This is a genomic window from Pseudoalteromonas sp. MEBiC 03485 (assembly GCF_004195145.1).
Classification (GTDB): Bacteria; Pseudomonadota; Gammaproteobacteria; order Enterobacterales; family Alteromonadaceae; genus Pseudoalteromonas; species Pseudoalteromonas apostichopi.
Genome location: NZ_SGBT01000001.1, coordinates 3139066 through 3196736 on the forward strand (window position 1 = coordinate 3139066; position 57671 = coordinate 3196736).

The 57671-nt window shown below is 39.3% G+C and carries 38 protein-coding genes and 4 tRNA genes (2 of these 42 only partly in view); 21 read left to right on the forward strand and 21 right to left on the reverse strand.

The annotated features are described in order from the left end of the window. Both EVU92_RS14510 and EVU92_RS14515 read left to right on the forward strand, forming a co-directional pair. Positions 1–1628: the 3' end of an MHYT domain-containing protein gene (locus tag EVU92_RS14510; protein ID WP_130051811.1), read on the forward strand. It extends 1702 nt beyond the left edge of the window; the window shows 1628 of its 3330 coding nt (coding positions 1703–3330); its start codon lies off the left edge, out of view; it ends in the stop codon at positions 1626–1628. After that, the gene (locus EVU92_RS14515) at positions 1625–2614 is read left to right on the forward strand and encodes a two-component system response regulator (RefSeq protein ID WP_130051812.1); all 990 of its coding nucleotides are present in this window, start codon (positions 1625–1627) and stop codon (positions 2612–2614) included. The genes EVU92_RS14510 and EVU92_RS14515 overlap by 4 nt, the downstream gene beginning before the upstream one ends. Before the next feature lie 16 nt (positions 2615–2630). On the opposite strand, the gene EVU92_RS14520 is transcribed toward EVU92_RS14515, so the two are convergent. Together EVU92_RS14520 and EVU92_RS14525 are read right to left on the reverse strand one after the other, a co-directional pair. Continuing rightward, the gene (locus EVU92_RS14520; RefSeq protein WP_130051813.1) at positions 2631–3023 is read right to left on the reverse strand and encodes a VOC family protein; all 393 of its coding nucleotides are present in this window, start codon (positions 3021–3023) and stop codon (positions 2631–2633) included. Between the two features lies 1 nt (position 3024). Beyond that, a complete protein-coding gene (locus EVU92_RS14525; protein ID WP_130051814.1) occupies positions 3025–3672 on the reverse strand; it encodes an HD domain-containing protein in 648 nt (215 codons plus the stop codon). A gap of 135 nt (positions 3673–3807) precedes the next feature. Between EVU92_RS14525 and EVU92_RS14530 the strand changes: the two genes are divergently transcribed. Then, a complete protein-coding gene (locus EVU92_RS14530; RefSeq protein WP_130051815.1) occupies positions 3808–4998 on the forward strand; it encodes a class I SAM-dependent methyltransferase in 1191 nt (396 codons plus the stop codon). A 9-nt stretch (positions 4999–5007) separates the two neighbouring features. Here the strand turns inward: EVU92_RS14530 and EVU92_RS14535 are convergent, their stop codons facing one another. The 6 genes from EVU92_RS14535 to EVU92_RS14560 all read right to left on the reverse strand — a co-directional run bounded on the left by EVU92_RS14535 (position 5008) and on the right by EVU92_RS14560 (position 16305). Continuing rightward, the gene (locus tag EVU92_RS14535) at positions 5008–5304 is read right to left on the reverse strand and encodes a PilZ domain-containing protein (RefSeq protein ID WP_130051816.1); all 297 of its coding nucleotides are present in this window, start codon (positions 5302–5304) and stop codon (positions 5008–5010) included. A gap of 8 nt (positions 5305–5312) precedes the next feature. Beyond that, positions 5313–5720 (reverse strand): response regulator, encoded by a 408-nt coding sequence (locus EVU92_RS14540; RefSeq protein WP_276319792.1) that lies wholly within the window; start codon positions 5718–5720, stop codon positions 5313–5315. Between the two features lie 79 nt (positions 5721–5799). Then, entirely contained in the window at positions 5800–9690 is a 3891-nt protein-coding gene (hrpA, locus tag EVU92_RS14545) for an ATP-dependent RNA helicase HrpA (protein ID WP_130051818.1), read from the reverse strand. Between the two features lie 249 nt (positions 9691–9939). Beyond that, positions 9940–10830, reverse strand: a complete 891-nt coding sequence (locus tag EVU92_RS14550; RefSeq protein WP_130051819.1) for a peptidylprolyl isomerase — start codon at positions 10828–10830, stop codon at positions 9940–9942. Positions 10831–10921: 91 nt separating this feature from the next. Then, on the reverse strand, positions 10922–14608 hold the full coding sequence (locus EVU92_RS14555; protein ID WP_130051820.1) for a translocation/assembly module TamB domain-containing protein: 3687 nt from the start codon (positions 14606–14608) through the stop codon (positions 10922–10924). Beyond that, complete coding sequence (locus EVU92_RS14560) at positions 14608–16305, reverse strand: autotransporter assembly complex family protein (protein ID WP_233786803.1); 1698 nt, start codon at positions 16303–16305, stop codon at positions 14608–14610. The genes EVU92_RS14555 and EVU92_RS14560 overlap by 1 nt, the downstream gene beginning before the upstream one ends. Positions 16306–16506: 201 nt before the next feature. On the opposite strand from EVU92_RS14560, the gene EVU92_RS14565 reads away from it, so the two are divergent. Beyond that, the gene (locus tag EVU92_RS14565; RefSeq protein ID WP_130051822.1) at positions 16507–16839 is read left to right on the forward strand and encodes a ribonuclease E inhibitor RraB; all 333 of its coding nucleotides are present in this window, start codon (positions 16507–16509) and stop codon (positions 16837–16839) included. Between the two features lie 25 nt (positions 16840–16864). Here EVU92_RS14565 and EVU92_RS14570 read toward each other — a convergent pair whose 3' ends face one another. From EVU92_RS14570 to EVU92_RS14595, 6 genes are all read right to left on the reverse strand, one after another. After that, on the reverse strand, positions 16865–18610 hold the full coding sequence (locus EVU92_RS14570) for a DEAD/DEAH box helicase (protein WP_130051823.1): 1746 nt from the start codon (positions 18608–18610) through the stop codon (positions 16865–16867). 69 nt (positions 18611–18679) lie between these two features. Beyond that, positions 18680–18985 (reverse strand): H-NS histone family protein, encoded by a 306-nt coding sequence (locus EVU92_RS14575; RefSeq protein ID WP_063707100.1) that lies wholly within the window; start codon positions 18983–18985, stop codon positions 18680–18682. 110 nt (positions 18986–19095) lie between these two features. Beyond that, a complete protein-coding gene (locus tag EVU92_RS14580; RefSeq protein WP_136374531.1) occupies positions 19096–23343 on the reverse strand; it encodes a transporter substrate-binding domain-containing protein in 4248 nt (1415 codons plus the stop codon). A gap of 112 nt (positions 23344–23455) precedes the next feature. Continuing rightward, complete coding sequence (locus tag EVU92_RS14585) at positions 23456–24418, reverse strand: class I SAM-dependent methyltransferase (protein WP_168990024.1); 963 nt, start codon at positions 24416–24418, stop codon at positions 23456–23458. Between the two features lie 50 nt (positions 24419–24468). Further along, the gene (locus EVU92_RS14590; RefSeq protein ID WP_130051826.1) at positions 24469–27111 is read right to left on the reverse strand and encodes a TonB-dependent receptor; all 2643 of its coding nucleotides are present in this window, start codon (positions 27109–27111) and stop codon (positions 24469–24471) included. A 585-nt stretch (positions 27112–27696) separates the two neighbouring features. Beyond that, on the reverse strand, positions 27697–30360 hold the full coding sequence (locus EVU92_RS14595; RefSeq protein ID WP_130051827.1) for a TonB-dependent receptor: 2664 nt from the start codon (positions 30358–30360) through the stop codon (positions 27697–27699). A gap of 640 nt (positions 30361–31000) precedes the next feature. Here EVU92_RS14595 and EVU92_RS14600 point away from each other — a divergent pair. From EVU92_RS14600 to EVU92_RS14610, 3 genes are all read left to right on the forward strand, one after another. Further along, positions 31001–32176 carry a DUF547 domain-containing protein gene (locus tag EVU92_RS14600; protein WP_130051828.1) on the forward strand — a complete coding sequence of 392 codons (1176 nt, stop codon included), beginning with the start codon at positions 31001–31003 and terminating at the stop codon, positions 32174–32176. 62 nt (positions 32177–32238) lie between these two features. Continuing rightward, the gene (locus EVU92_RS14605; protein ID WP_130051829.1) at positions 32239–33384 is read left to right on the forward strand and encodes a DUF547 domain-containing protein; all 1146 of its coding nucleotides are present in this window, start codon (positions 32239–32241) and stop codon (positions 33382–33384) included. A 53-nt stretch (positions 33385–33437) separates the two neighbouring features. Continuing rightward, entirely contained in the window at positions 33438–35228 is a 1791-nt protein-coding gene (locus EVU92_RS14610) for a putative 2OG-Fe(II) oxygenase (RefSeq protein ID WP_130051830.1), read from the forward strand. Between the two features lie 46 nt (positions 35229–35274). Here the strand turns inward: EVU92_RS14610 and EVU92_RS14615 are convergent, their stop codons facing one another. The 3 genes from EVU92_RS14615 to EVU92_RS14625 all read right to left on the reverse strand — a co-directional run bounded on the left by EVU92_RS14615 (position 35275) and on the right by EVU92_RS14625 (position 42460). Beyond that, the gene (locus EVU92_RS14615) at positions 35275–36921 is read right to left on the reverse strand and encodes a sulfotransferase (RefSeq protein ID WP_168990025.1); all 1647 of its coding nucleotides are present in this window, start codon (positions 36919–36921) and stop codon (positions 35275–35277) included. A gap of 76 nt (positions 36922–36997) precedes the next feature. Further along, complete coding sequence (locus EVU92_RS14620) at positions 36998–39856, reverse strand: TonB-dependent receptor (RefSeq protein WP_130051832.1); 2859 nt, start codon at positions 39854–39856, stop codon at positions 36998–37000. Between the two features lie 255 nt (positions 39857–40111). Next, a complete protein-coding gene (locus EVU92_RS14625) occupies positions 40112–42460 on the reverse strand; it encodes a DNA polymerase II (RefSeq protein ID WP_130051833.1) in 2349 nt (782 codons plus the stop codon). Between the two features lie 68 nt (positions 42461–42528). Between EVU92_RS14625 and EVU92_RS14630 the strand changes: the two genes are divergently transcribed. The 9 genes from EVU92_RS14630 to EVU92_RS14670 all read left to right on the forward strand — a co-directional run bounded on the left by EVU92_RS14630 (position 42529) and on the right by EVU92_RS14670 (position 50426). Next, positions 42529–44244, forward strand: a complete 1716-nt coding sequence (locus EVU92_RS14630; protein ID WP_130051834.1) for a tetratricopeptide repeat-containing sulfotransferase family protein — start codon at positions 42529–42531, stop codon at positions 44242–44244. Between the two features lie 85 nt (positions 44245–44329). Then, positions 44330–46405, forward strand: a complete 2076-nt coding sequence (dinG, locus tag EVU92_RS14635) for an ATP-dependent DNA helicase DinG (RefSeq protein WP_130051835.1) — start codon at positions 44330–44332, stop codon at positions 46403–46405. Further along, positions 46405–47181: a TSUP family transporter gene (locus EVU92_RS14640; RefSeq protein ID WP_130051836.1), complete on the forward strand. Its 777-nt coding sequence runs from the start codon at positions 46405–46407 to the stop codon at positions 47179–47181. The genes dinG and EVU92_RS14640 overlap by 1 nt, the downstream gene beginning before the upstream one ends. After that, the gene (locus EVU92_RS14645; RefSeq protein WP_130051837.1) at positions 47182–47790 is read left to right on the forward strand and encodes a primosomal replication protein; all 609 of its coding nucleotides are present in this window, start codon (positions 47182–47184) and stop codon (positions 47788–47790) included. Next, positions 47787–48680 (forward strand): histone deacetylase, encoded by an 894-nt coding sequence (locus EVU92_RS14650; protein WP_205987945.1) that lies wholly within the window; start codon positions 47787–47789, stop codon positions 48678–48680. Before EVU92_RS14645 ends, EVU92_RS14650 begins: the two co-directional genes overlap by 4 nt. 46 nt (positions 48681–48726) lie before the next feature. Continuing rightward, positions 48727–48999: a late competence development ComFB family protein gene (locus tag EVU92_RS14655; protein WP_130051839.1), complete on the forward strand. Its 273-nt coding sequence runs from the start codon at positions 48727–48729 to the stop codon at positions 48997–48999. After that, positions 48996–49154 carry a DUF2496 domain-containing protein gene (locus EVU92_RS14660; RefSeq protein ID WP_130051840.1) on the forward strand — a complete coding sequence of 53 codons (159 nt, stop codon included), beginning with the start codon at positions 48996–48998 and terminating at the stop codon, positions 49152–49154. Before EVU92_RS14655 ends, EVU92_RS14660 begins: the two co-directional genes overlap by 4 nt. A gap of 72 nt (positions 49155–49226) precedes the next feature. After that, positions 49227–50114: a DMT family transporter gene (locus tag EVU92_RS14665; protein ID WP_130051841.1), complete on the forward strand. Its 888-nt coding sequence runs from the start codon at positions 49227–49229 to the stop codon at positions 50112–50114. A gap of 69 nt (positions 50115–50183) precedes the next feature. Further along, complete coding sequence (locus EVU92_RS14670; protein WP_054563649.1) at positions 50184–50426, forward strand: hypothetical protein; 243 nt, start codon at positions 50184–50186, stop codon at positions 50424–50426. On the opposite strand, the gene EVU92_RS14675 is transcribed toward EVU92_RS14670, so the two are convergent. The 4 genes from EVU92_RS14675 to EVU92_RS14690 are packed head-to-tail and all read right to left on the reverse strand — an operon-like array spanning position 50427 to position 55388. Continuing rightward, on the reverse strand, positions 50427–51083 hold the full coding sequence (locus tag EVU92_RS14675) for a tRNA (adenine(22)-N(1))-methyltransferase TrmK (protein WP_130051842.1): 657 nt from the start codon (positions 51081–51083) through the stop codon (positions 50427–50429). Further along, positions 51083–52012: a class I SAM-dependent methyltransferase gene (locus EVU92_RS14680; protein WP_130051843.1), complete on the reverse strand. Its 930-nt coding sequence runs from the start codon at positions 52010–52012 to the stop codon at positions 51083–51085. Before EVU92_RS14680 ends, EVU92_RS14675 begins: the two co-directional genes overlap by 1 nt. Positions 52013–52017: 5 nt before the next feature. Next, positions 52018–54012 (reverse strand): excinuclease ABC subunit UvrB, encoded by a 1995-nt coding sequence (gene uvrB / locus EVU92_RS14685; RefSeq protein ID WP_130051844.1) that lies wholly within the window; start codon positions 54010–54012, stop codon positions 52018–52020. After that, positions 54009–55388 carry an MATE family efflux transporter gene (locus EVU92_RS14690; protein ID WP_130051845.1) on the reverse strand — a complete coding sequence of 460 codons (1380 nt, stop codon included), beginning with the start codon at positions 55386–55388 and terminating at the stop codon, positions 54009–54011. Before EVU92_RS14690 ends, uvrB begins: the two co-directional genes overlap by 4 nt. Before the next feature lie 1063 nt (positions 55389–56451). Here EVU92_RS14690 and EVU92_RS14695 point away from each other — a divergent pair. The 5 genes from EVU92_RS14695 to EVU92_RS14715 form a co-directional block, all read left to right on the forward strand. Beyond that, a tRNA-Asn gene (locus EVU92_RS14695) sits at positions 56452–56528 on the forward strand. A gap of 21 nt (positions 56529–56549) precedes the next feature. Beyond that, positions 56550–56626: transfer RNA gene (locus tag EVU92_RS14700), tRNA-Asn, on the forward strand. A gap of 19 nt (positions 56627–56645) precedes the next feature. After that, positions 56646–56722, forward strand: a tRNA-Asn gene (locus tag EVU92_RS14705). 29 nt (positions 56723–56751) lie between these two features. Then, positions 56752–56828: transfer RNA gene (locus EVU92_RS14710), tRNA-Asn, on the forward strand. Between the two features lie 193 nt (positions 56829–57021). Further along, positions 57022–57671, forward strand: partial view of a GGDEF domain-containing protein gene (locus EVU92_RS14715; protein ID WP_130051846.1) — the start only. The gene runs 1294 nt beyond the window's last position; 650 of the gene's 1944 nt are visible here — the first part of the coding sequence; its start codon is at positions 57022–57024; its stop codon lies beyond the right edge, outside the window.

Sequence of the window (57671 nt, forward strand, 5' to 3'; positions counted from 1 at the left end):
TGGATAGCCCACTCAGTAAAGAGCAACAAAAGCATATTATTACAGTGAATAAATCAGCTCGCTCACTGCTGCATTTACTCAATGAAGTCCTTGATTCTGCAAAATTAGAAAAAGGCAAACTCGATATTCACGCTGAGCACTTTAACTTACAAGCGCTACTCGACAACATCGTATCGACCTTTTGGCTCGAAGCTAAGCGAAAAGATATCCTGCTTGATTTGATCATCGCTGATAATGTTGCGCCTATTTATATTGGCGATGAATCCCGAATTCGCCAAGTGATGAATAATCTCATTGGTAATGCCATTAAATTTACAGAACAAGGTTCTGTAACGATTACTGTAAGTCAAACTCCAGATAAGCAATTACTTTTTGAAGTGCAAGACAGTGGTATTGGCATAGCGAAGCACCGCTTAGATGCTATTTTCCAGCCATTTGAACAAGCTGACGGTACTATGACACGCCGCTTTGGTGGCACAGGTTTAGGCACCACTATTAGTAAACAGCTTGTTGAATTAATGGGCGGTTCAATTGATGCTAATAGTGAAGAAGGAAAAGGAAGTTGCTTTTACTTCACCCTTCCTTTGCAAGAGGGTGATATTAACAAAGTAGATGTATTTTCTTGTAATCAATTGAATTTACCAAAGCTTCAAATATTAGTGGTTGATGATATTGAGCAAAATATTGAGCTGCTCAATATTTTATTATCTCAAGCTGGGCACACAGTAGTTACCGCTCAGAATGGCCTTGAAGCCATTGCTGCATTTGAGCAACAAAACTTTGATGTGATTTTAATGGATATACATATGCCAGAATGTGACGGAATAACTGCCTGTAAGGAAATCCGTGAAATTGAAAAAGTCAGATGCTTAAAAATTACTCCTATCATCGCTTTAACGGCGAGTGTTTTACAACAAGATAAAATTACTACAAAGCAAGCCGGGATGAATGGTTTTGCAAATAAACCTGTTGATATTAACCAGCTGAACCATGAAATCGCGAAAGTGCTTGGTTTAGAAGTAAATAAAGTCACTAGTAATAAAATGCGTGATGAAAGAAAACACATCAACTACGACAAAGGTGTTTTGATGTGGGGAAGCAAAGAGAAGTTAAATATGGAAATTGGCTTATTCCTAAGCAATCATCAACAGAGCATTCTACGACTGAAGGATCAAAAACTCAGTGAAAACGAACAAAAATTAATTTTGCATACTCTTAAAGGAGTCGCAGGTAATTTAGCCCTGGCAAAATTATTATATTTGTTATCAAACGCTGAGAAAGAACGTGAAAAGGAAAGCTTCCCTTCACTCATTGCCGAATGCGAACAAGAATGGCAAACTCTAATTGCATTGCTTGCAGATCAGCAGCAGCCCAGTTCACAACAGCAACGTATACACGAAGTGTCATTGGACGCATTTATTAGCCAAATTGACACACTGCAAGAGCAAGCTGAGCATGCAGAAATAGACGATGATTTATTAAGCCTGGTGCAATCCCAAGCACCTACAACCTATAAAGAGCAGGTTGTTGAAATTTGTGCGCATTTTGAAAACTTTGACTTTGATGCAGCAAGTACCGCTTTATTAACTTTAAAGCATACAGTCCAAGCTGCTAAGGAACACCTATGACACAACTCTCAGAACGTGCAAAGATTTTGGTCGTCGATGATGAACCTGCAAATTTAAAAGTGATCCGTGAAGTACTCGCTAACGATTATCGCTTATCGTTTGCTAAATCTGGGGAACTTGCTCTTCAACTTATTGAGAATGAACCACCTAAGTTGATTTTGCTCGATATTATGATGCCCGATATGAGCGGCTTCGAAGTCTGTAAAGTGTTAAAAGCAAATCCTAAAACAGCGCATATTCCTGTTATCTTTGTTACGGCACTTTCACATGAACAAGATGAATCTGAAGGCTTTGCTCTTGGTGCAGTCGATTATATTACCAAACCAATTAGCCCAGCAATTGTCAGGGCTCGGGTTAAAAATCACTTATCCCTGGTGCAAGCTGAGCAACTGCAATTAGCTCATATTGATTTGATTCAACGTTTAGGTCGAGCTGCCGAATATAAAGACACTGACACCGGTGAGCATATCGCAAGAATGAGCCGCTACAGTAAAGTACTCGCCCTTGCCTATGGCATGAGTGAGTATGAAGCCGAGCAGCTTAAACAGGCTGCCCCAATGCATGATGTTGGTAAAATCGGTATTCCTGACGCCGTGCTTTTGAAACCTGGGCGCTTAAACGAAAACGAATACGAGCACATGAAACAACATGCTTTAATAGGTGCGAAGATTTTAGAAAACTCACCTTCGCCGCTATTACAATTAGCTCATAAGCTTGCCCTTGAACACCATGAAAAGTGGGATGGTACGGGTTATCCGTATGGCCTTAAAGGCAAAGAAATCAGTATTGAAGGACGTATTGTAGCTATTGCTGATGTATTTGATGCTTTAACCTCAAAACGCCCCTATAAAAAAGCCTGGTCGATTGAAGAAGCCCTCGACTTATTAAAAGATGAGGCAGGTAAGCATTTTGATCCGCAATTAGTTGATTTATTTATCGGCCAAATAGGCAGCATCATAGAAATCAAAAACACTTATACCAGCTAATGGCGAATTAAAGGCCTCATTTGAGGCCTTTTTTAATTGCTTCATAATCATGCGAAGTAATTTCATGGCTATTACCAGCACAATCTTTAAAATACATTGAGTAAGTAACACCATGGTCGGCAACAACAGTTTTAATATCAAATTGAGCTAAATGTTCAAGCCATTCTAGAAACTGTGCTGCATTTGCGCCAAAAGCAATCCCCTTGCTTCTACCCTCAGCTTCAAACAGTGCCAGACGAATCGTTTTTGCTTGATCTTCTAGGGTTAACGGACCTTTTCCTTCATCCCAAAAAGCAAGCTCAGGAACGACGGTAAAACCAAGTACCTGTTGATACCAGCCAACAGCTTTAGCTAAATCATCAACATTTAAGTGGCAATGGTCAACACCACATAAAGATGGAATAGCCATATTACTCGCCAATTTCTGTTTTTAACTGTTCTAAAAATTCGAGCATATAAGCTGTGCGTCTTTTGGCTTCATCTTTCGCTGATGGCGTGTTCATACTCTCGCTAATGTTTAACAGCTTAATGAAAAAATGATCGAGGGTGTATTTTGTATCATCGGGTTCGCGGTTTAAGCAAAATGGATCGTCTTTATGGTACAGATAGCGACCAATTGAGCCCCCTACCTTCATACAGCGGCTAACACCGATTGCACCTAATGCATCCATTCGATCTGCGTCTTGTACTATTTCCGCTTCGACACTTTCAACTTTGATATTGGCACTAAAGCTATGTGCCACAATAGCATGATGAATGGCACTGAAATACTGCTCTGGATAATTAATTGAGGCTAAAAAACTTAACGCCTTGTCTGCAGCCATGGTCGATGCTTTTGCCCGATCTGGGTGGTTTTTTGCAACCGCAACACAATCATGTAACCAAGCTGCAGGTAACACCACAGCCATGTTGGCCTGCTCTGCAATACATAACTGTTTAGCAACCCTAACTACTCGCTCAATATGGCTAATATCGTGTGCGACATCGGCATGAAGTAAAGACAAAATAAAGTCTCGACACTGAGTTTCTAAAACTGCAAAGTCTATTTCTGGCTGCATATACAGGCTATCACCATTAACTAATTGAAATTATGCTTACTTTAGCGTGGTTGCTGGATTTGTTCAAAACATTCATTGTATGTTTGTCAGCGCTTCATTAAACTATGCCCCCTTTTGTTTGACGCGAGAATCCCTATGTCATCTGCTATTTACCTGCAAGCTGGACGAGAAAAATCATTAAAAAGAAAACACCCGTGGGTGTTCTCAAAAGCCATTAAGAAAGTAAAGGGTAAGCCAGGACTAGGTGATACTGTCACTATCTATGATAATGACGGTAAATTTTTAGCCATTGCTGCTTACAGCCCGCAATCGCAAATTCGTGCTCGCGTATGGAGCTTTGATAAAAACGAAGTGATTGACCAAGCATTTTTTGAAAAGCGTTTACGCCGTGCTTATGATGCTCGACAGCAGGTGATCAGTGAAGGTGGTTTAACGGGTTTTCGTTTAAGTGCCGCTGAATCTGACTATTTACCAGGCATCACGATCGATAAATTTGACAATGTACTGGTTTGCCAACTCCTAAGTGCTGGCGCAGAGCGACATAAAGGTGAAATAGTCGCTGCACTTATGACTATTTTTCCTGGCTGCGATGTCTACGAACGCTCAGACGTTGATGTTCGTACTAAAGAAGGCCTTGAACCAATCAAAGGTATACTTTGGGGTAAAGAGCCAACTGGACCAGTACTAATCGAAGAAAATGGCTTAAAGCTTGAAGTAGACATTATTGAGGGCCATAAAACAGGTTTTTATTTAGACCAGCGTGACAGCCGCGCTGCGCTTGAACGCTTTGTGAAAGACAAAACAGTATTAAACTGCTTTAGCTACACAGGTACATTCTCACTCTATGCTTTGCGTGGCGGTTGTAAACACGTCACTAACGTCGATGTATCACAACCAGCGCTTGATACTGCTAAGCGTAATGTTGAGCATAATAACCTTGATTTATCTAAAGTTGATTTCGTCAAGCAAGATGTCTTTAAGCTGTTACGCCAATACCGTGATGAAGGTGTGCAATTTGATACTATTGTAATGGATCCACCTAAATTTGCTGATAATAAAGCACAATTGACCGGAGCATGCCGTGGTTATAAAGATATCAATATGATTGCGATGCAAATCTTAAAGCCTGGGGGAACCTTACTGACATTTTCATGTTCTGGGTTAATGGAACAAAATTTATTTCAGAAAGTGGTTGCGGATGCTGCCCTTGATGCAGGTAAAGACTTATTGATCATGGAGCGACTAAATCAAGCTGCCGACCACCCGATTGCTGGCAGCTACCCTGAAGGTTTTTATCTTAAAGGCCTAATCTGTAAAGTATACTAAGCAAAGAGATTAGTTAAAATTTACAATTTCTAAACCGGCACTCAAGGAGCCATCTTGCTCCTTGGTTGCTCGTATCACCCGTGCTGTAGCATCAAATGAGGTAATAGCGGTGCTAGTCGAAGCAATTAACACGCGATAAAGACGGCCTATTTCTAAAGCTTCATCAAGATGAATTGCAAGCCCTGTTGCACTTAAGTCAGTGCATATCGCCTCAATTTCTGCACCATTAGCAACATCTAACGGGATAAGTTTTGCAGGGGTATGAATTTGCATGCGGCGAAAGTCGCGTTTCTCCTCATGAAACATATGGCCTCCTATACCAGTGTTTTTATTTTCTCTATTAATGTTTTAACAGAAAAAGGCTTCACTACATAGGCGTCGCACCCAGCATCAAACCCCGCTTTTTGTTCAAGCTCGGTTTCAAGGCCAGACACCATGACAACAGGGATTTGCTCTGTTTCTGGGGTGTTTTTTAGTAATCGGCAAGTATCATAACCATCTAAGCCCGGCATACAAACATCTAACAGTATAGCATCTGGCGGCTCAGCTATGGCTGACGTTAAACACGATGTGCCTGAGTTTGCATAGCTTAACGAAAACTCATCTCCAAGGCTTGCTTTGAGCATTTCAAAATTAAAATATTCATCATCAACGACCAAAATGCTTGGTCGCGGTCGATTTACCGCTCGCTCAGGAACTGAGATCGGTCTTTCCTTTTCAATGCCCACATAATCTCCTTTTAGCATTTGTGTTTGTAACTTAAAGCAAGGAAGCGCTTAGCTCACTGCTCATTCCTTAGTATTATAACTCACATTCTTTGATTGCGTTTAAAACACGTTTAGCAGATACAGGATAAGGCGTCCCTAGTGTTTGTGCAAATAAAGAAACACGTAACTCCTGTTGCATCCAAAATATCGCGCTTATTTCTTCGGGAATAGGCATACCCTTAGGAATTTTATTCGCTAACTTTTGATATTGCTCAGCCACTTTTTCAAGTTCAAGCACGCACAGCCTGTCACGATTAGGGTCGACTGGTAATTTTTCTAAGCGTCGTTCAATGGCTTTTAAATAACGAATTAAATCCGTCATTTTTGCTGCACCATGCTGGCTGACAAAGCCTTTAAACACCAAGCTTTGTAACTGTGATTTAATATCACCGTGCGCCGTGATCATAGTTAAATCAACACGACCTTTCATACGTTTATTTAAGCCATGAGCTATACTCAGCACTTGCTCTACTTGGGTGGCGATCTCAACAACAGTATCACCGAGCTCTCCGCGAATTTGCTCCTTGGCTTTTTCAAATGCATCTGCAGTACGGATGTTGCCATATTTAGTTAATAGGCTATCCACTGCTGCGGCGATACAATCATTAATTAGGTCATTCACCTTACCAAAAGGGTTAAAGTACAAACCTAATTTAGATTTATTTGGTAAATTTTGCTGTAAATATTTAATCGGTGATGGCACATTTAATAATACTAAGCGACGTAAACCTTGTTGGTGCGCCTGCTGTGCTTTGTGTTCATTATCAAATAGCTCAACCGCTGCAGAATCTTTCTTATCCACGAGTGCTGGAAAGGCTTTGATTTCGTATTGACCCTGCTTTTTCACATAAGAGCTTGGTAACTCACCAAAGCTCCACTCGGTCAAATCGGCTTTCTCTATGCCCTTGTCGGCTACTTTCGATAAGGTATCCGTTACCTTGCCTTGTAACTGGGCTTTCAGCTTTGCCAAGTTTAAACCACGAGCGAGTAACTTATTGTGTTCATCACGTACTTCAAACTGCAAGCGTAAATGCGGAGCAAGGGTTGATAAGTCCCACGCATCAGACTCCACACGAACCCCTGTCATACGTAACAAACGAGTGCTGATTGCATCAATTAGGCTGCCTTGCATAGGCTCAATTGCAGCGAGTACGGCGTCGGCGTAGTTTGGTGCAGGCACAAAGTTGCGACGAATTGTCTTTGGTAGCGACTTAATTAGCGCACAAATTAACTCATGTCTAAATGCTGGAATGTGCCAATCAAAGCCTGTTTCTTGTACTTGGTTTAGAAGCGCTACCGGAATTTGTACCGCAACACCATCAACAGCTTGGCCTGGATCAAAGTGATAAGCCAGTGGTAATAACAAGTTGTCCTGCTGCCAAGTATCAGGGTAGTCAAACTCAGTGACATGATCAGCACCATGCTGCATTAACTCTTCTCGAGACATGTGTAAAAAGCGCTTATCCTTTTGCTTTTGTGTCTTCCACCATTTATTAAATGCGGCACGATTATTTATATCTTGTGGAATTTTCTTGTCGTAGAATTCAAATAAGGTTTGTTCATCGACCAAGATATCACGCCGACGTGATTTATTTTCGAGTACCTGAATATCTTCAATTAACTCTTGATTATACTGTAAAAACCCTTCATTTTGACCCAGCTCTTGTTCTACTAAAGCTGTACGAATAAACAACTCACGACTGACTTTAGGATCAATATTGCTATACACACAGCGGCGCTTATTAACAATTAACAGCCCATACAAGGTTTGCTGTTCAAACGCGATAACTGCACCAGGCTTTTTCTCCCAATGCGGTTCGCTGTAGCTGCGCTTAACTAGATGTTGCGCAAAGCCTTCAACCCATTTCAAGTCTATACGCGCGTTGATTCGAGCATAAAGCTTGCTCGTTTCAACAAGCTCTGCCGACATAATCCATTTTGGGCTCTTTTTAAATAAGCCTGAGCCAGGGAAAATATGGAACTGGCTATTGCGTGCACCTTTATAAAGCTGTTTTTCATCCTTAAAACCAATATGGCTTAACATACCGCTTAATAAAGATTGATGGATTCGGTCACTATCAGCAACATTGGTGGTAGCCTTCATGCCCATTTCATTACAAACCGTCGATAGCTGATAGACTATATCTTGCCATTCACGGATGCGCATATAGGCTAAGAAGTCCTTTTGGCATAACTTTCTAAATTGGCTATTGCTCAATTCTGATTGCTGCTCTTCAAGGTAATTCCACAGATTTAGAAAAGCGATAAAGTCTGAATCTGGATCATCAAAACGACCATGTTTTTCGTCTGCTGCGCCACGTTTTTCTTGCGGTCGTTCTCTTGGATCTTGAATAGACAATGCCGCAACAATAATGATCACTTCACGCAGTGCACCTAAGCTATCAGCAGTTAGCACCATTTTCGCTAGACGTGGATCTACCGGTAATCGACTTAAGCTCCTACCTGACTTAGTCAGTTCGGTTTTCTTGTGACGTTTTGCAGGCTTAATGGCTTCGAGTTCTTCAAGCAACGTCAAACCATCGTTAATATTACGACTATCAGGCGCTTGCACAAACGGAAACTGCTGCATGTCGCCAAGTCCCAAACCGAGCATTTGCAAAATAACAGAGGCTAAGTTGGTGCGTAAAATTTCAGGATCAGTAAACTCTGGGCGCGAATTAAAGTCTTCTTCACTGTATAAGCGAATACAGATACCCGCTTCAATACGACCACAGCGGCCTTTTCGCTGATTGGCACTTGCCTGCGAAATTGGTTCGATCGGAAGCCGTTGTACCTTAGTACGATAGCTATAACGGCTAATGCGCGCAGTGCCTGGATCGATAACATAGCGAATACCTGGCACCGTTAATGACGTTTCAGCAACGTTGGTGGCTAAAATAATATGACGGCGGCTGTGCGGCGCAAAAATTCGGTTTTGTTCAGCGTTTGATAAACGCGAATAGAGCGGTAAAACATCCGTGCCTTTGAGGTTTCGCTTTGATAACGCATCAGCAGTATCGCGAATTTCTCGTTCACCATTCATGAAAATCAGAATATCGCCGGGGCCTTCATCGCAAAGCTCATCGACAGCATCAAAAATCCCCTGTAATTGGTCACCATCCGCTTCCATATCATCTTTGTTGATTTCAGTAGTTGGTCTATAGCGAACGTCTACTGGGAAAGTACGGCCTGATACTTCAATAATTGGCGCATTATCAAAATGTTTAGAAAAACGCTCAGGGTCAATCGTCGCTGAGGTGATGATAACTTTTAAGTCTGGTCGCTTTGGCAGTAAATTTTTTAAATAGCCTAAGATGAAATCGATATTCAGACTTCGTTCGTGGGCTTCATCGATGATAATAGTATCGTACTGATTTAGGTATCTGTCTTGTTGAATTTCAGCCAGCAAAATACCGTCTGTCATCAATTTAATGTAGCTATTGTCAGAGACTTGGTCGCTAAAGCGAATTTTAAAACCCACTTGTTGACCTAGCTCGCACTGCATTTCTTCTGCAATACGATTCGCTACACTGCGTGCAGCGAGTCGACGAGGCTGAGTGTGGCCAATGTATCCATCAACACCTCGGCCAAGCTCTAAACACATTTTTGGGATCTGCGTGGTTTTACCTGAGCCTGTTTCACCAGCAATGATCACGACTTGGTTATTGGCGATGGCCTGTTTAATGTCATCTTTCTTTTGGCTAACTGGTAGTTGCTCTGGGTAAGTCACTTTTGGCAAGGCAGCCAAACGTTGCTCGCGCAATTGCTGAGAACGGCTAATATCTTCTGCTATTTTTTGCGCTATGTTTGCTTGCTTAGTTTCATCGTTGATTTTTTTGATGCCATGAAGGCGTTTTTTGAAGATGAATTGATCTTTGCGTAAACACGTTTTTAATTCGCCGAACAGCGGACCTAGGTTAACCACCCGATACCCTTATATTTCTTAACCAATAGATTGATATTGTATCAAATAATCTATCAGGTGGTCATGGCTTTATTTATGCCAATTCGCTTAATTAAGTGAACCGTTTTGAGGCAATAAAATCTCGTTGATAACAAGGCAAAAATTTCGTTGTTTAATTGTTCTCGGCAATTGCTCTACTTCCTGCATCCATGCAGTCGTAAATAAGTAATATTTAACGCAATTAGCGACAGATTTAATCGCTCAAAATGATTAAGGATTATTGCGAGTTGGCATCACCCTCTCTGTTGGGATTGGCATTGCACAAACATTGATGTAATCAGGGCTTTCAACAAACCACGCTTCAACGCGATTTTTACGCGCTTCAATGAGGGATATAAACGCATTTGAGTCTGTTTTCATGACCCGAAATTTACTGTTGTCTGTGTCTTTAATATCTGCTAATAGTTGCATATCTGTGATGGGGTTAAATGTCTGACCTTCAGTGGCTTTACGCTGTAAGAGATTAAAATGTTCCATCCCTTCTAAAACGCGACCAAATACAGTGATGTTACGGTCTAAATAGCGCTGGCTATTCCCTATGGTCACATAAAATTCGGTACCACCTGAATTGATATCATTATCGCGAGCCATAGCAAAAACACCAGGGCAATGTACTTGCCATGTTTCAGTTTGGCTTTGGTTTTGTGCCACAGCAAAGCCGTTTAAAAAGCCCGTTTTAGCTGCATAACCATCAGGTCCTTTGAGCTCTGTAATCTTTAGAGGAGTCTCGGTACGTAAGTAAAACTCAGCGGGTAAGGCTTTTTTAGCATTTTTAACAGGTTTGCTTTCGCTGACATCGCCTCCTTGTGCTACAAATCCTTCAACAAAGCGATACACACTCAGGCCTTGATAAAACCCTTCTTTGGCAAGCTGTCGCATGTTGTTTGCGTGCGTAGGCGCCAATTTATCGTTTAGTTCAATATAAGCAGCACCCGTAGGTAGGGTTAGTTTAATGATGTTCTGGGCACTAACAGTTCGCCATTCACTATCGCTGGCAGTTTTAATGATTTCGCCAGCAGAACGTTTTTGACTGGTTTCTTTTCCATGAGTTGGTGCAATTAATAGCGCACCAAGACACAAGGTTAATAGTCTTAATTTCATTGTTATTATCTTTTAAGTAGTTGACAATTCAGCCTATTAATTTATGCCCCAATAAGCAAGTAAAAGCGACTTATTAAGGCAATGCTCATTATTAATCCCAATCAAATTTATAGAGAATATCAACATTTTGATAAAGGCCACTGGTCACCTCAATGTACAATTGTGACAACAATTGATAGCGCACAGCAACTTCACTTAACGAATCAAAAATACCAACACTGTATTTCACTTGAATGCCCGGTGTAAGATAGCCAGATATCTCAACTTTTGTATCGTCACCACTACCACTCGAACTTAAGCTTACATCTGACAAACCAAAACTTTCGCCTATCTTAGACACCACCCCCTCACTGCGGTTTACACCTTGGGCAAGCAATAATTGTGTTAACATGGCATCGGTCGAGCTGTCACCTTCATCAAGAGGTTGTCCATTTAGCAAATAAGCCAGGGCTTGACCCTGATCCATCGCTGGCTCTGAAAATACTTTTAACGAAGGCTGTTCAACATTACCTGTTAAGGTGATCCCTGCCACAACACCATTTGAGGTGTTATCAGGGTTACGAATCGCTTTGATATTTAAGTAAGGTTTATCAATTGAGCCACTAAACCCCACCTGACCAGTACGGATTTGCAAGTCTTGTCCAAATGCACGGTATGTACCGTCTACTAGGTTCAATTCACCCGTTGCTATCATAGGAGTGACTTGGTCCATACTTATATTTAAATCACCTTCAACTTTTGACTTAAGGCCAAAAGAATCTATTCGTACATCATTCTCAACCAATACTTTTAAATTTATCGCATAGTCAAATGGCACTTTCTCAGATTGTTGCTGCTCAATATCAACAATCACTTCATCATCGCTGACTTGTACTGCGCCCTCTGGTAGCTCTTCAATAGCAATTCGGCCCCATGGCACCACGACTTGGCCATCGAGATTAAACGCATTGTTCTTCAATGACATAGTTAAATCTGGTGATACTTTAAAGGTAACATCTTGCTGGGCACGCACAAAAAACTCTTTACCGTTCAATTTCACGTCAACGTCTGGTAAATCTTGCTGCCAATCGACACCGCCAGATAAGTTAAGTGCGCCCCCTTCAGTGTCTTTCAGCTCACCCGTGAGCTTTGCACTTTGGTTATTAAAGGCAATGTTTACATATGAATTTTGCAGCGATACGGGCAATGTTGCCCCTTCTAGATTGATTTTTTCAACATCAAATTCACCATTGAGTAATGGCTCTTTCAAGGTGCCTGCGATTGCTAAACGGCCTTTAATATCGCCTGTTAATTGTTCAAGTGATGCAATAAAGGGTCTTAAGTTTGTTAACTCAATTTTCTCAATAACCAAGTCGCCCGCTAAGGTCTGTTTATTTTGTATATCATCAATGTTGAGCTGTGAAGTCACTTTACCTAATACGGATGAATCAAGGGTGGCATTAAGTTTACCAACTTGCGCATCACTCATTGCCGAGATATCTAAAACCTCTACCGGTAATTTATAGACATTTGCACCATCAATTAAGGATGCTTCTAGCTGCTGTGTTTTGATATTGGCACGAATCGTTTTCAATGCGCCATTATTCCAATTAGCAACAAACTCCCCGTTTGCATTGCCAATTACTTTCAAATTATCTGGTAAGAAGTGTTTAAATTCAGCAATAGATAACGCAGCAAGCTTTGCATTCAACTGACCTAATTGTTTAGTTTGCTGCAAGGTCTCAAAACATAGTTTTGAGTTATCGCTTTGCCAGCAGTGAGCGGCTACATTAAAGTCAAAGGTTTTGGTATTTAGTTGAATATTAACCGGCTTATTAGTACCAAAGCGCACCTGATTATCGGTTACAAGAATTTGACTTAACGCACCTTGCCAGATTTCTTTATTAAATTTACCGTCAACATCAAATGATGCTTTCCCTTGATCTGCATCGAGTAAAAAAGCTAAATGGTGATCAGTTTTATCTCCACTGGCATCTAACTCAATTTGATTAATTTTATGTTCGCCTACACTTGCAGAATCAAGAATAAGTGACAGGTCAGTTTGCCAGTCTGCGGCATAATCGAATTGCCCTTTTAATGTTAAACCATCGACCTGGATATCTTGATAACTCAACGTATGAAGTACCATATTTAAATCAACCGTTGGCGCGAGTCGCTTTCCACGTAAAGTCAAATCAGCAAATCCCTTACCTTGCATAGGCAAGATATCTTGACCACTTGCATCTAAACGCATTTTACCTTCGACGCGCCATACATCATCTACCTGACCTGATAAGGCAATTTCATTTTTACCACTTTTCACTTCAAGCTTTTTAAAACTCGCATGTAAGCTGCTATCAAGTTCAAAATCCGAAAGTAAGGTCACAGGAACTTCATTTATTGAGCCATTTAATTGCGTGTTATCTAACGCAAGCTGCCATTCACTTGCCTGTAAATTGAATGAACCATTAAACTCACCGGATAAGTCACTGCTCAGTGCATCCGTTAAGTATTGTGCTTTTAAGTGACTCAAAGTTCCTTTAAATTGACTTTTTACCCCATTTGACCAATCAACCGAAGCGGTTACTACTGCGTTACTGTCATTCGCATTAAGGTTTAATTGCTTCAGTTTTGCACTTGTTAAGCTACCCTGTAGTTGCGATTTCACAGTCATTGCCGGTAACGCGTCTAACTGTGTGACTAAGCTCAAATCGACTTCATAAGCATCGGCGTGGCCTTTGGCTTGTAAATCAAAGTCAGTTAATTGCAGGTTTTGTGTATTAGTTTCAATTTGCCACTTTTCTATCTGGCCTGTTAAATCAAATGGAAAATTTGTTTCTCTTAAATTCACAGTCCCTTTTAGCTTTGCTGGGTATGTCCCCTGAGTTACTAAATCTAACTTTAAATTAGCAAGTGGGCCTAAAACAGTTAAATTAGCTTGATGCTCAGTGTTACCTACCGACAGCGAGCCACTAACAGTATTATCACCAGAGAGTTCAGCCGTTAGCTTGGTTTGTAATTGCCATTGCTGATAGCGTGCAGCAAGTTTTTCAAGGTGAATATCACTGCCATTAACTGAAGCGACCAATTCAATATTTTCAACCAGCTGAGCCTCTTCTACCCAAGAAGGTGTAATAGCAACCTTGCTGATTCGAAATTGATTAACTTGGAGGTTAACCGGGAGCGTAGTATCGATTTCTGGTAGTGCCGGTACCTCCTTTAGTGGAGTCGACTTAGGCTGCTCTTTAGTTTCATGCAATAACACCTCTATGTCAGCAATATTCAATGAATTCACTGTGACGTCTGATGCTTCGGCGCGCCCCTCAAGGCTTAATTTATTTACTGTTACGTCGGCACTGGCATGCACTAAACTAAACCGATTAATTGCAACTCGGTTTAGAGTGATTTTTATTGGTAAGCTAATTTGTGTGGCTAGTTCTACTTCTTGCTCTGATTCATTACGAGGTTCAGTTGATGAAGCTTGCTTTTTAATATTTAAATCAATCGACTGGGCGCTTAAATTTTCAATACAAATACCATCACAACGCCACCAGAACAAATCAACTTTTAGTTGCTTTGCATCAAGCATGATACCTTGGTTTTCAAAGAAAACATCAAACGCATCGTTATATAAAAAACGCCCTGATGGCAACTTAATTGTTAAGCCATCAACTAGCTTATTAGCAGAGTATGCAATAAAGTGATTACCGGGTGCTGTGAACAACAAACAAAACACAATGACTGCCAAACTTGTCAATGTAATTGATAGAACCTTGGTTATCTTTTTTAACATCTTCATTAGATTTCAGGCCCTATGGTAATACTTAGTCGAGTGCTTTTACTTTCTTTTGTCAGACCCCAAGCATGGTCGATACGCACAGGACCAACCGGTGTTAAATACCTAAAACCAAAACCAGCCCCAACTTCTACACGATCAGTAAAATCATTTGTCGCGGTACCACTATCAACAAATAAGGCTGCTCGCCAATGCTCGGCAAATTGGTAGTTATATTCAACGGTTCCGCTCATTAAATATTTACCACCTATCAAACGTCCTTTTTCATCTTCAGGCGAAATAGATTCATAAGCAAAACCACGCACACTTTGGTCACCACCCGCATAAAAGCGCAAAGATAGAGGAACTTCATTGATATTATCGACCAGCATTGCGCCTAGGTTGGCTCTTAAAAACAGCATATGGCGATCTGCAAACGTGGTTAACCAAGCATTTTGCAGTTGTAATCGCAAAATGTTAGTTGAAGACATCATATCTTTTAAACCAAATTCGGCTGACATCATCCATTGATAGCCTTTATATGGCGTTGTGCCTCCTTCAGTGTCTTTCTTGGCATAACTGATGCCAGGCATTAACATTTTTGCACTTTGCTCTTCATCACCAATACGGTAAGTTTCATAGTCACGCCTTAAAAATGCAGTGCGTACCCAATCGTCGTCTGTTAGCCATTGGCGCTGTAATTGGCCTGTAAATATGCGGCTATATAAATCATTGGTTAATTCGTCTTCTAGTTTGTAGCCTAAAGAAAAACGCCATAAATCATCGTTAGGGTCATCTACAGGTACCGTATAGCCGAGAGAGATATCTTGCTGACGTTCTGATACATTCAGATTGCTCTCTAAGTAATGACCATCTTCAGTGATCCAGGGTTTTGTCCATTTAAAGCGAACTTTTGGCCCAAGGTCGGTGCTATAACCGCCACCCACTTCGAAGCTATTTGCAGGTTTATGTAACACATCAACATTAATTGGCACTTGATTATTTTTACGTTTAGCAATGTCAGCATAAACACGCACACTCGCAAAATAAGGCGTGCTCGACAATGCTAAATTGTAATCAGAAATCTCAGTCGCTTTATAAGGCTGGCCTTGTTTAAACTCCGCTAGTGAGCGAATATATTTTTCAGCGGGAGTCTCACTGCCGATTGTGATATCACCAAACTGGTACCGAGGCCCAGTATCAACATTAAAAATGACTCTCGCGTTATTATTTTTCAAAGACACCGCTAATTTATGCTCATGCCATTTTGCATCAAAGTAACCTAACTCTAATAGTTGGCTTTCAATGCGTTTTCTAGCGGCCTCATATTTACCGTGATTTAAAAAATCACCCTGTTTTATTTTGATGCTGTTGACTACAGACATGAATTCAGCGTCATCTTTACCTGAACCAGTGATAGTCACTTTGATATCTGCAACTCGTGTAACAGGGCCGCGTTCAACATTAACTATCAAAAGCTGCTCTGCGTTATCGAAGCTAATTTTAATGGTAGGTTTATAGTAACCAAGAGCTTTTAAACTCATTTCAACTTGGCTTTTAGCATGACGCTTTAGAGCCTTAGAGTTTTTTTCATCGACAAGTTGTTTAATGTAAAGCTCAACGTTCCCCTCAAGCTCGCCACTAATCCCTTGTATTTTATAATCTTTAATAATCCCTTCCGTACCAATTGAGTACTGGCTATACGAAGAACAGAAAAGCAAAAAGACAAAATAGAGATGCCGAGTATACAAAAATTATCCTTACTTTTTTGGAAGAGTCATAATCTAAAATGAGTACAAAATGATATTAACACAGCGTTATAGCCACTGACATAATTGAAATGTTAAAATTAGTACGCGTTAAACTTTTATTTTCGCTACAATAGCGGATAATACCTAGATTTATAATGAACGAGCGACTAAATGCACTTCCCTGATGACGAAAACGGTCAATTATTAGCTGAAATTGCTGAAGCTGGTGTCGACTTAACCAGTATGCAAACCATCGATTTCTATATTCTTTTTGAACAAAAACCAGAAGCAGAAAAATTTTCAAAAGTAATTGAAAGTGATGAGCTTGCACCTTCTACGGAATTAAACAAATGCCCTGATACAGGGGTGTGGGAAGTAATTACTCGTGTGAAAATGGTGCCAGATCACACTTTACTTAGCCAAACAGAGCAATACTTAGAGAGCATCGCAAATGGTCACAATGGATATGGTGACGGCTGGGGTTTAATGGCCGAAGAAAAATAGGTCTGCCCCAATTTCGTAAAGCGAATCAACTCAATTGATTCGCTTTACGGAAACTCCCCTGATAATCAAATAGCTTTTCAGCCACTTTCCAACCGTATTTTTTATTTTTACGGGCAATCACAAAGTCTGGTGCAAGTAGTTGCTTCTGTAATTCAACAACTTGTTCTGCGCTTTGCCATTCAACGGGACTGTAACCGGGTGCCGCTCGTTTGCCAAATTGCTTATTAAAGATAAACCGCCCCGTATCGTTGGTTAAATTAAATACTTCATCACAACTTGCACCGTCTTCATCAAAGTAACTAATTTTAAGTAAACCTTTAGCAAGCAACTGTGCCGACAAACCACTACACCTTAATACCAAAGCATCTTTTAGATTAAGCGCTTCTCTTAGTTTATCATCAGGATCTGCCATCATAGCACCACATGACTGACACTGCCTTGCTGCTATGTCATTTTGTTCACCACAGTGCTCACATTCTTTAAAACGAAAACGATAATCGCACTGTACTTGCACTTCATCATTTTCCAGCAACCCTTGGCAACGCCTGCCAAAGTGCTCAACAACTTTACCTTCGCTATCAGTTTTACCCCAAAAAATATTCGCAAACCCACAACCAGGGCAAAGTACTTGTACTGGCTCATTATCACTTTGTGCTTTGATACTACCTACCTCAGGATAAAACAAATCAAAGCCATTACCAGCATAGTCAATAACTAAGCAATCTTCTTTACCTTCGCTTAAACGAAGTCCCCTACCTACAATTTGTTGGTATAAACTCACCGATTCTGTAGGCCTTAAAATTGCGATGTAATCAACATGAGGGGCATCAAAGCCTGTCGTAAGTACTGATACATTGACTAAATACTTTATTTTTTTTGCTTTAAATTGATTAATAATCCTATCGCGTTCTTGATTATCGGTATCACCAGTAATCAGTGCAGTATTATGCTCAGGTAAGTAGCCTGTTATTTCTTTGGCGTGCATCACAGTTGCAGCAAAGATCATTACACCATGACGCTGCTCACTATATTCTATTACTTGGTTGATAATAGCTTTTGTCGCGCGAGTGTTATCTTTCAATAACGCATTCATATTCTCGACACTGTAACGACCAAATGAATCACTCGGCAGTGATGAAAAGTCATAATGACTAATCGCAGCATCCACCTCGTGAGGCGGCGTTAAATAGCCATTTTTGATCATATATCGCAGTGGTAACTCAAAAATACACTTTTTAAATGGCGCATCGCTATCACCTCTAACAAAGCCATGATAGTGATGATGATAAACCCACCCCATGCCCATTCGAAATGGAGTCGCGGTTAGTCCAAGTACTTTAAGACTAGGATTTTGTTTTTTTAGACTCGCTATCACCCGTCCGTATTGGCTTTTTTCATCACCGCTTACACGGTGGCATTCATCAATGATCAATAATGAATAGGCGTCGGTTAGCTGTTTTGTATTTCGCGCCAGTGACTGCACACTTGCAAAGGTGACTTGTTCAGTTAAAGACTTTTGCTTTAAACCCGCTGAAAATATGCTGGCCTTAAAACCAAAGCTGGTGTATTTCTCAGCGTTTTGCTCTACCAACTCTTTAACATGAGCAAGCACCATAATTTTTTGTTTGGCAATACGCGCAAGTTCAGCAATAACAAGACTCTTACCTGCACCTGTTGGTAACACAATAAGTGCTGCATCATCAGTTTGTCGAAAGTGAGCAACTGTGCGTGCTACGGCCTCTTGTTGATAGGGTCTGAGTACGTACTTCATTTTATCTGACTATTATCGACATAAAAAAAGGGAAGCATACGCTTCCCTTCCTATTCTTTAAAGCAAAAATTAAGCGAGGTGTTTTGTTAGATCTACACCTTGGAAAGCTTTAGGACGTTTACCACGGCCTGTCCATTCAACAATTTCACCATTAAATTCGATGCGATATTTTGGTTTTACTTTAGTACGCTTATCAGTTGTTGCTACATCCTGTAGATCTTCTAATGTAAGTCCTTTTTCTTTTAGTAGATCGAGTACTTCTTTTTTAGCTTCTTGCTGTTGAGTATATTTCTCGATTGCTGTGTCAATTAGCTGTTTTGCTTTTTCTAATTCAGATAATGACGCAGATTTCACAAAAGATCGGATTTCTTTCATTGAGAGCTCTCTTAAGTATTAAAAGTTAAGTTAAAAGTTTAACAGTAGCTAGTATATGTGGATTTAATGAAATAATCTATTCCATGTTTATTTTTTATCCTATCTTTTTATTATAGCCATAGCTTTATTTTATCTATTACATCGCTTAGCTCTGCAATTAACTTTTCGACAATTAATGTATCTTGCAGTTGATTAAAACGACTCTCGGTCGTTACGATAAGCTCAGATAAAGGAGGATATTGAAGCATTACAATAGCGCCTTTAAGTTTATGTATTGCGCCAGAAACCTTTTCTAAATTTTGATTTTTTATTTGCTCTTGTAAGGAATTTAAGTCTGCTTGCAAGCTAGTAATAAATACCTCTGCGAGCATTTTTGCATCATTCTCATTGCCGAAAACATTTAACCAATGCTGTTTATCTTTTATACCTTGTAAGCTTAAATCGGGATTATCATCGGTAATTGGCAAATCATCACTACTTAACTCTATAAACTCAGCTAGTCGATTATATAATTCATTGAGTTTATATGGCTTAAATAACACACAGCTCATTCCTGATTTTAATGCTTTATTTAAACACTCTTTAGAATCATCCGCAGTAAAGCCAATAATTGGCAAATTTTTAAACTTCTCTTGACTGCGTAATTGCTCAGTTAATTGAAATCCATCTAAATCAGGCATGTGACAGTCTGTTAATAATAAATCAAAATGCCCTGTTTCAAGTGCTCTTAGAGCAGCAATACCATCGTCAACCATGACCGCTTTAATTCCTAGTTTTTGGCATTGTTTTTCGAGCAATAACTGATTTGTTTTATTATCCTCAGCTATTAATATTTTCCCATGTAACGGATAGCTTTGCGTTAGCATCTCATCATCCAAGCGAATGTGTGCACTATTTATAAGCTCTCTCAAAGTATCTGGATACAATGGTTCAATAGGTAGAATATGGCAGCAACAATTTGCTGGTGTATGCACTTTGTTAGCGCATGCTACTAAAATATAATTATTACTTGCATTACTAATTGATTGCTGCCAATTAGCGCCCCACAGTGCATTAACATAACTCTCGTCAATGAGAATATTATCAGCTTGTTCAAATGCGTCTTTATCGATTGGCCAACTTAATTGATAGTGTTTCACCCCCATACTGGCTAGGTTATTTAGTAATTGATCGTGCTGGGTACAAACAGCCCAATTAACTGACAAAGCTCGTAACTTCTGTTTACTTGCGTTTTTAAGTGGTACTGAAATATAAACATTAGTGCCTTTACCATAGGTGCTTGATAGGGAGATTTCACCCTGCATAGCTTCAACAAGTTGCTTTGCCAAGCTTAAGCCTAACCCAGTACCACCATAGCGACGTTGAATAGAGTTATCTGCCTGCTCGAAAGGGATAAATATATTAGCCAACTGCTCGGCTGTCATACCTTTACCTGTATCTGATACTTCAATCTTTAAAGATTGCTTATCAAATAAAACATCACAGCTTATTGTCCCTTGCTCTGTAAATTTCACGGCGTTATTTAGTACATTAGAAAGCACTTGCATCAAATGACTTATATCGACCAAAGCCAAATTAAAAGTAGCTTTACGCCATAGTACATTGAAAGCGAGCCCTTTTTGCTTAGCGAGGTACTCATGAGCACGCATAACACGGCATAAATGCGCCTCAAGGTCGGTTTCTCTTAAGTCGACTTCGATATTACCTGTACTACTGTTTGCGAAATATAAAATATCATCGACTAAAGTGCGAAGCTTTGTTACTGAGCTCTCTATGTGCTCGATTAAATAGTGTTGCTCTTCATCAAGTGATGATGATTTTAAAAGCTCTATAAAGCCATTTACTCCAGACATAGGTGTTCTTAGTTCATGGCTCATAGTGGCAATAAAACGGCCTTTCGCCAACTGAGCTTGATGTGCAAGCTCCGTTGCTTTATTCAAATCTTCCTGCTGACGTTTGAGTATGCTGATATCAAGCAAAATACCATTCCAACGCACACCCTGCTTATTTTCGCGCTTATTAGTTTCTGCATTGGCAATAAAACGACACCAAATTTGCTGGCCTAGGTTGTTTATCCGAAACTCAATATCAATCATTTTGTTGAGTTTACTCGCTGCTTTAAAACTCTTTGCAATTTGCACTCGGTCTTCATCAACAATAAGCGGCGAAATACATCCCGTCATGCCGCGCTGGTTAATCATTCGCGAAGTAATCCCTAATAAACTCTGTGCACCTTTACTAATATAGGTATAACAACCCTCACCGTCATCGTAGTACTCATACTGAAATACACCTCCAGGTATTGTGTCCGTAATGGTTTGTAACAGTTGCTGTACAGATTGATTCTCACGCTGAAGGTGACGATGTTCAGTTACATCAGTGATCACCGTCATAATACCTGCAAATTCACCCCCTGAGCCCAAGTATGGCTTTTTGGTGTAAAGTAACTCCAGCTCTTTACCCGATTTATTCGTGTAATTTATATGCTGATTGATTACCTTGCCTGAATTTAAACTTTGCTCATTTTGCGAAATCAGTTTTTTTACGACTTTAATATCTCCGCGCAAATATTGGTTTTTTTCATCCCATAAGTGAGCAAAATTTTCTTTATAAGCTCTGTTCCACATAATACGCTTTTGGTGCTGATCTTGTATCACCACCATAGTGGGTAAGTCATCTATCAGTTTTTGGGTAAAATTAAGCTTACTTAAAGCCACTTCTTCAGCATCTTTGCGCTTTGCAATTTCACGATTAATGGTTAATCGCCAGCTAATAAAATAAATTACCGACACAGCAATCAAAATTAAAATGAGAATAGCTGTGGTATTAACAGTTTTACGGTCGTAACCACGTTCAATACTAAAAATGCCGTGACGACTAACAACATAGTTAAAATCATTGCTGGTCAATGTTTTAAATAGGCTGTCTAGCAGAGTCGCAAATTCTGAGAAGTGTTTATTCACTAAAAAATAAATAGGCTGGGTATAACGGTATTTTGGATTGATATAAAACTCACCAATATAAAATTGGTTTAGCTGATACGCCGCAATACTTTGCGGTAGTATCACCGCATCTATGTTGTCATTTCTCAATGCATAAAACAGCGTTTTGATTGAATCAAATGAGACTGTTTCGACTAATTCATTGGTCAATAGCTCTTGTTTAGGATCGGCGAACACCTCTAAATAGCCAATTCGCTTGGTTTGACTAGCTCGTTTAGAGATTAACACCATCTCTAAACTATAGTGAGAAGGTAACGCAATTAACACACCTTCTTCTATTTTTGTGGGGTTCATAGTTGGAATTAAATCAATTTTATTAGCTAAAAAGAGCCTTTCTAGCTCTTGAGAGTTGGCAGCTGGTATATATTTAAATTGAAAATCACTTCGTTGTGCTAATAGTTCCAAAGTGTCGTTTAAATAGCCTTTTGCTTCGCCTATATTACTGGTTGCGTGAATTGGAAATAAGCCATCTACAAAAGAAAAAGTGAGTAAGTAATTATTATCTTCCACTTTGTCAATCTGATTGAAATCACGCTTAAATTGGCTATAAGCTTTTGCTGCTAAATACTCTTCACTGGCAGAGCTTTCCCATAGTTGTTTAGTTGTAGGAGAAATAGCAGCTAATACCGAATTAACCTGATTACGTAATGCCGTATTATTTTTATTAAACATAACATGCAGGGTTTCACTGGATAACCAAACTGGACTTACAACTTTCAGGTTTTCTTGGGAAAGGTTTTTAAGTTGGTGAGATAAAACCGAGTAATCACCCATAAACGCATCAAATGAGCCATCAGCTACTTTTTTAAAGGCGTCCTCTGGTTTTATAAAACGGTTGATAAATAGCGCACCATTTTCTACTAGATATTCACAGTGCGAACTCCCCGTAATACACACCCATCGCAGGCTAGCCAAATTTTTTAATGCATCATTCGCGATGGACTTATTCGCAACAATACCTCTTGGCGCTTCCATGAATGGCGTTGAGAATAAAAAGTGCTTTTTACGTTGTGAGGTTTTATTTAAGCCGACGGCAAAGTCAACATCACCAGCTTTAAGGGCATCTAAAAGCTCATCTAGGCTATCATAAACGCGGTATTCGAGATCAGCTTCGGCCAAACGAGCGATTTCATTACTGTAACCAACAATTACACCTGAGAACTGGCCATCAGCGTCGCGAGTATGGTAAGGGAAAAAGTTATAGTTAACGATACCCGCTTTGAGTTGTGTTGCAAACACATCACCAGAAAATGAAAGCGTAATAATAGAAAAGTAAAACAGAAGTAGTCTTATCAGAGCCTGACCATTTAAAAAAGCAATAACTAAATATATTCTAGCAGTGTAATTTGAATACACAATTATTGTTTATAGCTTGAAGTTGAAATTCATTTAGCCAAATTCTTACAATACCAATACACTGTATTATTAAAGCTTACACTCTACACAATTATGTGCTTAGCGAAAGATATCAGTGTTTTTCCTGTAACTTTTTAGCTCTTAATACCCAACAGAACAATTCTCCATCAATTTTTTTGGGCGTAATATCAAAGGTTTCCCAGCTTGAGCTCATATTAGAAATGATTGCCTTTTGATCATCTTCGCTCCAAGAGGCTTCGATTTGCTCATTTATCCGTAATTTATAATTAGCAAGTTCCTCAATCAAACTCTCAACTTGATGAACAGCTACTTCCCTCCAGTTTACTATCATCGGAATAAAACTTTTTGCTAACTGCCCAAACCAATCTTGTTCAATTTCAGAGTTAAAATTAATTTGAACTTTTTTAAAATCTAATAACAGCTTCTCATTATTTTGTAGGAATTCATTTTGTTCTTTTGCCGTTGGCTTTTCTATTAGACGATAATTACTACAGAAATTAACAAAGTTTCTAACTTTATATGCGAGCCCATCTTGATTTACGAATTGTGAAAGTACTTTAATTCCTTGTTGGCAATCTTGGGTAATGAAAGAATTTCTATGATGAACTAAAGCAATCAGTTCGCCACCACTTTTAAGTACTCGATTAGCTTCAAGAAAAGAAAAGTTTAGATCTGAATATTCAATGCCAAATTGACTAATGAGGTAATCAAAAGATGAATCGTTAAAGTTTAACTTTTCACAACACATTTCACTGTAAAAATTGATGTTTTTTAGTGAAAGAGAAACTTTTTCATTGTTGTTAAAATGCTTAGTAGGATCTATATTCGCAGCATCAATTGCCGTAATTTCAAATTCATTTGGATATTGTTCAGCTAAAACAGCCAAGGCACCATTTCCGCAACCAATATCTAAAAGTTTGGCTGATGATTGAAATTCTCTAAAAATGGCATTCCAGAAATTTAAAACATCTCCTTGATAACCATCTTTGTGATTACTTTGGGCAAAACTGCTTAAAGTTTCAGTCGATAGCCAATATGAGTCCCAATGTTTCACACTTACTCCAAAAAAAGGTGGGCTTAAGCCCACCCCTCATATTGTTTTATTTAGAATGATTGACGGAAGCGAAGGTATGTAATACGTCCGTATGCGTCATATAAATCGAAGTTATAGTTACGACCGCCAAATGGGCTTAATTGCGGCTCTTTCTCAAAGGCATTTTGCATACCTAGAGAAATCTGCGTACCCGTAGACATGTTATATGTAACTTGCAAATCATGTGTTACCCAAGTTGCAATATTACCTGTCTTATCTAAAGAACCATCATCATTTTGAGTCACGTCTTCATATTGCTTACCAATTAAATTGATATTCCATACAAAGTCAAAGTCACTCCAAGTATACGTATTGTTAAGAACAGCACGGTCTTGAGGCTCACCTGGATCTTTAAGTGTATTACGGCCGCCATCTACAACGCTTTCAAACTGGTGACTCCATTGAAGAGTTTGCTTGAATGTACCCGCATCACCAAAATCAAACGTTGTATTCAAGTTCAAGTCTAAACCATTTATAGACCAGCTACCTTCGTTAGCATAACCTTGAGTGATTAAGTCGATACCACCATTGCTTAAGCGCTCTACACCTAAACCTGCAGGAATTGGATCACCTGTTTGTTCACGGTTAAGAATAGTTGTTGCGCCAAAGAAACGGATCATATTTGATATTTCAATATCATAATAATCTGCAGAGAAGTTTAACCAATCTGTTGGTTGATAAGCTAAACCTATTGACGTTTGTTTAGATGTTTCAGAACCAATTTCTGGGTTAGCAAGCGTAACTGCGTTAACTTGAACGTCACAACCAGCTTCAAGACCAAAGTTTAGACAAGAAGGGTCATCGCTAACATTTGGGTTGTCAGGTGCTGGCTTAGCTGTCGTGATATCAAGTGTTGGAGCACGGAAGCCTTCCCCATAAGAAGCACGAAGAACTAAACCTTCCATTACATCGTATTTAAACGAGATTTTTGGCGAGAAATCACTACCGTAATCTGAATATTCATCATAACGGCCAGCAAGAGTCATCTCAAGATCATCCATTAACGGGAACAATGCTTCGAAGTAAGCACCTTTAACGTCACGAGAGCCACCCGCACTGTTACCTGATGAACCACCGACTTGACCAGCTTCTGAAAGTGAATCATAAGTATCTTGATACTCTTCTTTACGGTATTCTGCACCGACTACCGCTTGAATCATACCACCGCCAATTTCAATGACATCGAATGATGCTGACGCGAATAGCTCTTCTTGATTGAATTCACCAATACGAGAAGTAGTTACTTTAAGACCGCTTAAAAGCTCTTGATAATCGCTCTTCTCAGTATCCGTTGTAAAACGAGCACCAAATGGGTCATTTAACATATAAGCGCCACTATCCATTGCAGCACGGGCATTACTACCCATTAAGTAGTTGCGACCGATTTCGTATGTTTTAGTTTTAGTCTTACGTGCACCAAAATCAACAAAAACATCACCAATTGAACCTTCAGCACCGAATAAGAAATCTGTAGACCAGTTATCTACGTTGTTATCACGGTTACCCAATGCAGCAAAGCGGTGACGGATTTGAACTAAACTTGGATCATCGCCATTGGCAATTTCACCAGCTCGTTTATCAGCCATATAGCTTGCAAATTCTGCATCGTAAAAAGGGCTATTTGGGTTAATAGGGTTGTTAGGGCTATCATCTGATAAGAAAGCTGCATCACCTGCATCATTCAAAGAAGGAGCATATCGACCAAATGATTTTGTTTTAGAAACAAGAGTATGCGAGAAGATTTTCCAATCGTCATTTATTTCATATTCTGCTTTTAGGAAAGCAGATTGGTTACCTGTTGATGCTTCATTAGCATTGGTTGCGTTGAAGTTATAACCACAGGCACCCGTAGAGCCATACATGAAGTTTTCTAAGCTGTCACATTCTTCTTGAGAAATGATAGATCTGTAACCAGCTTCTTTTAAAGCGTTCACACCAAAGCTAGATGCACCAGGTTGAACCCAAGGGTAATCGTGTTCATAAATAATATCGCGGCTATTCCAAGAAATACCACCAATCACTGATGCATTATCGCTTGATGAGCCGAAAACTACAGAGCCTTCCTCACGGTCACCACCTTCTTCAGGAAGACTTACATCGCCCGCACCTAGACGTACCTCAACACCATTAAAGTTTTTTCGAGTAATAATGTTGATTACACCCGCAATCGCATCAGAACCATAAACAGCTGAAGCACCATCAGATAAAATCTCGATACGCTCTACAGCAGCCATAGGGATTGAGTTTAAGTCTTGAGAATTACCAGTTGATGGTGATTTAGGAAGACGACGACCATCTACAAGGATTAAAGAGCGAGATGCGCCTAAACCACGTAAGTTAACTTGCGAAACACCTTGAGCTGAACTACCAGATTGAGGTCGGAATGAACCTGCTGAGTTAAAGCTTGTATTACGGATCAAATCAGAAACTGAAGTTTGACCTGAAAAGTCGATTGAAGCACGGTCAATAACTGTTACAGGAATTGAGCCTTCTAAGTCAGTTCGTTTAATACGTGAACCTGTTACGGCGATACGTTCAACTTCTTCTACACCTTTATCATCAGCAGCATAGCTCGTTGCTGAAAATGCAGCAGTTGATGCTGCACCAAAAGCAATCGCTAAGCGAACTGCTTTTGAAACTTGATTATTTAACATTTGATTCTCCCTGGTCATATCCATGTTATGACTTTATTAATTTATTTTACCCCCGTAAAAGGTACTAGTACCTTATAGGGGAATTAAATACTAATATCAGGGACAACTTTTGGTCAACAGTTTTTTAACCTTTGTTTTTTAATGTAAAATCCAGTAATTCGTTATATCTAAAAATACTCCCAAAACCATTCATACACCATTAACCGTTATTTTAAAAATAGGGACAAACTAATTTTAAAATAACCGACACAGCCTTTTTAATACAATAAAAAAACCATTAAAGCTCTAAAAGATAGTTCCAAAAAACAAAACCAATAAGCTTTCGTTTTTGCGAAAACAACAACACTATTTACTGGGAACTTTATTCGATAACTTAAAGATTTTTCTTAGAAAGAACGACTGTTTGCACAAAATCAGACTAAGACAAAAGGTTTGTAATTAAGTTTTTGCAAACCGAAGCACAGCGGTTTTAACAACAACTAATATTGATGAATCCATTTTTAAGTATTGAGAAACGAGAATTAAACAAAAAAAACCCCGCGATGTCGCGGGGTTTTATTGCTTATACTAATTTGTTTTCAAAGTTTAGAATTTTTGTTCTAAACGAAGGTACATTGAACGACCTGTTTGATCGTATAATGACCAGCTTGAATCACGGTAGTCACGGAAGCCGTCATACCAAGAAGGAGCTTTCTTATCAAATACGTTGTTAACACCTACAGAAATTTTAGTATTTGTTGGTGCAGTGTATGTGAACTGAGCATTATGCTTGAAGTATGAAGGTACATCAGCAAGGTAATCAACACCCCACTCTTCATTACCAGACTCTTGTGCACCTACGTAGAACATAGTCCAAGACGCACTGTAGTCTTCATAAGAGTAGCTAACACCTAAATCAGCTTTCCAATCTGGGTAATCTTGAAGACCTGCATAATCAAATGGTTCTGCATCTTTGTCAGCTTTCTCTTCAAATTCCATAACTTTAGAAACGTTTAGCATAACACCGAAGTCACCGAAGCTAGTTTCATGCTTGTAACGAGTTGAGAAGTCGATACCAGACGTTTGTAGTGATGCTTTATTGATATAACCTGTGTAGATGTAATCAATTTGACCATTACCATTAGCACGGTCGATAGCATCTGGCGTAGAACCTAAACCACCCTCTTCTTGTTCAATACGTAGAAGCTCAGTAGTGCTTACGTCATCAATACGGTTCTCGTAGCTGATATCGTAGTAAGTTAATTCTACGGCTAAACCATCAACGATATCCCATACGAAACCAAGAGTCGTAGAATCACCTGTTTCTTCAGTAAGGTTTGCATTACCACCGAACCATGTCGCTACTTGCTCACCAGCGTCAGAACAGTAACCTTCTAGTGCTTGACCTGGGTTAGCATCACACCATGCTGTATCACGAACAGTTGGGAAACTTAATGCATAAGACTGGAACATTTCGCCCATGTTAGGAGCACGGAAAGACTCACCCCAAGAACCACGGATTAATAATGTTTCAGTTGGACGCCAAGTAACACCTACTTTTGGAACAACTTTATCGAATGTAGTGCTCTTTTCACCAAGGTTTGTCATACCAGACTGTTCGTATTTCTCATAACGACCAGCAACTGTTACATCAATTTCGTATGGTAAGCTTGCTTGGATTTCCATGTAAGCAGCAGTACGGTCACGAGTTGCATACACGTCATCACCGCCTGAACCACCAGAGATGAAACCATTTGCAGATTCAGGATCAGATACTTGAGTGAAATCAATTTCTTCAAATTCAGCACCAACAACACCAGCAATAACGAAGTCACCGTTATCAACAAAAGTAGTAGACACTAAACCATCAATTTGTTGACTTTCGTAACGACCTTCATAAGTACCAGTGTGCGCTGCATATTGGTATAAATCAGTTAATTGAGTGTTCCACTCATCGTAGCTCATACCAGTAGTATTAAAAATATCGTACTCACCAGAATCAATCGCGTTTTGTAACATTACGTCGTTAACTAGGTTACTACCGAAAACGTTTGTTTTAGAAATGCTATTTTGGTAGTTGATTTCCCAATCAAGGCCATTGCCAATATCAGTGAAACCTTCAAGACCTAATACGATATCAGTTGTAACAACTTCTGTTTTAGTGTCACGGTTACCAATTGGTACAGAGCGCATGTAAAGACGGATGTCTTCGCCTTCTGGGTTATACTGGTTGTCAGCGTCCATCCATACAGCACCCGTAGATACTGGAGTACCAGCATAACGTGAATTTGTTTCGTTGAAACTTGCCATTGCACGGCCAACAAAACGGATGTTATCAGTTAGTTCATAGTTAAAGTTTGTTAAGAATGAGTTATTTTCTACGTCTGGGTAGAATTTTGTAACGTTACCGTAGTTATATAAACAACCGCCAACGCCATTTTCATCCATAGCATTCACTACGTCAGCTGTTTGATCACATAACTCTGGGTTTGAGATGTAGCTACCTGCACCACCAATTCGATAGTTTGGTACATGGCTATAACCACTGTACGCACCGTACGTAGGATCGTCCATCGCCCAAATTTCTTTGTCGAAGATTGCGTTGTCACGTGAGTTCTCATACGTGAAAATGATATTACCTTTTTCAGATGTATAACCTGAAGTAATTGAGAAAGTTTTGCTTTCGCCACCTTCTACTTTAGGTACCTCGTAATCGTATTTAACGCTAACGCCATCAAAATCTTTCTTAGTGATGATATTGATTACACCAGCAACTGCAGATGAACCATAAACAGCTGATGCGCCATCACGAAGGATTTCAACACGCTCAACAACTGCCATTGGGATAATTGAAGTATCTGCTGATGAACCTGAAGATGAACTTGTACCAGGCATACGACGACCGTCTAATAATACAAGTGTCGCATCAGAACCCAGGCCACGTAAGTTGATGTTAGAAGATGCTGCACCACCTGCGCCGTAACCAGATACACCCTTCCAAGAACCGAAAGAGTTAGAAGCAAGGTTATTTAAAACGTCAGCAACTGTAGGCTCACCTGAAAGGCTAATTTCTGCAGCTGATAAAACAGTTACTGGAGAGCTGTTTTCAAGGTCTACTTGTTTGATGCGTGAACCTGTAACTTGAATACGTTCAACTTTTTCTGCGTTTTCTTCGTCTGCTGCAAATGAGCTTGCAGAAAATGCAGCAGTAGAAGCTGCACCAAAAGCAACCGCTAAGCGAACAGCTTTTGAAACTTTATTATTTAACATTTGATTCTCCCTGGTCCATGTTATTCATGGAATATTTATAGTTATTCAAAATAAATGCATATTACACAGTCATTTTGAGCCATGATAATAATACTCGCGACTCTCAAAGGTCAACACTTCAGTAACGCAAAAGTTCAACTTTTAACAATAAATATAAGAACACCCAAAATAAAAAAACAACATTAACACCTTTAAATCCCTTGAATTACAAAGAGCATGACAGTGTTTACAACAAGTTATAAAAGAATTTAAAAATCCACATTTCTGGCATTAATATAGGTACAAGCACAAAACCAACCAATCAATTGCAATAAAAGCAATAATTAAAGCTTTGTTGTTTTAGATTTTTTATCTGGTAAAAAATAAAAATAAAAAAATAAACACCCAGTAATTACGGTCAATTCACAATTAAACAGGTCAAATTAAAGGGTAATGATAAAATCAAGACTTAAAAATGCAAAAGTTAATAGAATGAACATTCTATTAACCACAAACAGAAAGACAACTTAACCAGCAATTTACAACACCTCCTTATTTACTAGGGTAAACATTGGATCCAGTTATATATTCGGTACATGATCACTTGAAAAAAATGTAACAATCAGCAATAGTTAGATTGTTAAAACAACAAGGAAAAACCATGATTAAACAATTATTACTAATTACATTTACTTTTTGCTCACTTTCTTCGTATGCAAAAATAAATGAACTCCCAGAAGAGTTTTCTGACTTTAGTCTCAATCGTGACATTAAAGTCTCGTACGAGGATCTCGATAAGCTACTTGAAATGACCGTAATAGATATGGGGAAATCAGATCGAAGTTCTCGTAAATCTCAATCCTCTATTGGCACACGCATGAAATCCCACAAAAATAATGATACTGCGCTTGAAGCCAATCGTTTTTTCTTCGAAGGGGTTGTTAAATCAGACATAAAAGATGGATTTCACAAAATTAGGCTTAGCCTAGAAAAGGTACCGAGTGAAGTGTCATTAAACGATTTAAGCCTTGATGAACAATTGGCATATTGGCTTAACCTATATAATACAGCGATGGTTGAAAAGTTAATTGAACACTACCCTGTTCGTGATACGGAAGATCTTCTTTTTGGTGATGACTCAATTTTAGAAGATGAGTTTTTAACCGTTGCCGGTTACAAACTTTCACTCAATGATATTCAACATAAAATTGTTTTTGAAAAATTCGGTAAAAAGAAGCCAATTGTTATGTATGGCTTTTATCAAGGTAACATTGGTAGCCCAAACCTTCGAGATGAAGCGTATAAAGGTAGCAAGGTTTACCATCAACTTGTTGAAAATGGTGAAGAGTTTGTAAACTCAAATCGAGGCATGCAAATTAAGCGTAAAAACCGCCTTTATGTGTCTAAGTATTATGAACAAGCTGAGTCTTTATTTTCAGATTTCGAAAATGACTTACGTGAGCACTTAGAAGACTACGCTGAAGGTCAAATGAAAAGCGATGTTAAATACGCCAAGCGCTTCAAAATTGATATTGAAGATTGGAGTATCACTGATTTATATGGCACCGACCGTGACTATGGCGGTTCTGCATCAACTAACCCTGCGGCAATGCTAAATGCTGTTGTAAGCAACTCTGCAGTACCTATCGGCCCTGAAGGTAGTGGCGCTGGTATTGGGGCGGTAAACGTTAGTCACATTACTGATTCAATTATGATGCGCACCATGGATTTTGGTCGTTTTTCTCCTGAAATGTTAGAAAAAATCAAAAAACTTAATTTAAAGCGCCAAGACAACAGTGGCTCTGTTGAGATTAAGGATCTTGATTCAAAGAATTAAAATAAGATAGCCACTCGTCAAAAGAATGTGATGGGTGGCTTTTTCTGAACAGGGAGTTCGCTATGCTTAAACCACTCTTATTAATTACCACAATTTTCTTTACTGCATACTCGTCAGCAAAACTAGACACTCTACCAGAAGAATTTGCCGATTTCGGCTTAGATAATGATTTAACAATATCTTATGGTGATTTAGATCAGTTGCTTAAAATCACTGTTATTGACTTAGGCCGCTCAGACCGAGGTTTTCGAAAAGGCCAATCAAGCATTGGGACACGCACCCGAGCACATAAAAATAACGATACTGCTTTAGAAGCAAACCGTTTTTATTATGAAGAAGTTGTAAAGGCAAACCTGAAAACTGGTTTTAGAAAAATACGTCTGAGCCTTGAACAAGTTCCTGAACAAATCCCTCTTAATGAGCTCGTCCTATCTGAGCAACTCGCTTATTGGCTAAATTTATATACCACAGCATTATTAGAGAAACTCATTGAGCACTACCCCATCTTCAGTACTGAAGATTTATTATTTGGTGATAATTCATTACTTGATGAGGAATTTATTACTGTTATGGGACATAGCCTGTCTTTAAATGACATACAACACGACATTGTCTTTAAAAAGTTTGGCAAAAGTAAACCGATTGTAATGTACGGCTTTCATCAAGGGAATATCGGCAGCCCAAATCTTCGCCCAGAAGCCTATGTAGGAAGCAAAGTGTATTACCAACTAGCAGACAATGGTGAGGAATTTGTTAATTCTAACCGAGGTATGCAAATTAAAGGGAAAGATAGGCTTTACCTATCCGTCTACTACCAGCAAACAGAAGCCTTGTTTGACGACTTTGAACAAGATTTAAAGTCTCATATTGAACACTATACTAATGGCTCTTTAAAAGATGCTGTAGAGTCATCTAAAGGGTTTAAGCTTACAATAGATGATTGGCATATCGTAGATTTATATCGCACGCATAGAGCCTATGGAGCCTCTTCAGCTATTAACAGGGCTCCGTTAGAAGGTATAGGTGGAATAACATATGGATATCGTGCAGCAGACGGAAGCTATATCACCGATCCCTTAACGAAGCGGCTAGCTCAATTTGGTCGATACCCACCACAAGTTTGGAAGAAAATTCGCAAGCTTTATAAACAAAGAGAACGCATTAAAGGTACAGTAGAAATCAAAGACCTTGATGTAAATCAAGAGTAATATTTTACTTTACTGTACGCCCTGTTAACATAAAGCAAAAACAGGGTGTACGAGTGAATAATTCATTGCAAAGAGCTTTGCACGCATTCAATCAACAACAATATGTGCAGGCATTACAACTCCTTTCTTTACATACAAATAAAACCGCTGATTGGTATACATTGAATAGCTTATGTTTATCAGCTGTAAACAAAACTATTGAAGCAGAGCAGTGTTATTTAAAAGGCCTTAGCCAATTTAGTAATCATGTTGGCCTTTTAGACAACTACACCAATCTACTTTGTAAACAAAAAAAGTATGCAGAGTGTATTCAGTTTTGTGAATACAACACAGCTTCTTTGTCACTCGAAAAGCCACGACTTAATTATATCGAAAGTCTAATTAACCAAGACGAATTACTGAAGGCTGAGCTGTTTATTAACGAAACATCCCCTTCGCAAACTTCATTAGTTCGATATCACTGGCTCGCTCTAGAGCTTTTCGAGCGATTGGGTGATTTACAACGTATCGAAGACTATTTTCAAACAAAATTACCAGCCCAATTAAAGGGGCAATTTCATTTCGTTTATAAAGAAGCGTGTAATTATCGTAATTTGGGTAAATTTGACAAAGCATTGGAGCTTTTGAAAATGCTTTTAAAACAGCAACCAAGTGCTGAATTACATTATATAGTTGGTTGTACACATTATGATTTACAACAATATGAACATGCACAAGCTCATCTCAAGGCATGCTTAGAGCTTGCTCCTAACTATGTACCTGCACATGAAAGTCTTAATAAGCTCTACTGGGAACACTCACAAAACCAGTTGATGAGTTCATATGCCCATACTTTTAAAAACTATGATGCTAACCCTGTTTTAATCCATTCTCAAATTGGCCAATTGCTGCAATTAGACAAGTTAGAAGAAGCGTTAGTTATAAGTAGTAAAGCAACACAAAGCCATCCGCAGAACTTAGATTTACTTCATGCCCATAGTATTCTTCTTGATAAAACAGGAGAAGCAGAAAAAGCATTTTCACTCCTTCAGCAACTAGTCAAAGCAGCCCCACAAAATGCTCGTTACTGTATTGATTTAGCAAACTTTTACATACAACAAGGCGATTACAGCTCAGCGATCTCTCATTTAGAAACCGCAGTAAAATTTAATCCTAATAACCAAGAGCTTTGGGCATATTTAAGTATTGCTTGGCGACTATCAAATAATGATAAATATCATTGGTTAACTAACCTTGATAAATTCGTTAAGGTAATGGAGCTTCCTGCCCCGCATGGTTTTAAAACGTATGGCGATTTCAATAAACAACTGCAAGAGCTAATGATTGGCCTACACACCAATAAACTACAACCATTAGATCAAAGTGTGCGCAGTGGCAGTCAAACGCAGGGTCACCTGTTGCACCGCTCTAATCAACTCATTGATTTATTTAAGTCATCAATGACGACATGCATAAACCAATATCTGCAGCAGCTGCCAGAAGATGCTAACCATCCTCTATTGGCACGTAACCATCAACGCTTTGTTGCCAAAGGTAGTTGGTCTGTCAAACTAGAACAAGGTGGTTTTCATGCTAACCATATTCACCCACAAGGTTGGTTATCGGCTCCGAGCTATATTTCTATTCCTGATGAAATGAGTAAAGATGATCCGACTAAAAATGGTTGGTTAAAACTGGGGGAAACAAGTCTTAACTTAGGTGATCGAGAATCTATTGCTCGTGAAATATGCCCAGAAGAAGGTCATATTATTATTTTCCCTAGCTATATTTGGCATGGCACTTACCAACTCAAAAGTAAGAGTCCTAGACTAACAATTCCTTGCGATATCATGCCCTTAAAATAGTGAAAAAAAGACCATCAAACTGATGGTCTTTTCCTCTAATTAGCTGTTATCTATTTAAAAGCGCTTTTGCATCTAAATAGGATTTCTCATCAGCCTGTATATGCTTTAGATAATTTACAAAACGACCTGACGAAGACTTATAAAGTGGCTTTCTAACCTGCCAGACACTCGCTGTACTTACAGTGCCAGATTTATTATGAAACCGCTGGGCTTCATCAGAGTATTCTAGCCCTAAAAAACTAAACAACTGTTCTAACACTTGCTCAGGTGAGCAAACGAGCTGGTCGTAATTCAGAGTAAAAATATCATCGCCAAAACGCGACTGCCAATGTGACTTAATTCGTTGTTGCTGCTCGTAATGATGCAATGTATCGTTTAGCGATACAGCATAATTTAAACTTGGACCTAAATGCTGGAAAAAAGCTGATAAGCTATTGTCTTTAATATCTCGCTCTGTCCAGATAATCTTAGCTTTTGGATATAGCTGCTTGATAATGTCTAAGTAAAGGTAATTTTCAGGGCGTTTATCTGTTACATAAAGCGCACCTTCAGCTCTTAAGATTAATTGTTCTTTATAACCATCAGTAAATTCAGGCTCTTTAGCCTTATTAGCAAGAGCCCTTTCATCGCCAATTAAATTGAATAACGATGAATGTAAATAGGCAATTTCACCACCTGCCGCTATTTGCTCGTTAGAGCTGATGATTTGTTCAATTAGTGTTGAGCCAGAACGAAACATACCGCAAATTATAATTGGTGTTATTGAGCTATTCGCTTCTTGCAGAACAATATTACGATCTAAGGTGTAGTCAGTAATCTTCTCAACAGATTGGCGATCATAGGCTGGTAAATACTTTTTATTGTAATGATTAGCTTTTACATAATAATGCCAAGCTTGCTGATAATTTTTGCAATCATTAAATACTTTACCAAGTGCATAATAAATATCAGCACACGCTATATCATCTGATTCCCGCTGTAATATGGCTAAGCTTGCTCGTTCATAGTCAATTGCATCGCGTTCAGTGAAGGTTTCAATATCGGCCAATCTTGCTTGAGCCATCGCATTAAATGCATCTATTTTTAAAACCTGTTGAAATCCCTTCTTAGCCTTGTCTTTATCACCGAGTTGTTCATAAATATTTGCCAATGCAAAGTGGGCTTGCAGATTATTACTATCAGCACTAATTGCCTGTTCTAAATACTTTATTGCTGAATCTGGCTGATGTAGTTGATCATTATGGACAAAAGAGATTTCGATTAAAGCAGGTACTTTAAACTGCTCAGACAAAACCCTCGCTTGATCTAGATAAGTTAATGCTGCATCTGCGTTATCAAGCTTTCTTTCTATTTTACCTAGCTGAAAACAAATATCAGCTTGCTGCGGGTTTGTCTCATATAAAGGTAATAGCGCGTTTTTTGCAATTTCTAGCTCACCACAACTTAAACTTAATTGTACTAGGGTCAGTACGTAATCAAACTTTGTAGGAGCAATTGATACCAGTTGCTGGCAATAAGAAATGGCTGTTTCAGTGTCTTGTTGCTGCATAGCAACTTTAAAGAGAATCTGTAACGCTTTTTCAGCAAACTCACTGTTATGTGTTAACGGTTTTAATAATTCTATCCCCTGGCTAACTTTACCTTGCTGAAGTAAAGCAACAGCTTGGGTAAACGTGTGTTGTTCTGATGTCATTGTTTCCCCATAAAAAAAGCTTCCCCATAAAAAAAGCGAGCCGAAGCTCGCTTTATCATACATTAATTAATTCAAATTAGAATTTTAATGAAACGCTTGCGTGGAAGTAACGACCAAGTGTGTCGTAGTAACCAGCTACTGCGTTACCATTTGTAGATAATGTACCGCCTACTAATGGTGGCTCTCTATCTAATACGTTATTCACACCAACAAGAACACGAGTGTAATCATTGATTGTGAATGAACCCTTAAGGTCAAGGTAGCTTTGTGAACCGATACCGTCTTGAACTAATGTGTCAGAACCAGTGTAATCATTCACGCCACTAAAGAAGCGCCATTTAGCTGTCGCTTTCCACCAGCTGCCAGTGTCGTAGCTTGCGCTAAGAACATGACGCCATTCTGGTTGTGGGAAACAGCCATTGTCTAGTGTATCAACACAATCATACGGTTCACTTACACCTGGAATATCTTCATATTCTTTAGTCATCATGTAAGTACCGATTAGGCTAGTCGAAAGTGTACCACCGCCAATTTCCATGTCGTAGTTAGCACTTAAATCGATACCTTCAAAGTGAATGTTACCTAAGTTAGTGTTAGTTGCAACAACTTGACCAGAACCAACCCATAAGCTACCGCTACCAGGTGTACGTTCAATCTTATCACAGAACTGTGCATCGCCTGTTAGACCACATTGACGAACGATTAACTCAGGGTCAATTGCACCGATTGCGTCTTCAAGGTCGATATCCCAGTAGTCGATTGAGAAGTTGAAATCTTCAAATGGGTTACCAACAACACCTAGGGTGATTGTGTCTGCAATTTCAGGACGAAGTTCTGGGTTACCACCGAAGAAACCGTTGTACTGATCCGCAGGGCTCTTACCGATGCTACCATACTGAGAAGCTGAAACACCTGTGTTTGCACAAGCTGATTGGCTAAGTTCTGGAGTTGCAGTCGCACATGGATCTACACCACCCCATAAGCCACGGCTTTGTTGAGCAAATAATTCACCATTGTTTGCTGAACGTACTGCACGGTTGTAGCTTGAACGGATTTTCCAGTTTTCAGTTACATCCCAGTTCATTGCTACTTTATAAGTAGGCTCTGAACCTGAAGTGCTGTAATCAGACCAACGATAGCCTAAGTCGATTAATAGGCTTTCAACACCAGTGATGCCTTCAACGATTGGTAAGCTTAACTCACCGAAGAATTCTGTTACATCGTACTCACCGTTAAGGCTCTTAGTTGGACCACCTTGACCAAGTAGTAGACCTTGCGCGTAAACTTCATCCGCTGTACGGCCGAATGTCTCTTCGCGGTACTCAGCACCAAATACTGCTGCAATTGGGTAATCAGAAGAAGGTAGACCAAATTCAAATTCACCTGTTACGAAACCACTTACGATAAACTGTTCTGTTACACCGTTAAGGATCGCAGTACCTGTTAGTGCACCAGCTGCTTCAGCTGAAACACCTTGGTAAGTAAATACTTCATAAGGAATACAACCTGAAGTTGCCGCACAATCTTCACCATTTGCAGAAAGAGCTGTACTGATACGTGGACCGAAGAAGTCATTTTCGTATGCAGAAGATGAAGAAGTTGAACCATATTGCATGAACGCTTCATATGACCAAAGGTCACTAATTTCACCTTTACTACCTAATACTAAACGGAATGAGCTATGCTCAAGTTGGTTAACACGAGGACCACCTTCAACGTTACGTTTACCGATGTAAGTTGCAAATTGGTCACCTGAAGTTAAACCGAAACGGTCAGTTAGGTTTTGACGCTGTGCATCAGTTAGTAATGGGCTATCATAATCCATTACATAATTTTCGTTGAAGAACGTACCAGATTCTGCGATTTGTGCAGAAGTACGGTCACGCATGAACATAGCTTCAATGAACGGGTGGAAGTTATCATTTACTTCATAGTTAGCAAATAAACCAAGTGTATGACGTTCATCTGGACGCATAAAGTGGTTAACTGGCGCATAGTTATATAGGTTGCCGCTTGAAGGAATGAAGCTGCTATCAGTACCTAGTGTCCAGTAATCGTAATCATCCCAATTGAAGCCACCAGCATCTGTAACACCAGCGATATAGAAGTTAGGAACAACTGCGTTACCAGAACCACCACATGAAGTACCTGTAGAAGATAATGCACAAGATGAGTAATCACGTGAACCTTGACGTAATTCGTTTTGTTTGTTGTAAGTAAAATAACCTACAGCATGACCTTTACCGCTATCGAATGAACCACCTAGCGTAGCAGAGAAATCAAACGATGAACCATCAAAACCAGTGTTACCGCTTTCGTATTCAAAACCTTTTTCATCCATTAAACCTTGGATGTACTCGTTATCGTTATCATGTTGATAAGCTGTTGAGCCTAAGTTTACTTCGAAACCTTCGAATTGATCGTCCATTACGAAGTTTACAACACCCGCTACTGCGTCAGCACCATAAGTTGATGAACCACCACCAGTCATAACATCAACACGTTTGATAAGTGCTGCTGGGATTTGGTTGATATCTGCAGATTGGCTATAGATACCACCTGCTTGCATACGACGACCATTGATAAGTACTAAGGTACGTTGTGAGCCCATACCACGTAAATCAAGAGTAGCAGTACCAGAAGCACCATTTGATTGGAATGCAGTACTTGAAGCTTCAAGTTGAGGCAAGCTGTTCATCATGTCTTCAACACGAGTAAAACCAGCAACTTCGATATCTTCAGCTGTTGTAACTTGTACTGGGCTTGCAGTCTCAATATCAGTACGTTTGATACGTGAACCTGTAACTTCAATACGTTCAACTTTTTCTACTGCTTCTTCTTCGGCAGCATAAGAGTTTACAGAAAACGCAGCTGTTGAAGCTGTACCAAAAGCAAGCGCTAAGCGAACTGCTTTTGAAACTTTATTATTTAACATTTGATTCTCCCTGGACCACTATGTTGTGGCTATATTTAGCATAAGCTTGTTTATTATTTGTATCGCATCAGGACTGCGACAAACAAATAATAAACAAATAAAACAAAATATCCAGCTCTTTATTTACAATTTTTTAATGAAGCAGCAAAAAGTTTACTTTTTCTGTTTTTGTGAACAAAAAACACCCAAATAAGCATTTAAACCTGTCCACTTGATCATTCATCGCAATAAAGAATCAAAAAAATGTTAATTTTTTTAAAAAAGCTGTATTTGACGGTCACTTAGAGATGAAACTATAGTACCCAAATCAACAACAATCATTTCAGCTATTGGCAGCAATTGTTTATTAACATAAATGCTATAATCATAATTATGCTCACCTATGTAGTACTCTGCACCACTAGGGGTGTAAACGTATTCAATTATTTGACCACGCTGAAACGCCAGGTGGGGATTGTCAGCTAAATGCTGTTTCGCAGCTTTTACATGGGGAGGGATGTTTTTTTGATAATCAGTTAAATGCTGACCTAAACGCTTACGATAGATAAGGCTTGAATCAAACTCACCCGCATAGAGTTTTTTAACATACCTATCAAAGGCTTGCACTATTAATTGTGGACTGTAATTTTCTGAAAATAAAATCTCAAATAATTCTGTCTGAAACTTATGAGCAAGCTCTGTCCAATCACTTCTCACAGTTTCCATGCCTTTAAAGACTAATTTTGAAGCGCCATTTTTTTCAACTTTTCCTACATAGCGCTTTTTAGAACCTGTTGTTTTTCCTCTAATTGTAGGCATAAAAAATGGGCTATAGTGGGTTTCGAACTCAATTTCCAAGAAACTGTCTATTTTATAATCTTGTAATAATTTAATTTGCCAACATTTGTTAATTTTTTTTGCCAGTTTCGTACCGATTTCATTACAGTCATGCGAATTTAGATCATCATCAAGCCTTACAAAGGTCGAATCTGTATCACCATAAATGACTTCGTAGCCCCACTCTTCTATCCACTGCTTGGTGGTTTGCATAATTTCATGACCACGTAAAGTGATAGAGCTAGACAATCGAGGATCATAAAAGCGACAACCTTTTGAACCAAGTACACCATATAAACTATTCATAATGATTTTAATCGCCTGTGAGAGCATAGGCTGATCTTTGTCTTTGGCTATTTGTCTTGTCGCTGCAAGTTCACGGATCAGTTCAGGCAGGTGGTGTTCAGTGCGTGAAAACTGTGCTTGGTTAAATCCTTCGATTGCATTATCTGGCTTTTTTAATCCCTCTATAAGCCCAAGAGGATCTATACAAAAGGTCCTCATGATCGATGGATATAAGCTTTTATAATCAAGCACAAGTATATTCTGATACAAGCCTGGCTGCGATGACATAACATAACCACCTGGGCTGTCAAAGCTTAGCCCGTGATCTCCTAAATTCGGGGCAACATAGCCACTTCTATGTAACAGTGGTAAATAGAGATTAGTAAAGGCAGCAACTGAACCCCCCATTCTCTCTAATTCGAGGCCTGTGAGCTGGCTTCTTACAACCGCAAAGTCGAGCAGTTTAAGCTTCTCAAAGATGCGTAGTACCAATATACAATCTTGTCTGTTGTAGTTAGCAAGCGAAAGCTTCTCTTCATTAAACTGACGAATAATCTCTTCAAGGCGATTATCAGTGCTAATCAGCTTTTCTTCGCCAAGTTCGATGCTTGCTACATTGGCAAGGCTAAAACTGTCGTAATGATAAGTGGCATTTTTTAAGGTATCAATACCATCAACCACAACGCGACCAGGTATTGTAATGCGGGTAAAGTTTCCCTCACGCAAACGCATTTTTTCTTTATTACGCCCAAGCTTTAGTGAAATACCTAGTGCCTCAGCCCTTGCATGAAGTACACTAAAGTCAAATTCAATAACGTTCCAGCCAATCAATACATCTGGGTCAATTCGCTGAATTTCAGTCTCAAACTGAGAAAGCAGGTCAATTTCATCTTCACACCAGTTAATTTGATAATCTAATTCGGCAGTAGGTTCTGGGCGTCCTATCATTAACACTTTGTCTATGCCGTCTCCGACTAAGCCAATAGAAAATAGTACGCCATCACCATTACACTCTATATCAATAGAAACGAGCTTAAAATTAGGTTTAAATTCATTGTTTGGTTTTAATTTTGCTTTCTTTAGCAGTCTAAAATCGTTTCGTGTATGAATTTCACCTTTAACCCATACAGAGCCTTTTATAAAACGTTCCATCAAAAATCTATCAATTGGCCTAACATCATCTTCAAACGTCACTATTTGTGAACTTTTTAAAATTTTGATGGCACGGTAATAGTCTTTTAATGAATTAAAATAACAACAGATCACCGATTGATTTTGAAAGTTTTTTAATTTTGCATCTGCAAAACGAACATAAATGTTTTGACTTTGCAAAAGCCTTTCTGCAGCAGACACTTGATTGTCAGGGATGAAAAACACCACTTCTTGCTGTTCAACGAGCACTTTTAATGGGCCGTGTTTACACCACAACCAAAACACAAAAGTAACCCCTGTTGAGCTATCGAAGGCCTCTTTTGAAAGGATAAAACCTGTATCTGTAACCATTTACTTCAAATATCTATCACGGTAGAGGTATAGTACACCCTAACTATAAAAAATTATAAGAGCCAATTATGAGCCCAATTAATGCAATTAAAAGCGCAAAAACACTCGTTGCTACTGAACCACATAAGGCTAAAGCTTTGTTGCTAGACATACTCAAACAACACCCTGAATATCATGATGGCTGGGCATTACTCGCTGAAACTCACAAAATGCTGCAAGAGCACGAACAACAGCAAAGTGCTTTAAAACAATATGAGATGATTTTTTGGTTTAACAAACAATTAGAAACGGCTAAACAACAGTTAAATAACCATAACCCTCGCCAAGCAGAGCAAATCACTAAGCAACTACTACAACTCGTGCCTAATGAGTATAGAGCACTTCAAACGCTGGCTGATATCGCACTAAAGGTGGGAGATAGCAAAGCGTACTTGGACATATCAAAACATAACCTCGAGAACAACTCGCAAAAACAAGCAGTCCTAGTAAACTACTGCCAAGCCTTACTCAATACCAAGCAATTTGAAGAGTTACTCACATTTTATCGCACATCGATCCCCTCTCCTACTTTATTTATTGAGAGTTTAATTGCTATCGCTCATGTAAAAATGATGCAATTTGATAAAGCAAAGGCCATCTATAACAAGTTACTCGATGCAAACTATTACGCAGCCCATTGCCACCTTCGACTTGGTAACATAGAAAAAATCAAAGGTGATACTGAACTTGCTATAACGCACTATAAACAAGCACTCCAACTAGATAACAGACTAGGTGAGGCCTATTGGAATTTAGCTAATTTAAAAACATATACATTTAATAATAGGGATATAGACAGTTTAGTAGAACAAACACAATCTGCTGTTCAAAACCTCAACAGTGCTCAACTTTACTTTGCTCTCGCCAAAGCCTATGAACAATGCCACAACTACGAACTCTCATTTAAGACATTAGAAAAAGCAAACAAAATTCAAAAAGCACTAACACCATACAAGCCAAGCAACTTTACTTTTCGTTGTAAAAAATATTTAACTCAAAGATCTATTAATAATCTTACATCTAATGAATCGCTACAGCTGATTTTTATCGTCAGCTTACCGCGAAGTGGCTCTACCTTAGTTGAGCAAATTTTAGCAAGTCACCCTGATGTTGATGCAAGTTACGAGCTCACAGAAATAAATGCAATCGCTCGAGAGTTAGAAAGTAAAAAACTCTCAGATGTTCCTTATGGCCTTGATAAGCTAACTGATAAAGATAAAGCACACTACGCTGATAGATACCTAAAATTTATTGCTCCTTTACGTGGAAAAAACAATATATTTATCGATAAGCAACCAGTGAACTTTCATCATATCGCGTTAATTAAAACGCTCTTCCCAAATGCGAAGATACTCGAAGTAACGAGAGATAAAGCCGCAACTGCGTGGAGTTTATACAAACACTCTTTCTCTGAGGGTCACGCCTATAGCTACGACTTTACATCTCTTGCAGAATATATAAATGATTACACTGATTTAATGTCGCACTGGCATTGCTTATATCCTGACGAAATATTTAAAGTCGACTATCAAAATCTTGTTAATGATTTTTCCAACACCGTGAGTGAGTTACTAACTTACTGCGATTTAGAAATGCATGAAAGCTGCATGAGTTTTTATAATCACAAACGCCCAATTATGACACCAAGTTCAGAACAAGTGAGGCAACCCATTTACAAAGATGCATTAACAGAATGGTCTAATTATCAGGTTCATCTTGAACCTCTATTAAAGCTAATAAAATAATAATCGAACAAGTCGCTTGTAGTTGCCCTGTTAAATCTCTAAAATTCATTACTGTAATTATATACATACTTTAGGTTTTCTGGGCATGCTATCTGACTCTTTAAAAAAAACAATTCGGCAAATTCATAAGCATGTTGCTGATAACCTTACTGACTACCGCCCTAGAAGCAGTCAAAACTATTTAGTTGCCGAGATAGCAAAAACCCTTGCCGGTGAGTATCACAAAAGTCAACGTATCTGTGTCATTGAAGCTGGCACAGGGACCGGTAAGTCACTCGCTTATTGTTTAGGTGCATTACCATTGGCGATGGCCAAAAAAAAGAAATTAGTGATTTCGACGGCAACTGTTGCCCTACAAGAACAGTTAATTAGTAAAGAACTGCCGTTTTTTAAAGAGCACTCTGGGTTAGATATTAAATTTGATTTAGTTAAAGGTCGTCAGCGTTATATCTGTGCACAAAAACTTAGTGCTGCAGTTAATGGCGACAGCCAAACGCAAATGGAGTTTATGCCAACCCTGTCATCACCACTTTCAGATATGGAAACCAAGTGCTTAAAGCAACTTTATGATGCTTATTCAAACAAACAATGGCAAGGCGATCGCGATAGTTGGGCTGATACTATTCCGGATAAAGTTTGGAATTTAATTGCCTGTGATAAACACTCATGCCAACGACAAATGCGCGCTCATCAGCTCTGCCCTTTCCATATGGCGCGTCAGCGTCTTATGCAAATGGATGTGCTAGTGATCAACCATTCTTTGTTACTAGCTGATCTTGATTTGGGTGGTGGTAAGATTCTACCTGAACCTGACGATACTATTTATGTTATTGATGAAGCCCATCACTTAGCGCACATCACTCGAGACTTCTCATCTGCTGCGGCAACAATCAAAGGCACCATCGACTGGCTCGACAAGCTTGTTAAATTCGCAGGGAAAATGGCGAATGTACTGGTGGGTCAAAAAGCGATTGGGCAAAATTTTAAACTCAGTGACAGCATCAATGATGCGGGCAAAAACCTAAAAGTAGTCCGTGACATTCTTGATAATGCCGACTTTAACTACAATAGTGATGATACCTATCGCTTTGAGCATGGTGAGATTCCAGCGGCTTTGCATGCTAAAGCAAAAGATATTAGCGATGCCACCCTTGATGCACTAAGAGCACTTAACAAGATGCACGACACCCTAGTGCAAGACGTGAGTGATGGCGATATTAAACCTTATGTGGCCGATCCAATATTGGCTGAAAGTGGCCAGTACATTAATCGCCTAGAGTTATTAAACAAGCTATGGTTTAGTTACGCTACAAAAGGTGAAGGTATTCCCCATGCCAGGTGGATAAAACGCCTAGAGTATAAGAACCATCACGATCATTTACTCAGTGATTGCCCTATTGAAGTTGGCTATTACTTAAAAGATAAATTATGGAACCAATGTGCAGGTGCTGTTCTGTGTTCAGCGACATTAACGGCACTTGGCTCATTTGATCACTTTGCATATGAATGTGGCCTTGCCAAAGAAGAAGGTGTCAAATACATTAAAGTTCCTTCTCCGTTTGATTATCCAAAACAAGCCACGCTGCATATTCCTGCAAGTCATATTGAGCCTACAGAGAAAGCCTTTAGCGACCACTTAGCTGAACAGTTACCTAAATTCCTTAACGATAAAAAAGCTAATTTAGTGTTATTTGCCTCTTATTGGCAAATGGACCATGTCGTCAAAGCGTTGAGAAGTAAAGGGATTGATGTATTAGTGCAAGGTGAAATGTCGCGTGAGGCACTTTTGAAAAAGCATAAAGCGAATGTAGATTTAGGCCGTGCTAGTTATTTATTTGGCACTCAAAGCCTGTCAGAGGGTCTTGATTTACCGGGTAAATACTTAGAAAACTTAGTTATAACAAAGATTCCATTTGCGGTGCCGACCTCCCCAATAGAAGAAGCGCAGGCTGAGTTTGTACAAAGTAAAGGTGGCAACCCGTTTCTTTCGATAACCGTTCCTGATGCTGCAAAGAAATTAGTACAAAGCTGTGGTAGACTGCTTCGTAAAGAAAATGATCAGGGTCGTATTACTATTCTTGATCGCCGATTAGTGACCAAGCGATATGGCAAAGCCATGCTCGATACCTTGCCACCCTTTAAAAGACAAATTGATTATTAATGTTTGAATTAGCTTTAGACCCAACAACATGGGCACTATTATGCGCAGTGGCGCTGGCAGCTGGCTTTATTGATGCTATCGCAGGCGGTGGCGGCATGTTAACTGTGCCGGCGCTATTAACTGCGGGCTTACCTCCCCATCTCACATTAGGCACAAATAAACTTGCAGCAAGTTTTGGCTCATTAACAGCCAGCGTGACCTATTTTCGTAAAAAGTTATTCAACCCTCGATTTTGGGCCGCGTCAATCCTAGCAACAGCCATAGGTGCGCTTATAGGTACCCTGGTGGTTGATTACTTAAGTATTGAATTTCTGAATAAATTATTGCCAGTGGTAATTATTCTAGTAGCTTGTTACAGCTTATTTGGCAGTTTGAGTACTACCGAGCATAACGAATTACCAGAACTTGATGGCAAAACTAAAATTAAACAGTGGCTGCAAGGGCTTGGACTAGGCTTTTTTGATGGTTTAGCAGGCCCAGGGACTGGTACGTTTTGGACTGCTTCAAATAGCCTATTATATAAGATGAGCTTGTTACTTAACTGTGGGCTTGCTCGCTCGATGAACTTCGTTTCAAATTTTATTTCTTTGATCACCTTTGTTGCGTTAGGGCATGTGAACTTTATACTTGGTATCACGATGGGCTTTTTCTTGATGCTAGGTGCATGGTTAGGTGCGCATTCGGCAATTAAGTTTGGCAGTAAAATGATCCGCCCCGTGTTTAACACTGTGGTTATTGTTTTAGCATTAAAGTTAATCTATGAGGCTTATTTATAAATGCAATCGACTGCTTTTGATAAACTGCGTTCACAAATTGAAAGGCTAAAGCAATTAGCTACACAATTTGATAAGGGTAATTTGTTTGCGAAAAATCGTTATATGCAAGCCCAACCAAGTTTATTTGATAAAGCAGTATTTAGCACAAAAAGTATGAAGCTGGCAGATTATGTCATAGAAATCGAAGATGAGCTTAACAGCCTGCCACCTGCTGAGCATCGTCACGCATACCAATATGCTCTTGAACGAATTGCCCTTCAGGTAGAAGCTGTATTCAATGTGATCAAATCAACCCCTGTATGGGCTAAAGAAAATAAGTACAGTTTTAAACCAAAAACAAAGCCACAAGTTTATAAACAAGCAGTAAAAAAAATCATGCAGTCGTCACATGAACTGTATGATGAACTAAAGCAAAATCACGAGTTTGAGCGCCGCTTAGTTTTGATGATTGAAGAGCGAAAACTTAAGCTCGAAGCTGCAAATACGCAGCAAGCAGCCGAAATCAATAAAGAAATACTTGCATTGCATGCTAGGTTGGGCCGTTGCCGTAAGGCAATTTCAGCCACTGAAGACAAAATTCAACAGGTCGAAAAACAGCAGCTCAGATAATGTTTTACTATCATCCAAGTTATTCAGCGTTAGCTTTACCTGAGCGTCATCGCTTCCCGATTGATAAATATCGCTTGTTGAAACAACTTATCAGCGGCTTTATTGATGAGCAGCATTTCATTACCCCACAACAAGCCACTCGAGCACAGCTTGCTCTGTGCCATGACCAAGATTATGTCGATGCTTTTTTAACTGGCAGCCTTGATACAAAAGAGATAAAAAAAATGGGCTTCCCTTGGTCACATGAATTAGTTGAACGAACACTTTATTCTGTAGGGGCGAGTATTCATGGCGCAGAGTATGCCTTGCAACATGGTGCAGCTTTTAACCTAAGTGGTGGTTATCACCATGCATTTACAGGCTATGGCAGTGGCTTTTGTATTTTCAATGACTTAGCGATAGCAGCTGCGCATTTAATTAATACAGATCAAGCCGACACCGTGTTAATCTTTGACTGCGACGTTCACCAAGGTGACGGTACCGCTGAAGTAACACAAGCGCACCCTCAGATCATTAGCTGCTCAATTCATTGTCAACAAAACTTCCCGCGAATTAAACAGCAATCAAACTACGACTTTTCCCTAGAGCATGGCACAAAAGATACTGAATACTTGGAAACAGTGAAACAAGCATTAGCCTTAACGATGAGACTCCACCAGCCAGATATCATTTTGTACAACGCCGGCGCAGACATTGCAACGAATGACGAATTAGGACACTTTCAAGTCAGTATGGAGGGAGTGTATCAACGTGATTATTTTGTATTAAACCAAGCGAAAGAAGCAAAAATCCCTGTCTTTGCAGTCATGGGCGGTGGCTATCAGCGAAATGTAAGCCGTTTGGTTGATGTTCATGGTCAGCTTTTTAGGGCTGCTGTCGATTTATTTTAAAGCTTGGTATACACTTAAAGTGACTTTTTAATTGGGTTCACTTTGTATGAAATTGCATGACGACATTCACAACTACTATGAAAAACTGGTTGTCGAAGACATCACAAAACGTAACTTAGAAACGACCTACAGTGATGATGTTATGGCAGATTTATGCTGCACTGTATTAAATCAACTCCCTGCCCGCTACATACGCTATGATGTTGATATGGAATTTTATTTACCGCAAACAGAGCGTATAAAAATGGAGCAGCAAGTACAAACGGCAATCGATGTGGCAATCAGTCAAGTTGCTAAGAAAAAGGAACTACAATCATGAGTAGTGAGTTAGAGCATGCGCCTGACTATATAAAGATTGCTGTTGACCTAATTATGCTCTTAGAGCAAAACGACGTACCTGCTGAAGATGTATTAGCCGCACTAGAAATCGTAAAATCTGACTTCGAAAAGAAACTCTCAAAATCAACTAATTAATAGTCCGAAAATGGCGAGTATTAGGGCATAAATTTGTTATGCTCAGGTTTTATAATTAAAGAATGTAACACCATGTCATTGCCAAGTTTTTTGCGCTTATTCATCCTTGCTGCTATTTGGGGCGCTTCCTTCTTATTTATGCGTATGGCAGCTAATAGCTTAGGCCCTGCGGTATTAATAGAGCTAAGAGTTGGCTTTGCAGCAATAACACTCTTTATTTTTGCTTTATACTTACGAAAGACACTCGCTTTCACGACACATAAAAAACACTTTTTTATTATTGGCGCACTTAATTCCGCTATCCCCTTTTTACTGTTTGCCTATGCAGCACAAACAATCAATGCATCAACCTTATCAATACTAAACTCAACAACCCCAATTTGGGGCGTGATTGTTGGTATTATTTGGAGTAAAACTAAACCCACTAAAAGTATGCTGCTTGGCTTACTATTAGGTTTAACGGGCGTAGCAATTTTAGTGGGTCAAAATAGCCTCACTATCGATACCCAAGCAGTTACAGCAATCTTTGCAGCACTTTGTGCTTCACTAAGTTATGCCATAGCATCCCATTACACTAAACATGCACCAAAGTTGTCTGCTTTTGATAATGCTCATGGCAGTATGTGGGCAGCAAGTATTATGGTACTACCGCTTATTTTTGTTATTCCTGCCAGAGAAATGCCAAGTAATGAAGTGATGCTTGGAGTGGTCGCTCTCGGTGTGCTTTGTACTGCTGTGGCGTATATACTGTTTTTCCGCTTGATTGATGACATTGGCCCAACTTCTGCGTTGACTGTTACCTTTTTAATCCCACTCTTTGGTATTGTATGGGGTAATTTAATTTTAGATGAACAAATAGGGCCAAATACCTTAGGCGGCGCACTTTGTGTTATCGCTGGCACCATGCTGGTCACAGGCTTTATCCGTATAAAACCATTTTTAAAACGAAACACCTTGTAACAGAATGCAAATTGCATTTTTAAATACAATCTATACTCTATTAGGTACTAAATATGGAAGGAGAATAGTATGTCAGGTACTACCATGGTGGTGTTAATCGTGCTGATATCAGTCGGCTCTGGGGTAATTTATGATATGTATAAAAAACACCTTGAGTTTAAATCACGGACTTTAAAGAATTCAAAAGAAGCAAACGAACATGTTGCCGAAGTGACAAAAGAACTACAAGAGTTAAGAGAACGTGTACAAACGCTCGAAGCCATTGTCACTGACTCTAGCTACAGCGTAAAACAAGAAATTAATAAACTTTAATTACAATAATAAAGCTGAGTACTCATCAAGCACTGGCTGATAATAAGCCGCGTCTTGATTTAACATGCGTTGGTAATGAGCACATAACTGCTTTAAATAGGCTTGGTGCTCTTTACTTGTTAGTTGCCACATTTGCTGCCCAACTCGAGTAACCTGTTTCGATGATGACGCACTCATAGCTATGATTTCATAAAAGCGTTTATTTTCACAAATCAACTGTTCTGATACGAGCCCTAATGAGAGTGTTTGCAAATAGCGGCGAACTTGATAACTGTGATGTACAGGGCAAACAATAAAGTCAATATGAATACCTGGGTGATGACCCACAATCTTCGCTAAAAATTGCACCAATAGCTCACCACCAACACCCGCAATAATAACAAGATGGCGTTTATTTGGATCAGGGGAAATCATCGCAACATCCTGACAATGAACTTGCCAGCGAGCGCATTGCTCGTTAGTGGCAAAGCGCACCAGTTTGTCGTTTAGTGCTTGCATCAACTCAGGCACAATATCAACAAAATGTATAAGCTGTGCTTTATTTTGCTGTAAAAGCTCAATTCCTAACAAACCGTGGTCGCAGCAGCAATCCCAGATTTCGTCATAGCCTGATTCAACCACATCAACGATGGCTGATAGTCGTTTACTCAATGCCATTAATTTGCTGTTTTATAGACTAAGGCTTTTAAACTTCGATCACTGTCTACTTCAACAAAGCCATCTGTCGGTTTTAAACGCTCAACAAAACAAATAGCCCCTTGCGTATGCTCAGCAATTAGCTCTTTAAACGCCTGCTCTGAAAGCTCAGGGCTATTAGCACAAAGCAATAATTGGGTGTTTTCATTTAACAGTTCAGGTAAACGACGCAGGATTTTTTGATAATCCTTAGTCAATATAAAGCTTCCTTTTTGAAAGCTCGGTGGATCAACAATGATCAATTCATAAGGTGCTGATTTTTTTAACTTGCCGAATGACTTTAAAATATCGTGTGGGAAATAACTAACTCCTTGAGCAAAACCATTTAACTGATGGTTTTGTTTACCCGTTCTAAGCACGCCTTTATTCATATCCATATTAATAACTTGGTCAGCACCACCCTGCATTGCAGCAACAGAAAAGCCACAAGTATAAGAAAACAAGTTTAGCACTTTTGCGTTTTTACTATTAGCTTGGACAAACTCACGACCACGACGCATATCAGGGAATATACCGGTATTTTGGCGACTAAGTAAATCTACTTTAAACTTAATACCATTTTCACTAACAAGGTGCTCTTGTGGTAATTCACCAAACAGAAGAGAATTTCGGGTATTAATTCCACAACGTTGTTGGTAAACCAATGCAGTCACAAGCTCTGGTGCGTTTACTTGCGCCCATTGCCACACTGTATTAGTTAATTGCTCAAGCACTTGTTCATCTATTTCTTCATATGAAACTAAAAAAAGTGCTGGCGGATAAAAGTCTAAGTTAATGTGACTAAGCTCAGCCACGGAGTGGCCACGGCCATGAAATACACGGCATAATTCATTTGTAGCGAGAGGAGCCTCTGCTAAAGCATTTAAAATGGCAGAAAAATCGTTTGTCATAATCTTTAGTTAATTAACTGTTGTTGTAATTCGTGAATTTCATCACGCACAGATGCCGCTTTTTCAAATTCAAGATCGCTAGCATAGGCATGCATTTTCGCTTCAAGCTCTTTAATTTGGCTGGCAATTTCTTTTGCGCTGAGTACTTGTTTAGACTCTTTACGCACCAATTTAAGGTTGTCTTTAGGGCTTGCTTCTTCGCCCACATCCATAATATCGGTGATGCTTTTAACCAAAGCTTGCGGCTCAATACCATGCTCAAGATTATAAGCTTGTTGTTTTTCACGGCGGCGATCTGTTTCATCAATGGCTTGTCTCATTGATTTAGTAATGCGGTCACCATAAAGAATCGCTTTACCATTTAAGTGACGTGCAGCACGACCTATGGTTTGGATCAGTGAACGAGTAGAGCGTAAGAAACCTTCTTTATCGGCATCAAGTATCGCTACTAAGGATACCTCTGGCATGTCGAGACCTTCTCGTAATAAGTTAATGCCCACTAACACATCAAACACACCAGCACGTAAATCGCGGATAATTTCAACCCGTTCGACGGTATCGATATCTGAGTGCAAATAACGAACTTTTACGTCATGGTCATTTAGGTAGTCGGTTAAATCTTCAGCCATACGCTTGGTTAAAGTAGTTACCAATACCCGTTCGTTGACCTCAACTCGTTTGTATATTTCAGAGAGTAAGTCATCTACTTGTGAGCCCACTGGGCGTACTTCAATTTCTGGGTCAATAAGCCCGGTTGGACGAATGACCTGTTCTGCAACCTCCCCTGACGAGCGTTCAAGCTCAAAGTCACCTGGGGTGGCTGACACATAAATAGTTTGCGGCGCGATTGCTTCAAATTCTTCAAAGCGTAGTGGGCGGTTATCTAACGCCGATGGCAAGCGAAAACCATACTCAACGAGATTTTCTTTACGGCTTCTATCACCTTTATACATAGCACCGATTTGCGATACCGTAACATGCGATTCATCGATAATCATTAATGCGTCATCAGGCAAATAGTCAAGCAATGTTGGCGGCGGATCGCCTGGCGTTCTGCCAGATAAGTAACGCGAGTAGTTTTCGATTCCTGAGCAATAACCAAGCTCGGTCATCATTTCGATATCATACTGAGTACGCTGAGCAATACGTTGCTCTTCTACAAGTTTATTGGCACTAAGTAGCTGAGAACGACGGTCTTTAAGCTCATCTTTTATTTTATCAATAGCATCGAGAATTTTTTCGCGCGGCGTAACATAGTGCGTTTTTGGGTAAATAGTAGCGCGTACAATGTGCTTTTCAACAGCCCCAGTAAGTGGGTCAAAAATACTTAAACGCTCTATTTCATCGTCAAACATCTCCACACGAACGGCATAAGTATCAGATTCTGCAGGAAATATATCAACCACTTCCCCACGAACACGATATGTACCACGGCTAAATTCAATATCGTTTCGAGTATATTGCAATTCAGCAAGACGACGCAGCATGTCGCGTTGATCGACAGTTTCTCCAACTTTAAGCAGTAGCATCATTTTCATATATGAGTCTGGATCGCCCAAACCATAAATAGCAGACACCGAAGCCACAATGATCGTATCACGACGCTCAAGTAGCGCTTTAGTAGCGCTTAAACGCATTTGCTCAATATGCTCATTGATAGACGCGTCTTTTTCAATGAATGTATCACTAGCAACAACATAGGCTTCTGGCTGGTAATAATCATAATAAGAAACAAAATACTCAACCGCGTTATGAGGGAAAAACTCTTTCATTTCCCCATAAAGCTGAGCAGCAAGTGTTTTGTTGTGTGCCATGATAATGGTTGGCCGATTCAAATCATTAATGATATTGGCCATAGTGAAGGTTTTACCCGTTCCTGTAGCCCCTAATAATGTTTGATGTGCAAGCCCAGCCTCAAGACCGTCTTTTAACTGTGCAATCGCCGTTGGTTGGTCACCATTTGGCTGAAATTTAGAAACTAGCTGAAAATGGTCGCTCATGAATGACACTCCTTCACATAAGACTCACTTAACCCATCAACTTCTTTGATAAACCATCTATAGGCAACCACCGCAGTAAATAGGTTACCTATAGCCGCGCCAATAAATAACCCTTTTAACCCAGCAAACTCACTGCCGATATAAGCAAAAGGCACGTAAAAAACAAACAGACGTACTACACTTAAAATAAGCGCATTCATCGGTTTATGTAATGCGTTAAATGAAGAGTTCGATAGAATAATTACCCCTTGTAGGCCATAACTTAGCGGTAGGATATAAATGAACAGCTTAATAACATCCATTACAGCCTGCTCTTTACCAAATACATTAGCTATCAAGCCAGAAGTTAATAGCAGTAAAATATAAATAGCAAACTGCCAAATCATCACGAATTTTAAGGTTTTAGTGTAGGCTTCTTTTACACGTTCAAACTTACCGGCACCAAAGTTTTGACTAACAAATGGCGGTAAAGTCATCGATAAAGCAAGCACAACAAGACTTGCGATAGACTCAATTCGACTTCCAACACCAAACGCTGCTACAGCTTCAGGACCATGCTTAGCCACTAATGCCGTAATTACCGCCATTGCTATTGGTGTAAGCATATTTGCCCCCGCCGCTGGTAAACCAATTTTAAGAATTTTTTGAATTGAGCTAAATGGTGTTTGCAAACCAGCATGCAAACTCAATAAGCCATTTTTAATTGCTAGAATATATAAAATGATAACCACCGCAACCGACCACGCAATAACGCTGGCAATTGCTGCGCCTTGTATACCTAATGCGGGAATAGGCCCAAAGCCAAAAATAAGCATAGGGTCTAAAATAGCATTAATCAGCCCCGCTCCACCCATAACAATGCTCGGAGTTTTGGTATCACCACTTGCTCTAAGTACTGAGTTGCCAACCATAGGTGTAATTAAAAACACGCTGCCAAGGAACCATACACTCATATACTCATGAATAAGCGGTAATACTAATTCACCAGCACCAAGTAACTTAAAAATAGGGTCTATCAGAAGATAGCCCATCACAGAAAGACTAAACACCATCACAACGGATACCAACAATGACATACTGGCATCAAAGCGAGCTTCATCTAACTTATCACTACCGAGGGCTTTAGCGATAACCGCTGAAGTGCCTATACCTAAACCAATTGCAAGGCTAATAACAGTAAAAGTAACAGGAAAGGTAAAACTGACAGCGGCGAGAGGTTCAGTGCCTAGTAAACTAATAAAGAAGGTGTCAACAAGGTTAAACATCATTAGGGTGATCATTCCAAAGATCATCGGAATGGTCATTTTTTTTAAGGTTGGCAGAATGGGTGAGTTTAAAAGATCAGGTTTAGTTTTGCTCTGCGGTTTCACGCTCATGGGGATACTTTGCCTCTTTTTCTGAACCTGTTAGTTTAAAGCATCCTTCTCTTGCAAGCTATGCTTTATTAGCAGAATCAAAATTGATACACAAAACTATCACTTTTGACACTTTGACATAAAAATAACCACTAACCCTCATTAAATACAAGATAAAAACAACTTTAATAGCTTTGTTACAATTAAAAGGCAGTTTTCGCTGTTTTTTTACACAACAAATCGCGCTATTTCATCGTCACGAATAAATTTACTTATCAATTCAGCATGGCTTCAGATAAAAATACTAAGCAATTGATTTATAATAAAATAAAAAAACTTAATTAAATGCTTGAAATTGCTGTAGCGCCCTAAAATCCTAGTACTATAGCTGTTCTTAAAGTTTAATAAACAGAGTTATCCACAGAAACCGTGGATAACTCTCTAGAAGCCGCAAATATAAAGGCTTCTAAGGTGGATGTTCATCTCTGTATAGGAAAAGTAACAAAGCCTATTGTTTTAACCTTTTTATAAGTTTCTAGAAAAGAACGCGTAAAAATTGTTCTACCCTATTATAAATTTAAGTATGACAATTAAAGTTCTATAAAATTTCATATGCTAAGCATATGAAATACAGCACTAAAAATGAGTTTACTTCTATTGGATTCAGATCATTTTTGAGTTTCTCTGCAAAGAATAGAGAAATCTTTACTAGTCCTACACAGTAAATACAAAGAAAAAATTACGCTCGGAGAACTTCAAACAAAAAGAATTAGATCTGATTTTCATAGTTAGAATAAAACATTGGATAAATGATGATTTACTCAACTTGGTAAAGAATATCTAAGCAAAGAAACTTTTTTATACTTTTAAAATGATGCTTCTGTTTAAAAAGCATGCAAAAAATAAAAGCTTTCGACATAGGTCCCCTACTACAAGCTAAAAAATGCAGTGGTTTTCAGCTACATTTTGCGCAGATCGAACATAAAAACATCGAATAAGCTTCTTTTTTGAATTTATGAAGTTTTTATGTTGACACTTTGCAATGCTGTCATTAATATTTCGCCCCGTTGAAAGGCATGACGCTTCCCCCTTAGCTCAGTTGGTTAGAGCGACGGACTGTTAATCCGCAGGTCCCCCGTTCGAGTCGGGGAGGGGGAGCCAAGTTTTTCAATCATAAACGATTCCCCCTTAGCTCAGTTGGTTAGAGCGACGGACTGTTAATCCGCAGGTCCCCCGTTCGAGTCGGGGAGGGGGAGCCAAGTTTATGAATATGATTGTTCCCCCTTAGCTCAGTTGGTTAGAGCGACGGACTGTTAATCCGCAGGTCCCCCGTTCGAGTCGGGGAGGGGGAGCCAAATCATAGCACCCTACTACTCTATTTAGTTCCCCCTTAGCTCAGTTGGTTAGAGCGACGGACTGTTAATCCGCAGGTCCCCCGTTCGAGTCGGGGAGGGGGAGCCAACTCACAGAAAATAATCAGGTTTATCTACTACTATTCTTCGATTGTATTAGACTTTAAAGCGCTTATAATCTACCCTACATTAAAGTTATTTCTAAAGTTTTTTCTATTTTTTACGATAGAATGTAATGACTGTAATTAAAGCGATCAATCAAGGAATTGATTCCTTCCGTTAGGCTTTTATAAGATAAGAACATGGCTGGCTTTAAAAAACTTATATTTATACAACTCATATCTTGGCTGCTTTTTGCTTTATTAGGTGGTTATTTTATTGCCCTTAGTTTCGACAGTGCTGTCAGTGATGCTCAGCAAAAAGCACAAAATGTCGTTAGTGCTTATATAAATACTCAGACATTAGATGAACTAGCACCAGAAAAAATTAAACACGCGCTTGCCGATGGCAGTACTTTTTCTAAGTTTGTGATCCGTGATCAAGCGGGCCAAGTAGTTAGCTCAGTTGAATCAAGTCAACCCCTACCCATATTTGCTGAAATTGTAAATGCTACGTTTAACTCAATTCGCCCTCAATTTGCCGTTAACCAAGCATCTGATATAAAGGTTGAATTCACAATTAATGCGCATAATCTCGCAAGCTTATTACAACAGGCTCTATTTGTTGTTATTTTAATTTCAGGCTTGATTGCCCTACTTCCTATTATCTATATGAAGAGCATGTTCCGCCGCCTTAATCGTAAAATTAGCACTACAGTTGCAGATATAGTTGATATTTATATTAATCAAAACCAAATTGATGATGACCTAGAACAATCAATTGATACAACTAGCCTAAAAAAGTTAAGCAAAGATTTAATCCCTTCATTCAACCGCCTTTCTCACTTTTTACA

Excerpts from the sequence above, each read along its gene's own strand:
- EVU92_RS14670 (WP_054563649.1), top strand. The coding sequence starts at position 50,184 with ATGTCAGGTACTACCATGGTGGTGTTAATCGTGCTGATATCAGTCGGC.
- EVU92_RS14595 (WP_130051827.1), bottom strand. The coding sequence starts at position 30,360 with ATGTTAAATAATAAAGTTTCAAAAGCTGTTCGCTTAGCGGTTGCTTTT.
- EVU92_RS14630 (WP_130051834.1), top strand. The coding sequence starts at position 42,529 with ATGAGCCCAATTAATGCAATTAAAAGCGCAAAAACACTCGTTGCTACT.
- EVU92_RS14515 (WP_130051812.1), top strand. The coding sequence starts at position 1,625 with ATGACACAACTCTCAGAACGTGCAAAGATTTTGGTCGTCGATGATGAA.
- EVU92_RS14640 (WP_130051836.1), top strand. The coding sequence starts at position 46,405 with ATGTTTGAATTAGCTTTAGACCCAACAACATGGGCACTATTATGCGCA.
- EVU92_RS14675 (WP_130051842.1), bottom strand. The coding sequence starts at position 51,083 with ATGGCATTGAGTAAACGACTATCAGCCATCGTTGATGTGGTTGAATCA.
- EVU92_RS14625 (WP_130051833.1), bottom strand. The coding sequence starts at position 42,460 with ATGGTTACAGATACAGGTTTTATCCTTTCAAAAGAGGCCTTCGATAGC.
- EVU92_RS14600 (WP_130051828.1), top strand. The coding sequence starts at position 31,001 with ATGATTAAACAATTATTACTAATTACATTTACTTTTTGCTCACTTTCT.
- EVU92_RS14550 (WP_130051819.1), bottom strand. The coding sequence starts at position 10,830 with ATGAAATTAAGACTATTAACCTTGTGTCTTGGTGCGCTATTAATTGCA.
- EVU92_RS14565 (WP_130051822.1), top strand. The coding sequence starts at position 16,507 with ATGCACTTCCCTGATGACGAAAACGGTCAATTATTAGCTGAAATTGCT.
- EVU92_RS14645 (WP_130051837.1), top strand. The coding sequence starts at position 47,182 with ATGCAATCGACTGCTTTTGATAAACTGCGTTCACAAATTGAAAGGCTA.
- EVU92_RS14570 (WP_130051823.1), bottom strand. The coding sequence starts at position 18,610 with ATGAAGTACGTACTCAGACCCTATCAACAAGAGGCCGTAGCACGCACA.
- EVU92_RS14525 (WP_130051814.1), bottom strand. The coding sequence starts at position 3,672 with ATGCAGCCAGAAATAGACTTTGCAGTTTTAGAAACTCAGTGTCGAGAC.
- EVU92_RS14690 (WP_130051845.1), bottom strand. The coding sequence starts at position 55,388 with ATGAGCGTGAAACCGCAGAGCAAAACTAAACCTGATCTTTTAAACTCA.
- EVU92_RS14520 (WP_130051813.1), bottom strand. The coding sequence starts at position 3,023 with ATGGCTATTCCATCTTTATGTGGTGTTGACCATTGCCACTTAAATGTT.
- EVU92_RS14555 (WP_130051820.1), bottom strand. The coding sequence starts at position 14,608 with ATGAAGATGTTAAAAAAGATAACCAAGGTTCTATCAATTACATTGACA.
- EVU92_RS14605 (WP_130051829.1), top strand. The coding sequence starts at position 32,239 with ATGCTTAAACCACTCTTATTAATTACCACAATTTTCTTTACTGCATAC.
- EVU92_RS14665 (WP_130051841.1), top strand. The coding sequence starts at position 49,227 with ATGTCATTGCCAAGTTTTTTGCGCTTATTCATCCTTGCTGCTATTTGG.
- EVU92_RS14575 (WP_063707100.1), bottom strand. The coding sequence starts at position 18,985 with ATGAAAGAAATCCGATCTTTTGTGAAATCTGCGTCATTATCTGAATTA.
- dinG (WP_130051835.1), top strand. The coding sequence starts at position 44,330 with ATGCTATCTGACTCTTTAAAAAAAACAATTCGGCAAATTCATAAGCAT.
- EVU92_RS14615 (WP_168990025.1), bottom strand. The coding sequence starts at position 36,921 with ATGACATCAGAACAACACACGTTTACCCAAGCTGTTGCTTTACTTCAG.
- EVU92_RS14660 (WP_130051840.1), top strand. The coding sequence starts at position 48,996 with ATGAGTAGTGAGTTAGAGCATGCGCCTGACTATATAAAGATTGCTGTT.
- EVU92_RS14655 (WP_130051839.1), top strand. The coding sequence starts at position 48,727 with ATGAAATTGCATGACGACATTCACAACTACTATGAAAAACTGGTTGTC.
- EVU92_RS14620 (WP_130051832.1), bottom strand. The coding sequence starts at position 39,856 with ATGTTAAATAATAAAGTTTCAAAAGCAGTTCGCTTAGCGCTTGCTTTT.
- EVU92_RS14530 (WP_130051815.1), top strand. The coding sequence starts at position 3,808 with ATGTCATCTGCTATTTACCTGCAAGCTGGACGAGAAAAATCATTAAAA.
- EVU92_RS14535 (WP_130051816.1), bottom strand. The coding sequence starts at position 5,304 with ATGTTTCATGAGGAGAAACGCGACTTTCGCCGCATGCAAATTCATACC.
- uvrB (WP_130051844.1), bottom strand. The coding sequence starts at position 54,012 with ATGAGCGACCATTTTCAGCTAGTTTCTAAATTTCAGCCAAATGGTGAC.
- EVU92_RS14680 (WP_130051843.1), bottom strand. The coding sequence starts at position 52,012 with ATGACAAACGATTTTTCTGCCATTTTAAATGCTTTAGCAGAGGCTCCT.
- EVU92_RS14590 (WP_130051826.1), bottom strand. The coding sequence starts at position 27,111 with ATGTTAAATAATCAAGTTTCAAAAGCAGTTCGCTTAGCGATTGCTTTT.